This is a genomic window from [Clostridium] innocuum, assembly GCA_012317185.1.
Taxonomy (GTDB): Bacteria; Bacillota_I; Bacilli_A; order Erysipelotrichales; family Erysipelotrichaceae; genus Clostridium_AQ; species Clostridium_AQ innocuum.
Genome location: CP048838.1, coordinates 2,249,190 through 2,306,860 on the forward strand (window position 1 = coordinate 2,249,190; position 57,671 = coordinate 2,306,860).

The following is a 57,671-nucleotide window of genomic DNA, read 5'->3' on the forward strand; positions in this document are numbered from 1 at the left end:
ATTCAGGAGATTGATTTCTCCCGGTATATAGCCAAGCTGTCTGGTAATGGCATCGGATTGCTTCCAGCAGTCCATCCCGAGAATTTTCGCTGAACCCTGTTTTGCCTTCAGGAATCCAAGCAGATGACGGATGGTCGTTGTCTTTCCTGCCCCATTCGGCCCCAGGAAGCCGAAAACCTCTCCCTCAGCGATGGAAAAGGAAATATCGAAGATTCCCCTCCCCTCTCCATAATCGCGGCTGAGACGCTCTATTTCGATGATTTGCATAGTATACCTCCCCATGTTCATGGTGTATCTCATCTTCATGCTGATTATAGCAGATTGACTCGTTTGCACAACCCCCTGCACAGCAGCTTTTTTCAATTTCTTTTTTTACCACGCCAGCTTTTGGCCGGCTCTATACACGCACCACAGACCCTATACAAAGCAGCTCCCTTGGTAAGCCTATTCACCATGCACAAGCGGAAGTATAAAAAAAGAAGCCTATCGGCCTCTTCTATTTTCCACGACGTGCTTTACGCGCAGCTTCTGACTTTAATTTACGACGAACGCCAGGTTTTACGTAAAACTCTCTTTTGCGAGCTTCAGCAAGGGTTCCATTTCTTGATACTTGACGTTTGAATCTACGTAAAGCATCATCAAGAACTTCGTTTTCTTTAAGTACTACTTTCGGCATGATTTACCCTCCCTTCTGATGCAAGCAATATTATTATACTGAAAAACATATGAAAATGCAACATAAATATGTTCATTTTCTATAAATTCATACAGAAAATTTTTTTATACTTATTTTACAACCTTATTTTTCATCATCCTCCAGTCCGAGACTGTATTTGCGGATGCAGTGACGAGCGACATTGTGATCCCCCATCCACGGCTCACGTCCGAACTCCCGATACATGAATACCTCATCCCCCTTGCCGAGAATCAGGACGGTATCCTTCACATTGGCACTCTCGATGGCCTGCCGTATGGCGGCATAACGATCCGCGATGAAAATATTATTCGTATCGCTGATACCGCTTTTGATTTCATTTGCGATTTCCCGCGGATCCTCATCCCGGGGATCATCCTCCGTCAGAATGATGCTGTCGCAATAACGGCTCGCGATTTCGCCGAAGACCCTGCGCTTCTTTGTATCCCGCTTGCCGGCAGAGCCAAACACGGCAATAATGCTGTGTCCGTCCTCTGTGATATCCTTCGCATATTCAAAAACCTTTTCCATACCGTCCGGAGTATGGGCAAAATCGACGATGACATTAAACAGCTGTCCCTCGTCAATACGTTCCATACGCCCTTCAATCTGCCGGATATCATTGAGATAGGGCAGCTGCTGTTCAATCGGAATACCGCTTTCCGCCATGGCGGCCACAGCACCCAGCAGGTTGTATATGTTATACAGGGCAACCAGATTGGTTGAAACCTCATAGCGCTCTGTTCCATGAACCAGGGTAAACCGTGATCCCGTTTTCTCAATCCGGATATTTTCCGCCTGATAGGTCGCGTGATTGTCAATGCCATAGGTAACAACACTGGCCTCGGTAGCATCCGCCAGCTGATCCACATAGGCATCATCCGCATTCAACACAGCAACGCCCTCTTTTTTCAGATTGGTGAACAGCTTTTTCTTCGCTTCGAAGTAATGCTCGATCGTACCGTGAAAATCCAGATGGTCATAGGTCAGGTTACTGAACACAGCGACATCAAAATCCACGCTCTGCACACGTCCCAGCTCCAGACCGTGCGAGCTGACCTCCAAAGCAACCGCCTGCATGCCATGCTCCACCATATCCTTCATCGTTTTATGAATCAGTACAGCATCCGGCGTTGTCAAAGACGGCGGCAGAGTCACCTCTCCATAGCTGATGGATATCGTTCCAATATAGCCACAGGGCGCAAAATGGGAATATACATCCCGAATAATGCTGGTGATGGTGCTCTTCCCGTTTGTTCCGGTAACACCGAACACCTTCATTTTACGGCTTGGATGCCCATAAAACATGGACGCCACCCGATTCAGTGTGCGATTGACATTTTCCACCTGAATATAGGCTACCCCTTTTTTCATATCGTCCACCGGCTTGGAATGCACGATGCATTTTACACCCTTTTCAATGACATCATCAATAAATTCATGCCCGTCATGCACCATGCCCTCCATGCAGAAATACATATCATTCGCCTTGGCGCAGCGGGAATCGATGCACAGCCCTGCAATTTCAATCTCCGGGGCATTTTCAAACATTTGAGACAGCTTCATAAGACTCCTCCTTTAGCGGACAGCCAACCAGCAAATCCCCGTCCAGTGCCGTGATGCGTACGGTATGCATCGTATGCAGCCAGGCAAGCGGAGCCGCTGCTGCGACCTCCAGGTATTCACTGCTGTGTCCGATCAGTTTTCCATCTTTTTCCTTCTCAAAAATGACAGAAACTTCCTTTCCAACGAAATTCTGTTTATAAGCAGTATATAACTGTTTGGAAAGATTCGCAAGTCTTGATGCGCGTTCTTTCTTTATTTTATTTTCCAGATGACCGCTCATCTGCGCAGCCGCTGTATGATCGCGGCGGGAATACGGGAACACATGCAGAAAGCTTAGGCGCATGCGAGCGATATTATCCAGGGTATCCTGAAACTGCTCTTCACTTTCCTGCGGAAACCCGGTAATGACATCGCTGGATATGGAAATATCCGGAATAAGGGAGCGGATATAGTCCACCCGTTCCATAAACCATGCTATCGTATAGGGACGATTCATATTCTTCAATACCGTAGTATTGGCAGACTGCACGGGAATATGCAGATGCCGGGCGATTTTTTCTTCCCCCTTTATAAATTCCAGCAGCTCATCCGTGATTTCATTCATTTCAATCGAGGAGATACGAATTCTTTGCAGCTTGGGAATTTCCTTCACCATGCGCTTCATCAGCTGGCACAGACTGCTGTTGATGCCATTGCCGTAGCGTCCGGTATGGATGCCGCTCAGCACGATTTCCCGATGGCCGCTTTCGCTCAGACTTCGTGCGATGGCAAGTACCTCATCCTCCGGCAACGAGCGCTCCGCTCCGCGTGCAAACGGTATGATACAATAGCTGCAAAACTGATTGCAGCCGTCCTGTATTTTCAAAAAAGCCCGTGTCTGATGCTCGAAGCGATGAATCGGAAGCGCCTCAAACACATTGACCTTGCGGACATCATGAATGAGCTTCTGCGGACGCTTCTTTCGAAGACCCTCCTCAATCATATCCGCCAGTCTGCTTTTTCCATCACTTCCCAGCAGAATATCAATATTGGCATCCTGCTCCAGCTGTTCGCTTGCCGTCTGTGCATAGCAGCCGACAACGGCAATCAGCGCCTCCGGATTCAAAGCGATGGCCGCATGAATTTTCTGACGGGATTTACTGCCGGCCGTATTGGTCACGGCACAGGTGTTGATGATATAGACATCCGCTTTTTCTTTAAAGGATACCTGTTCATAGCCCTTATCCACCAGGGCACTCTCATAGCCCTGTGATTCATATGTATTTACCTTGCAGCCCAGTGTGGCTATTGCAAATGTCGTCATGTCGTCACTCCTTGTCTGCCTTCTTTTCCTGCTTTTTCTTTTGCTTCTCCAGCAGCTTTTCCAGCTTTCTGCCCAATCGTTTTTTGATTAGTGCATGCTCGTTCAAAAACGCAACGAGTGCTTCGTGCTGCTCCTTTAACAGAAGTAGTGCGATTTCCTGCTTCCAGTCCTCCTGCAGCTCCTGCTTCATATCCACGGATACGCTGCGCTTTAATCCGCCTGCATCATACAGATACCAGCGATGCAGGACCGGATGGAAGACGACATAGCCCTCATCCGCCTCCGCCAGCAGCTCACAGCTGGAAAAGCCATACTGAAACGGCTTGGCACCATAGCGCCTGTACTGCACTTCCTTTGCGCACTCCCGGATGAATTTATGATACTGCTTCAAATCCAGCAGCACGATTTCCGTATGATAAAGATGATTAAAGCCCGGCGCAAAGGCAGGCATATAAATCGTTTCACCATCCGCCTCAAAATGCCGGAGCTCTTTCACGAAGCGTTCCACATCCACATTCATCTGTGCCTTACGCTCCAGATAATTCAGATCATACCAGTAATCGAACATTTTTACATAGGTATCAAAAAAAACATCCTCGAACTGCCGTTTTACGAGCAGGGATTCATAGACGATTTCATTCTGTATCACAGCATCATCGCTTTTCTCGTCGTGGGGAATTTGATATTCCTCCAGCAGGTCGCAGATGGTACGGTAATGCTTCCGGATATCCTTTTGATCCAGAAGTGTCTTATCATACACCTTATTCAGCCGATCATATATCGTCTTCATCTTTTTCACCTGCCATATCGTAGTAAAACTCAATGGAATTCAGCAGCGAGATTGCCGCTGTTTCCGCACGCAGTATCCGTCCGCCTAAAGATACGCGGTGAAAGCCGGATGCAGTCAGCGCTTCAACCTCATCCGCCGAAAAGCCGCCCTCACTGCCGACCACCATCAAAACACGCTTTGGGGATGGATGTGCACGCAGCACCTCACACAGGCGCTCGCTTTTACAATCGGCATCCTCATAGGCTATCAGCCGCAGGTCGGCATCGATCTGCGACAGCTGTGAGAATGTGCAGGGCGGCTGCAAACGCACCAGCGTCGATCGCTTGCACTGCTCACAGGCCTCACATAAAATTTTATTCCATCGTACAATTTTCTTTTCCGATTTCTCATCCTTGATTTTTACAACACAGCGGCTGGATACAAACGGAATGATTTCCGCCACCCCCAGCTCTGCACTTTTCTGCAGCAGATAGTCCCATTTCTCCCCCTTGATCATCCCCTGTGCAAGAATCAGCTCTACACTTGTTCGGGAGCGATCACGCACTTCCCTTACCACTCGTGCCGCTGCTTCCTCCTGATGATATTCCACTTCCGCCAGCAGTACGCGGCCGCTGTTGTCGGCAACACGAATCACATCCCCCTGCTGCATACGCATAACGCGGCGGATGTGATGTGTCTGTTCCTTTGTCATCGGTATCAATTCTCCTGGCATCGCCAGTGTATTTACAAAATATTGCTGCATAAAATCACCGCGTTAATCATACATCATTTTCTGTGTTTCTTCAACAAAAAAAACATTTCAGAAACGTAAGCACACATGTGGAAACAGCACAAAAAACGAATCCGACATCCTTTGCCTGATTCGTTTCTCTTTTCTCATGCTCACGTTCAGGCTTTTCATATCTGCCTGCATATCCTTATGGCTTCTGTTATTGCTGCACCTGTCAAAAAAGCCAACAGCGATTGCTAGCGCTGCTTCATTTCTCCCTTTTGAGCAAGACTGCGCAGCTGCTTCACCTCAAAGGGCTTCAGCACACGGTATTCTCCCTGCCGCAAATCACTGCAGTGCAGGAAAGCAAGCCTGCTGCGGTGCAGACGGCGCACCTCATAGCCCAGTGCCTCCATCATGCGCTTGATCTGCCGGTTTCTTCCCTCGACAATCGTCAAATCAAAGCTGCACTGATTTTTCTCTGTATCCTTTTCCGTCATGCGATACTTTGCAGGCAGGGTCTTGATACCGTCATCCAGCACGATACCTGCTTTTATTTTCTTCATATCCTCCGGCGTCAAAATGCCGTTGATCGTCAGATTGTACACCTTGGGAATGTGATATCGCGGATGAATGATCTCATTTGCGAAATCCCCGTCATTGGTTAGAATAATCACCCCGCTGGTATCATAATCCAGACGTCCCACGGTAAAAATACGCTGCCTGCAATCCACCAGATCCACCACGGTCTGTCTTCCGAATTCATCATCGCTAGTACACATGGTGCGCTTCGGCTTGTTCATCAGAAAATAGACCTTATCTTCCTTTTCAATCGCCTTGCCGTCCACCTCAATGAGATCACCGCGCTTTACCTTATATCCAAGTTCTGTTATGGTTTCTCCATTCACAGCGACTCTTCCCTCGCTGATCAGAACCTCAGCTTTTCTTCTTGATGTGATTCCGGCTGCCGCAATCACTTTCTGTAATCGTTCCATATACTATACACCTCACATGGGTATTGTACATGAAATGCTGCGCTTTGAAAAGCAAAATCGACTAATTCTGGAATTCCTGAATCTGATAGCCATCCGGCAGATATACCAGAATGTTCTCGCTCATCTCCTGAATCCATACCTGCATCGGATAGGCAACGCCCTTCATGAAGTCACGAATTCTGCGTGCACACTCCTCATCGCATGCCGTGATATCCAGCAACACCAGAAAATTCTTTTTCAAAGCCTCACCCACAGCCTCTACATCATCAAAGCTGTCCAGACGAAACACACAGACAACATGGTCGCTTTTTTCCGCAGCCACAGCAGCCTTTTCCTCATTCACTGCCAGCATATTCTTTAATCTGTTTTTTACATCGTTCATATCTGCCATTTTCATTCCTCCTGTTATTTATATCTTTATTACGCAAACACATACAGTGCCAGCAGAATGGCCATGGAAATCCCGGCCACATCCGCCAGCAGTCCGATCGCCAGCGCATTCTTGATTCTACGGATTCCCACACTGGAAAAATACAGGGTGATCACATAGACGGTCGTATCGGTAGAGCCCTGAATGATGCTGGCCATATTGCCGGCCAGCGAATCAACACCGCAAACCTGAAAGATATCGACCAGCACTGCCAAAGAGGCGCTTCCGGAAATCGGGCGAAAGATTACCATTGGCCAGATTTCCTTGGGGATATTCGCAATATGAGCAGCCAGTGCGCTGCACAGCATATCCATCAGTCCGCTCTGGCGCAAAAGTGCGATTGCACACATCATGGCAAGCAGCGCGGGATAAATATCCAGAAACAGCTTCATCCCGTCCTTGACACCCTCGGTAAAGGAATGGTAGGCATTGATGCGGCGAAGCAGGGCGACGGCGACGATGACCAGCACAAGGACCGGCAATATATAATCTGTGTTAATCACGGTAATTCCACCAGCGGTCAATACTCAGACCGACAACAGAGGCAAACAGCGTCGATACAATGGCATAGGGCATAAAGCCGGTCACATTCAGGGAGTGGAAGGAGGCCCGCATGGCAATCAGTGTCGTGGACAGCAGGGTAACACCAGCCGTATTCAAAACGAGAAAGGTGATCATGGAGCGAGAGGCCGTATCCTTATCCGGATTGTGCCGCTGCATGCCCTTCATCGCCTGCAGGCCGACCGGTGTTGCCGCAGAGCCCAGCCCCACCATGTTGACGACCACGTTGGTTGCCACATAGCCCAGTGTTTCCTCATCGTCCTTCAAATCCGGAAATAGCCGCTTCAGCAGAGGATGAAACAGCCGTTCCAAGCCATGAATGATTCCGGCATCCCGTGCGATGTAAAGAATTCCGTTCCAGAAGCAGGTCACACACAGCAGCGGAATCACAAAGTCGAGGGTTTCCTTGCCCACATTGAGAAAAACATCATTGATGATGCTCACATTCCCGGTCATCAGACAGTAGAGAACCGTGACAAGCACGATGAGCAGCCAGATGATATTCACGAAAACAGACCTCCTCCCCTTGCCCTTTTACTTGCGAAGCTGTATACATTCACGTCATCATTTTTCTGTACCTCAACAACAAAATCCTTATGGTCAAAGTGTGTCTTAACGCGCAGCTTGTCACTGCCGTCCTTATGCAGTGTTACCTTCAGCGTTTCCGGGACATGGAATTTCCTGCCGTTTACCGTATAGTCACCCTTGCGCATGATCGTTACCACATCCATCTTCTGAAACACCTCGGTATGCTTTTGTTCATGGAAGGCGAAATCATCCCCCTCCTGCAGCGTCACCACAATGCTTTCCACCCCGTCATGCTCAGCAGCACTCACCAGTGTCCGCCCGGCCTTTTTGGTGAAGCCGGTTTTTCCGCCGACGGTAAAGGGGTAGTCAAACAGCAGACGGTTTTTATTTTTCCAGCGCATATTCCAGTCAGTCGTATAATATTTGCTTCCGGTAATGGTACGAAATTCTTTGTTTTTCATCGCATAGCTCATCAATACCGCCATATCATTGGCTGTAGATATATTGCCGCCATCCTCCTCATCCAGACCGCTGGGATTGGAAAACGTCGTATTGCTCATGCCGATTTCTGCCGCCTTTCGATTCATCAGCTCAACAAAGGCTTCCTGAGAGCCGGCAACATGCTTTGCGATTTCCACCGCTGCATCGTTTCCGCTTCTCAGCATCAGTCCATACAGCAGATCCCGCATGGTTACCTGCTGTCCCTGCTTCAGATAGACACTGCTTCCATAGGCCTTATTGATTTCATCATCAACTGCAAAGGATTCATCCAATTGCCCATGCTCAATCGCGATCACAGCGGTCATGATTTTGGAAATAGATGCCACACTCTGCTTTTCATCCTTGTTTTTTTCTTCTACAATCGTATTGTCCGCACCACTCAACACCACATAGCTCTCCGCATGGACACTCATCAGCTGCAGCAGCAGACACAGCAGGATACAAAGACTTCGTTTCATTCACATCACCTACGAAAGTATATGTGCGCACGCAAAAAAAGAGAACGCCTTTTCCTTTGCGTTCTCCTTTTTCTATATACGTGCATTACGGACTCTACCCGTTTCCTGATTTCCTTAACTCTCGTACGTTTCCCGCACTTATAAGTCTCACCAGTTTCGATATCCGTAATCCACAGCTATGAGCTACTCTTCCATGCTTCCTACATTCACAGCATTCGTTGTTCTGGCGTATTCGCTCTTTTCAATTTCTGCCTGCTTTCGTCCCCATGTCCGAGCTTCCCTTCCAAATACCTGTTTCCTGACTTCCTTAATTCTCATACGTTCTTCGTATTTATAAGTCTCATCAGTTTCTTCTTCCGGGATTCTCACAGCCTTTACAGGTGTCCACCTACTCGCTGACCAGTGCACGGAATCCGTTCTTTTATTATATCGTTTCCGTATCTATCCAGTTTTCTGCAGTACCAGCCTGTATATAAGCTTTTTTAAGTACCTTTCCTTGGTACACTTACAGTATAGTCTGCAATGATACATGTGTAAAGTATTGTGGAATAATATGCGAAAATATGGAAAAGATTGCAGTTTTCCACAATACCCTGCCTTTATACAGTGGAAAAGTTGTGACTTTTCCACAAACGTGACAAAACAAAACTTATCTGTTTCTGTTCTTACGCACATAAAGCTGAAAAAGAAGAAGTATCCGCCAACGCAGCGTTTATCTTCTCAACGTTTTTTACAGCTTTCTTCAAAAATCGAGGAAGAACTCATTAAAAAAGAGCTATTCCTCAAACAGCTCTTCCTCCATGGTGTCCTTGAAATCCGGAAGCTCCGGGAGCTCCTTCAGACTGACTAGCTTAAAGGTATCCATAAATTCCTCCGTTACCTCATATAAAAACGGTCTGCCCGGTGCATCGCTTCTGCCGCATTCCTTGATGAGATTTCTCGCCAGCAGCTTACGCACCATCATATCACAGCTCACACCGCGTATTTCCTCGATTTCTGCACGGGTGATTGGCTGCTTATAGGCAATGATTGCCAAAGTTTCCAATGCGGCATTGGATAGCGTTGCCACCTTGGTAGAGCTGAACAGCTTTTGCGCATACGGATGGATTGCCTCCTTGGATACGAATTTATAAATTCCTCCAAAGCGAACCAGCTCGATTCCGTGCACATCCGCAAGATAATCCTGCATCAGCTCATCCAGTACTACTTCAATTTCCTTTTTATCCAGCTCCTCGACACAGCCGTTCAGCTGCTCGATGCTCAGTCCCTCATCACCGCTCAGAAAAAGCAGTCCCTCAAGAACCCGTTTTTCATGCTCATGCATATACTTGTTCACCTCGAATGATCCATATGTTTTCTTCTTCATCTATGTGGAAGGTCATTTCCTTATGCTTGATTAAATCCAGAACGGACAGAAACGTAACGATAATCATGTGCAGATCCGTGCAGTCACTGCACAGCTCCTCAAAGCTCATCTTTCCTACCCAGTTCTTTAGCCGGCTCTTAATTTGTATAACACGCTCATCCAGAGATAACTCCTTGACCGTCATTCTGGTTTCATAAGGATGTGTCAGCGCCGCTCTGCGCAGCACACGGTTCATCGCCTTAATGAGATCATAGGGATTCCCCACAAATTCCCCTTCCACCGTTGTATGCAGCCATTTCTGTGTTTCCTCACTCATCGGCTTACTCATCATCAGCTGGCGTTCCTCATATTTCTGTTCAAACTGCTCGCTGATTTCCTTATAGCGCTGATATTCCAGCAATCGGCGAACCAGCTTCTCCCGCTGATCCTCCTCATACTCTTCTTCAATGACAACCTTTTCCCGTGGCAGCAGCTTCTTGCTTTTATATTCAATTAGACCAGCCAGCTCTGCCAGATATTCACTTGCAATTTCCAGATGCATTGATTCCATGGCATTTAGATAATGCAGATACTGATCCGTCAGCAGGTCCATATCCAGCTCGAACAAATCCAGCTTATTATCCTTGATCAGATGCAGCATCAGGTCAAGCGGACCCTCAAACTGATCGATTGTCACCGTAAACGCCATAGAAATCACCTCGCATTTTTTTATTATAGCAAAAAACCGCATGAAAATGTAGATAAATTTTCACACAGTCCTTATTTTTCATCTTTTTTATGCAGAATCGCCTTGTTTACAAACGAATGACAGCTTCTTCAAGTCTTTTTTGTATGTAGGATACATGCATCCCATGTATGGAAAAGGTACAGGCTGCCTGCGACAGACAGCCGCAAAGGCTCCCATGCGCACAAGCTTTCCTAACAGAAGACACCAAACAGAAGCCTGATACTGGAAAAGAACAGAAATGCGCATCTGTTCTTCGTTAACCCTTGGTTGATTTAGAGGATGTATCTCGGTTGACCTTGATAGGTGCACCGAATAAAATTCGGCCGCATTCCTTATAGGAAAACGGAATGAGCGGATACAGGTATGGAAATTTGATGGTCTTTGTTGACAGCAGTATCACAATGTGCAGCAGGACACCGACGCAGAAGCCGCTGATGCCGAACATGAGTGCCAGAAAGCCGATAAAGATTCGAAATACCTTATTGGCCAGAGACAGCTCATAGCTCGGTGTCAGCAGATTGCCGATATTGACCAGGGCCACCATGATGAGAACCTCTTTTGTATAGGCTCCCAGTTCAATTGCCATATCCCCCAGCAGAAACACAGCCACAAAGCTCATGATGCTGGAAAGGATGGTCGGTGTATGTATCAGAGACTGTCGGATCCATTCCACAATGATATCCGCCAGAATCACCTGAAACCCAAACTGATACACATTAACATGCTGAATCGGTATATTGAGCAGTGTCGGATTCTGGTCGATGACCAGTGCAATCCACAGCGGCAATAGATATAGAGAAAACACAATGCCGATCAGACGCAGGACACGGGTAAAGGTTGCCACCAGCGTTGTCTGTGTGTATTCCTCAATCTGCTTGGTCTGTTCAAAAAACGTTGTCGGAAGGATTACACCGGTAGGAGAATTATCGACAAGTGCAATCAGATACCCCTGTAGCAGGTGAATTGCACAGATATCCGGACGCTCACAATAGCGGACATGCGGATAGGGATTCCATGTTTTCCCATACAGCAGCTCCACCAGATTTCGCTCGCTGAGGATTTCCGCCTCCGGCAGTGTATGCATACGGCTTTCAAAATCATGCAGCACATCCACATCCACCAGACCGTCAATATACAGATAGGCAACGTCCGTTCGCGTCTTAACACCTTCCTTGTTCATCGTGACAACCAGGCGCGGATCGCGGATTCTGCGGCGGATCAGGCCGACATTGAGGATAACATTTTCCACGAAGCCGTCATGGGCTCCGCGTACGCTTTTCTCCACATTCGGCTCTGCTGTGGATCTTGCCGGATAATGCCGGGTTTCTATGCAATAGTAGACCTCGCTGTTATCCATCAGCACCAGACACTGTCCGCTCAGCATATTGGTGATTGCTTTTTTTAGATCGGTCACCTTATCAACTGCACCGGGATAAAAGGTGATGTGCAAATCATTTCCTGCTGTGATTACAAAGCCCTCCACAAGAGATGCAATCAGCTCACTGTCAGAAAGGGAGGAAAGGAATATCAGCCATGCCTGTGTATTCTGAATCGTGACATGGCGGTAGACAATGTCAAAGGACGGCGACAATGCAGTGCGGACTTCCTCCAGGCGCTGTGTCAGCTTCATCATTAGGATTTGGCGCGAAACACAAGTGCTGCCAGAAAGGCAAACAGAATGGCACTGGTGATTCCGGCCGCCGTCAAATCAAACATACCTAGCAGAATCCCCATGATGCCATCACTCTGTGCTTTTGCCAGAGCACCGTGAATCAGAGAATGTCCAAAGCTGGTAATCGGCAAGGAGGCACCCATACCGGCAAACTCCAACAGCTTGTCATACCATCCAAAGGTATCCAGTGCCGCACCGATCACCACAAATAAAGAAGTGATATGCCCCGCTGTAAGCTTGGTATTATCATAGATCAGCTGTCCTGCAAGGCAGATTCCGCCGCAGACGACAAACGCGCTGATAAAAGTCATCATTTCACATCACTCCTTTCGTATACGATGGCATGTGCAATACATGGTATGGTTCCCTTCTGTGCAACCGCCACCGGTGAAAGCAGTGCACCTGTCGCAACCACCATAATGCGGGAACACTCCCCGTCCTCAAGCTTCTTCAGCAGCTTTGCCATGGATACGCACATACTGCAGGCACATCCGCTGCCGCCGCAGAAGATATCCTGATGCTCAAAATCATAAATCATCAAGCCGCAGTCATGCAGGCGGTTATCAATGTTATAGCCCTCCTGATTCATAAGATCAACCAGAAAGGAGAATCCGATTTTTGATAAATCCCCGGTAACAATCATGTCATAATCCTTCAGCTCACGATGCATATCCTTCAGATGACGGGTAATCGTATCATAGGCAGCCGGTGCCATTGCCAGCCCCATATCATTGGCGTCCTTATGATCCCAGTCGACGATTCTGCCCGGGGTGAAGGCAGTTACCCGGATGTTGCTTTTCTGATTTGACAGCAATACAGCACCGGCGCCTGTCACTGTCGAGGTCGTCGTTTCCTTTTTCTGAATTCCATATTCGTTGGGGAAGCGAAACTGCCGCTCGGCAGTTGCCACATGTGAGCTGGTAAAGGCCAAAACCTGCTTCGCCAGCTCATGCTCTACCCATACGGAGCCGTTACCGATAACCAGAGAGGAAGTGGAGCAGGCACCATACATTCCAAGAAAGGGAACCTCCAGATCCTTGGCGAAATAATGCGAGCTGGTCAATTGATTGATGAGATCACCGCCGACCAGCAGATCAATATCACTTACGCCCTTGCCTGCTTTACGCAGGGTCAGGTCAACGGCATCAGCCAGCAGGACACGTTCCGCCTTTTCAAAGCTGGACTCCCCGCAGTAAGCATCCGCATAGCTCTTATCAAAAAGGCTTCCCAGCGGCCCCTCTTTTTCCAATGGCCCTACAACAGTAGAGCGCGCCTGTACATAGACGTTTTTAAATGTAACTGTATGCATATCAGGCACCAAAAAGCAGGTAGCGAATCGTACCAAAGACGAATGCCGCTGTGATTCCATAAGTCAGAACCGAGCCTGCCAGCTTAAACATATTGCTGCCGATACCGAAAATCGGTCCCTCTGTACGCCCCTCTATCGCACAGGAGGTCAGACAGTTCGCAAAGCCGCTGATGGGAATAAACAATCCCGCACCGCATTTCTGTGCTGCCTTATCATAGACACCGAAGCCGGTCAGCACTGCTGTAATCAGTATCACCGTAACGACGGTCACCGAACCCGCGGTATCCTTATCCAAATCGAACATATTCATACACAGCATCATAAACAGCTGTGCCACAACAGCAAGAGCTCCTCCGCTGATGAATGCAATCAGTGCATTTCTGCCCTTGTGCTGAGCAGGTACATGCTTTTTTGCAGTATCCTGCAATGTTTTCTTATCCATCATAATCACTCCTTCATGGCTAGTATGCACATGTTTTATGGAGTTATAAAACGAGTTCAGAAAAACATCACGAAACAAACAAGTGCCGAACAGCCATTTCCCTGATAATGTAGCTGTAAAAAGGAAGTGATTACATGAGAAATATACGAAGATGGGGTCGCCTTCTTATGCTGTGTCTGGCGATTGGTTCTCTGAGTGCGGCAGCACAAAAGACCTATGCATGGCTTACTGACACATCAACAGGCAGCCCGTTGCAGGTGGAAGCAGCATCCTACACTACGGGTAACGTGATTGTACTGGACGCAGGACATGGCGGATATGATACCGGCAGCATTTCCTATGACGGGGTTTATGAAAAGGATATTACCCTTGCGATCACGCAGAAAATCGGAGAGCAGCTGGAGAAGGCAGGCTATACGGTGGTATATACACGCACCAGTGATGAGGTCATATGGTCAAATGATAACAGGGACGATCTTCGCACCCGCGTTGCCATTGGAGAGGAAGCAGGAGCGGATTATTATATTTCCATACATACCAATGCCAGTGAATACGGGGATGGTGCCAGCGGCTTTGAAGCCTATATCGATTATGAAAATGATACGATTACAGCCATGGCGCAGTCCATTGAGCAGAAGCTGATGCAGCTGGGATACACGCAGAATCGCGGCTTGAAAAGCACACAGGATAGCTCGTTGTATGTGATTGACAGCAACCCTGTGCCTGCCATGCTGCTGGAGCTTGGCTTCATCACCGACAGTGCGGATGCAGCCTATATGTGCAGCGAGGAAGGACAGAATGCACTCGCTCAAAGCATTGCACAGGGAATCCTGGAACAGCTCTAGCTTTCGCACCTTTTCTAGGTTATAATTAGAACACGAGGTGAATACAATGCAGAAAAAAATATCTTCTACACCGGTATATGAGGGAACGATCTTTCACATGAGCCGGGATGAGGTTGAAATCAAGGGAAAAACATATCCCAGAGATGTGATTCATCATGACGGCGGTGTCGGTGTCCTCGCTATCAGGGATGGAAAAATTTTACTGGTCAAACAGTACCGCTATGCAATTCAGAAGGAAACTCTGGAGATTCCTGCAGGAAAGCTGGAAAAGGGAGAGGATCCGTATCTGTGCGGTTTACGGGAGCTGGAGGAGGAAAGCGGCTATACGAGCGAACGGCTGGAAACGCTTTGTGCCATGTACTCGACACCCGGCTTCTGCAGTGAGAAAATCTATCTGTACTGGACAAAAAAGCTGATTCCGGTGGAGCATCCCCGCGCCATGGATGAGGATGAGGAAATCGAAACGCTATGGGTGGATATCCGCAAGGCTGCCGCTATGGTGAACGATGGGACGATTAAAGATGCCAAAACGATCATTGCCATACAGTATGCAAACCTGTACCTTGTCTGAGGGAAAGGTGCCAAGCAATAAAACAGTCTGTGACGGTTCTGCCTGCCAAAGGACAGGTCAATCGAATTTTTTCGGTAAAGGAAGGAAATCTGTATGCTCAGTGTCCTGATGGGAATCATAGTGTTTGAAATACTATTTAGTTTCATTGCAAAGAAAGATAAGAAACTGTTCCTGGCCTGTTCCGTATCTTTTTGGATAGGTATAGCATTTATCTTATCGCTTCAATTTTTTGAGCAATAACTGAATTCCAAAAGAAAAATACAATATAGAAAAAGCGATGGTTAAGATAAAAATCCAATTATCCTCTCCATCGTTTTTGTATATTATAACCTACGATAGCTCCTGCAACCGCTTCGTCAGTATTATGTCAATCATGCATCTACTGCTCACTTTTCTGATCTACTTTCCGTTATACATATCTACATGTGAGATAGTGAATCATCCTGAATGAAATAAGCAAATTTAGCCCTTATCCGCTAAGATTCCACCACCCTAGCCATTCTCACAGATTTTCTCTGTATCCCGATAGTTTCCAAAATTTTTTAAAGAGAAACCGAGAATGGATATCCATACGCATACTTGAAAAAGACATATTATGCTATTTGATAACAGCGTACGTATCTCAATAAAAGTGACCTGTTTGAAATCAGGATTTTGCCACTGTTTTATTTATTTTTGTCTTATAAGCTGCAGAAATTCTTCCTTTAAAATCCGCATCATGATGAAATCGTGGTATTCATAATGGTAGTAATAGCCGTCTTCCTGAATTCCCTCTTTCTTAAATCCGTTTTTCTTGTAAAATCGTAAAGCATCTGTATTGAATCCCACAACACCGATGGCCAGCCTGTGAAAGCCGAGATCGCCAAAGGCATAATCCATCAGCAGGCGGATTGCCTCTGTGCCATAGCCTTTCCCCTGATGTGCCTCATGGGGAATGATAATCGTCAGATCACTTGTCCCCCAGGCAGGATACATCCGCAGCAGTCCGATTTCTCCAATTACTTCATGTTTCTCACAGGTAACGATCGCCAGCCATATACAGTCATGTCCGCTGCGCTGCACACATTGTAAAGACTGTGCAGCCGTTGTCGGATACGGTGCGGCAATCTTCGCCCTTGTCAGCGCATCGTTGTACCAGACATCAAAAAAATCCGTATCCTCTTCTGTAAACGGGCGCAGATACACCCGTTCTCCCTTTAAAAATTGTATTTCCTTCATCGTATTCTCCATTTCTTTTCTTATGTTAACGCTAGCGTTACTGTAACTATGCCTTCAGGCACTCTGCAGATTGATTTGCACTGCCTGATTCCTTTTCCCGTTGTTAGAATAAAGCCAGTGATTATGATCATAAGCATAACAAACACCGGTATAGACATCACCGTGAAGCTTTTCTGCGCAGGCGTTTTCCTTTTCTTAACGATATCCTATTTCATCCGCAAACACAGCATACAATAAGAAAATGCAGCCGCGCGTATACGTGCAGCTGCAGTACTGGCGATTCACGTTACAGACGTTTACACATCGGATGTTCCTCTTGAAACTGTACCAGATCCCAGAGGTTTCCATACAGGTCTTTAAATACGGCAACAGTGCCGTAATCCGCCTCTTTGGGTTCCCGTACAAAGTGAATGCCGTTTTTCTTCATATCCCAATAGTCTCTTTTGAAATCATCCGTCGCAAGAAACAGGAAGACACGGCCACCTGCCTGATCACCGATAAAAGCCTCCTGTCGTGGTTTGGAAGCCTTTGCGAGCAGAATCGTCGTAGCGTTACCTCCCGGCGGTAACACAACAACCCAGCGCTTATCCTGCTGCGGCTGATAGGTATCCTCTACAAGGGTGAAATGCAGCTTGTTCGTATAAAACTCGATGGCTTCATCATAATCACGTACGACAAGCGCAATGTGAACGATTGCCTGTTTTACAGTCTCACTCCTTTGCTTTTTGTGCAGCTTCCCAGGCGATCTGGAAGGCACTCTTTTCCTGCTTTTTTTCAGCCTCCTGCTTTTTATTGAAATCCTGCAGCTCTGCACGTCCGGCAACATTGCGCTTTTCCTTCAGCTGCTCGTTGAAGCGGTCGAATTTCTCACGAAAGCCGCACACACAGGTATACAGACGCTTTTCCTTTTCTCCGACTACATTCAGCTTCTTATGGCATTTCGGACAACGGGCATTGCTGGTGAACGAAAGATTCTGCTTGTATTTGCAGGAAGGACTGCTGCAGGCTAAGAGCTTTCCGCGCTTTCCGTTGATTTCCAGCAGGTTGCTGCCGCATTCAGGACATTTCTTCTGCGTCATATTGTCATGGCGGTAGCTTGCCTCACTGTTTTTCACCTTTTCAACTAGGTCACTGGCATAGCTGCGCATTTCCTTCATAAAGCTTTTATCCTTCAGCTTCCCCTTGCTGATTGCGGTAAGCTTTTCCTCCCAGGTTGCCGTCAACAGCGGAGAGCGTAGCTCCTCCGGTACCAGCGATACCAGCTGGATTCCCTTGCTTAGCGGATAGATGGAGTTTCCGCGTTTTTCAATATAGTTGGTTTTGAACAGCTTTTCAATGATATCCGCACGTGTTGCCACGGTACCGATTCCATTCGCATCCTCTAATACAGCCTTCATACGGCTGTTGCTGATAAATTTCGATGGATGCTCCATAGCCGATAACAGGGTTGCCTCCGTATAGCGTGCCGGTGCCTTGGTAAAATGCGAGGTGATGCGCACATCCCTAATTGGATATTGCTGTCCCTTCGCAAGAGAAGGCAGATTCTGATCATCATCCTGCTCTTCATCCTCATCAAAGCGTTCGTTTTTCTGATAGAGTGCGCGCCAGCCGTCACTGATCATAATCCTTCCGCTGGCATAAAAGTCCATATGCTCACACACCGCATGAATTCTGGTCTTCTCATATTCACTCGGTTTGCCCAGTACGGCCAGAAACCTGCGAACCACCAGATCATAGATTTTCTTTTCATTTGGTGAAAGTCTGTTCAGCTCCACATATTCCTCGGTTGGGATAATGGCATGGTGGTCGGATACCTTTGTATCATCGACAAAGCGGCGGCTTACCTTATAGCCGTTTTTCAGCAAGTCACTTGCAAATGGCTCATACACATCAATACAAATCGCCTGCAGCCGTTCCTTCAGTGTCCCAACGATATCCTGACTCAGATAGCGGGAATCTGTACGGGGATAGGTCAGCAGCTTATGTGTTTCATATAAGCTCTGCATATAATTCAGTGTCTCCTTGGCACTGAAGCCGAAGCGCTGATTGGCATCCCTTTGCAGCTCGGTAAGATCATAGAGCTGCGGCGGTTGTTCCTTGTGACGCTTGCGCTCCACGTCCTGAATCGTAATCTGCTTGTGCTTCAGCTGCTTCATGAGCGTCTCTGCCTGCTTACGGTCCATTATGGACGCATTGTTGTTCTTGCGATAATCCAGCACAAAGGCACCGGCATCCACACGCAGTGTAAAATATTCCTTTGGTACGAATTTGCGGATTTCCGCTTCCCTGTCGACAATCATAGCCAGTGTCGGCGTCTGCACACGACCGGCAGAAAGCTGTGCATTGAATTTACAGGTCAGCGCGCGGGTGGTGTTCAACCCGACGAGCCAGTCTGCCTCAGCCCGACATACCGCACTGCGGTACAGGGGTTCATATTCTCTGGCATCCTTCAGATGCGTAAAGCCCTCCTTGATCGCCTTATCTGTCTGTGACGAAATCCACAGACGCTTCATCGGCTTGCGTACCCCCGCCTTTTCAAGAATCCAGCGGGCCACCAGCTCCCCTTCTCTTCCGGCATCCGTAGCGATTACAATATCACGGATATCTCCGCGGTGCAGCAGGCTCTTTACCAGCTTGTATTGTCTTGCGGTCTGTGAGATCACCTTCAGCTGCATTTTGTCCGGCAGCATCGGAAGGTCCTGCATATCCCAGGTTTCCAGACGTTTATCATAATCCTGCGGGTCTGCCAGCTCTACCAGATGTCCCAGTGCCCAGGAAACCACATACTTGTTTCCCTCCATATAACCGTCCTTTTTTATCGGACAGCCGAGAACTCTTCCCAGCTCTCTTCCTACACTCGGCTTTTCAGCCAGTACAAATGTTTTGCTCATACTTCCTCCTTGAATCCGGCCAGACGCATCAGCTCTCTGGCATTCGTTGTTGTGCATTTTCCTTCTTTCAGCCGATAATCAAAGCAGATTCGATCCTTCTCATAATATTCCGAGAAATGATAATTCACTGCCTGTATGGCCGGGTCGCCGCTCAGCTCGCACAATTCAAAATCATGTGTGGAGATCAGGGTGATGATCCACGGCTGATGCAGATGACGGATGGCACTTGTTGCACAGTAAATGCGATCCGCGCTGTTTGTACCCTTAAAAATCTCATCGATCAAAACCAGCATCGGCTCCTGCTTTCTGCTTGCCTCATTCATTTGCTGAATGCGCAGAATTTCCGCATAAAAGGTCGATATTCCTTCGCTTACATTATCATGCACACGCATCGAGGTAAACAGGTTCATGCTGCCTGCACAAAAGGAATCGGCACAGACTCCGGCGCCTGCATGCATCAGCACAAGATTGATGCCCAGCGTTCGTAAAAAGGTGGTTTTTCCTGACATATTGGAGCCGGTTATGATATAGGTGCCGTTATCGATTGTTATAGAATTTGCAACAGCACTTCCTTCCTCCAGCAGCGGATGCACAATATTTACCGCATGCAGATAAGGAGGTTTGGGTGTACTGTCCGCAATACAGACTGCTTCCTTCGCCAGATTCAGCTGTGCAAGAGATAGGTAGCTTTCCAGCTCTCCGATATCCTGCAGCCAGATGCGCAGGGTTCTGCCATAGCGCTGTCTCCAGTCCTGCAGAGCAATCACACATTGGAAATCAAGCAAACCAAAGGCGTTGACGAGGAAAAACAGGATACTGTTGGAGCGCAGCTGTACCAGCATCAGTATGCGGCGCAGTTTTTTTATGGCGGCGCAAGCTTCCTCCACATCCGAACGAATCCTGCAAAGAGCATCACTTTGAAAGGCAGTCTCCTCAATCAGATGAAAGATTCGCTCATAATCTTCAATCAGATATGCCAGTGGTGCTACGCCGGACAGCTGTTGGGCATGCTTCATAAAAAACAAAAGCGAAAGACACAGAGAAACGGTAGCCAGTATGAGAACGGGGCCATAGTGGATGATACCTGACAGAAAAAGAAGCAGTGTCATAAGTGTGAGTGCGGATACAAGAGCACACAGCATACGCACAATGCGTGGATATTGTACCTGTTCTTCTTCCATGTAGCTTAGGATATGTTCCATGGTTGAACGTTTTTTTCGCTGTCCATGACGCTCATACAGCTTTAAAAGCTGTGTCAGGGTAAAGGTGAATGTCGTCTTTCGGGCGCATTCCTGTACGGCAGCACTGCGGCTTTGCATCGCTTTGCGGGACTGCTGCTGTGCACTGAGAAGCTCTGCCAGTCGTTCTCTTCCGTATACGGTTTTTGCCACACAGAGATACTGATACAGGCTCGCGTCCCCAAACAGATCCAGATCATATGCCTGCGTATTCTCCTCATGCAGAAATTCAGAACCGGTATCCTGAAATGCTTTCCACCCATTGTTCTTGCGCCGCAGTACATCCTGCAGTACCTCCATCATAACCTCATGATCTTCTACCCTCTGTTTCAACGCCCTGTGCTTTGCGGCGATATATAGAAACAGTCCCAGTGAAAGCACACAGAGCGCATAAAACAGCTGCTCATAATAATATCCGCGAAACAGGGCAAACAGAGCAATCAGAATCAGAACACCTCGCTGCATTGCATAGGAAGAGGAGCGCTGCTTTAAGCTTCTGCATACAGCCTGTGTTTCATCGATTTTCCTTTGTAAAGTATCAATCTGCATATCTTCCCTCCTTACATGCTGTTCATTATACCATACCTTTTCGTGATTCCTGTGTGAGAAACCTAAATTTTCCAGATGAAAACTCTTTCAATTTCATGTATAATAAAAATGGTGATGTAAAATGAAACTGGAAACACGTGTCCTGCAAAATCTTACACAGCAGCAGAAGCTATCCATTCGGCAGCAGCAGGATCTGAAAATACTGGAAATGAACAATCAGGAGCTGGAATCCTGGATTGAAGAGGAGCTGGAGAAAAATCCGCTGCTGGAATTTGATGATGCCTATGAAACCGGGGCCGCATCCCATTCCCAGCAGGATTTTGACCTGCTTTTGAATTTTGTGACAAATGAGCAGACCCTTGCGGATGTACTGCAGGAGCAGATTGCCACATGCCTGCATCCGCTTCATAAGGAGCTTGCAGAGTTTATCATCAATTCACTGGATGGAAACGGCTATCTGCAGCTGAAGGATGAAGATATCCAGCGAATGCTTCCACAGTACAGCCTGGATGACATCGAGGATACGATCAATGAGATACAGACCTTTGAGCCGGCCGGAGTCTGTGCCAGAAGCCTTCAGGAATGCCTGCTGATTCAGCTGTGCTTTGAGGACATTCCCTACTCCCAGATTGCCATCATGATTGTAAACTTCTATTTGAAGGAGGTTAGCGAGAACAAGCTTCCTGCGATAGCAGAGGCGCTGCAGATACCTCTGGAGGATGTGCTGCAGGCGATTTCCCTGATCCGCTCACTTGACCCAAAGCCGGGGGCACGCTATGCAACGAGCAGCGCCTATGTAAATCCGGACATGCAGATCGTTGTGGAGGAGAATGAAATCCACATACAGATGTTTCGCAAAACCTATGGACTGCGCTTGCAAGCTCCTGTAAAGGATGCAGATGCGGACACAGCAAAATATCTGAGCCAGCAGCAAAAGCAGGCGGAGGCTCTGCTGAGCAGTATTGAAAAGCGCAATTCCACCATCGAGCGCATCATGGAGGTCATTGCCGTTGTCCAGCAGGATTTCTTTTTGCAGCATGGACAGCTGAAGCCCTTGAACATGAAGGATATCGCGGCTAAGCTGAGCCTGCACGAATCCACCATATCCCGTGCTGTATCCGGCAAATCCATCTTATTTGAACAGCAGATCATTCCCCTGAAGTTTTTCTTTCCTGCCAGAGTGAATGAGGACACGAGTGCAAACGAGGTTCATCTGCGCCTGCGCTCGCTGATTGATCAGGAGGATAAAAAGAAGCCGTACAGTGACCAGAAGCTGTGTGATCTGTTGAAGGAGGATGGCCTGGAAATATCTCGGAGAACCATTGCCAAATACCGGGATCAGCTGAAAATTCCTGCAGCATCAAAGCGCAAACAGTTCTGATTACATAAAGAAACAGTGTGAAAAAGCAATCATCTGTATGAAAATGGTTGCTTTTTTATCTGCTTTTTCGCATACCAATGATGCTATGGTTCTTTATTGATACAAACATAAACCACATAATGACTTCAAACAGACAAGCCCTTTGAAAGGAAGCGTGTTGAAGCTTCTAAAAACAGACAAAAGCCGAAGCATAGCGCCCCGGCTTTTTCTATGAATTAGTCTTCAAACAGTTCGATTTCTTCAAACTCCTGTTTTTCCCCCTGTATTGCAGGCAGCTCACGCTGCTCGACAGCTGCAAGTGTCCGCAGGAAATAGTAATCCTGTGTGGTATGCAACGGCGAGGAGAAGGTGGCGTCTTTGCTCATCAGACTGATATCCTTCGCAAGAATCTTCTGCGTTTCCTCATTGATGATGACAAGCTCATCATTCAGGTCATGAAGTGCAATATGCGCAATCTGATAAGGCTTGGATTTCACCTTTTTACAGATCATGCTGCCCTTGGTCGGACGTCCGGTCACATCAACATCGCTCAGCTTGATGCGCTTCATTTGACACTGATCCGTAAAGACGATCAGCTGGGAAGCATCCCCGTGAGAAATGCAGGCACTGACAATTTCATCCAGGACCAGATTCATTGCCTTCACACCCTTGGAGCGTGGAGAGGTTTCCGGAATGAGGGATACCGGATACCGGCTCACAAAGCCGTTTTTCGATGCAATCAGAATTTCATCATAAGCATAGGCGATCATCGTTTTCACGACCGCGTCCCCATCCAGCAGCTTCATATTGCTCATGGTTTTGTTGTTCCGTGATACTTCATATTCCCGTACTGCCGTCTTTTTCACAAGACCGTTTTTCGTTACGGAAATCATGTAGGCATTCGTCGCAAAGCTGCGCAGGACAAAGGCATCCGTGATTTTTTCTTCTCCGCTGATGCGAATCGTGGAGTTGATATGACTTCCGATTTCCTTCCAGCGGGATTCCTCGACCTCATATACCGGCGTATAGCCATAGGTACCCTGTGTTGTAAAAAACAATACATGATCCAGCGTATTCACTTCCCCATAGCCGACCAGATGATCGCCTTCCTTTAAGCCGGTCATATCGTCTCTGCTGGCACCGTAGCTGCGCATGGATACCCGCTTGAAATAGCCGTCACGGGAAATGGTGAACATCACCTGTTCACTGTTGATCATCGCAAGCTTGTCGATAACGATTTCTTCAATTTCATGCTCAATACTTGTCAAACGCGGTGTCTTAAAGGCCTTTTTCACCTCATTCAACTCACGAATCATGACCTTTTTCAGCATTTTTGGATTCTCCAGAATATCGTGCAGCTCCTCTATTTCATTCAGCAGTGCGGCATATTCCTCACGCAGCTGCGTAATATCCGTGGAAGACAGACGATACAGCCGCATGGTAACGATTGCCTCTGCCTGTGCATCGCTGAAGGCAAAGGCATCCATGATGCAGCGCTTGGAATCCGCCTTGTCTTTGCTGGCACGAATCAATGCAATGATTTCATCCAGAACGGATACCGCCTTGATCAGACCCTCCAGAATATGGCAGCGGTCTTCCTTCTTTTTCAAATCGAAGCGGCTTCTGCGCTCGATCACCTCACGGCGATGCTCAATAAAGGCATCCAGCATCGGAGCCAGACCCATTTGAACCGGACGCTTGTCAACGATCGCCACAACATTATAATTATAGGAAACCTGCAGATCGGTATTTTTATACAGATAATTCAGAATCACCTGGGCATTGGCATCCTTTTTCATATCCACAACGACACGCAACCCGTTGCGGTCACTCTCATCCCGCACATCGAGAATCCCCTCGATTTTTTTGTTCAGACGGATATCATCAATTTTTTTGACCATGTTGCTCTTGATCACTTCATACGGAATTTCTGTAATGACGATCTGCTGTACAGTTTTCTTCTGTTCGATGCTTGCCTTACCGCGGATGATGATGCGGCCCTTTCCGGTTTCAAAGGCTTCCCGGATTCCTTCAATTCCCTGTACGATTCCTCCGGTTGGAAAATCCGGTCCCTGTATGTATTCCATCAGCTCATCCAGACTGCAGTCCGCATGCTGGATACGATACACAGCCGCATCGATTGCCTCGCTCAGATTATGCGGCGGAATATTGGTCGCATATCCGGCAGCAATACCCGTAATGCCGTTAACCAGCAGGTTGGGATAACGGGCAGGAAGCACGGTCGGCTCCATTGCCGTATCATCGAAGTTCGGTGCCCACAGCACGGTTTCCTTTTCAATATCCTTTAACAGATGCTCACTGATCCTCCCTAGTCTTGCCTCTGTGTAACGCATGGCTGCGGCGGGATCATCATCAATCGATCCGTTATTTCCCTGCATGTCGATCTGCGGTGTGCGAATCTTCCATTCCTGTGACATACGCACCATTGCATCATAGACTGAGGAATCCCCGTGCGGGTGATAGTTACCGATGACAAGACCGACCGTCTTCGCAGATTTCCGATACCCCTTGTCCCAGGTGTTGCCATCCTCATACATCGCATACAAAATTCTTCGCTGCACCGGCTTCAGACCATCTCTTGCATCCGGCAGCGCACGATCCTGAATAATATATTTTGAGTATCGCCCGAAGCGATCCCCCATGATATCTTCCAGCGGAGAGGAAATGACACTGCTGTGATGCTCAACAGCAGGCAGTTCTTTTTTCTTCATCGTCTTGCCTCCACTTCATAATCATCTTCCAGTGTAAAGGATACGTTTTCCTCGATCCAGTCACGGCGCAGATTGGCCTTATCCCCCATTAAAACAGATACGCGCTTCTCAGCCACAACCGCATCGTCAATCGTTACCTGAATCAGTGTACGGGTTTCCGGACACATGGTCGTATCCCACAGCTGATCCGCATTCATTTCACCAAGTCCCTTGTAGCGCTGCAGACTGAAGCCCTTCGGGAAGGTTTTGCGCAGCTCATCCAGCTCCTCATCGGTCCATGCATACTGGATTTCCTTGCCCTTTTGCAGCTTGTACAGCGGCGGCAGTGCGATATACACCATGCCCTGTTCAATCAGCTCCCGCATGTAACGGTAGAAGAACGTCAGCAGCAGAATCTGAATATGTGCACCATCCGTATCGGCATCGGTCATGATGATGACCTTATGGTAATTGGAATCCTCTGCGTGAAAATTCGCACCCACACCGGCTCCCAGCGCATGAATGATGGTATTCAGCTCTTCATTTTTTTCGATATTGGTGATGCTTGCCTTTTCGGTATTCAGCACCTTACCGCGCAGTGGAAGAATCGCCTGGTATTTGCTGTCTCTTCCCTGCTTGGCACTGCCTCCGGCAGAATCCCCCTCGACCAGATACAGCTCTTTTTTTCTGGCATCCTTGCTCTGTGCGCTCGCCAGCTTTCCGGATAGGATCTTCTCGGTTTTTCCTCTGGTTTTCCCCTTACGGGCATCCTCACGCGCCTTGCGGGCAGCCTCGCGTGCCGTCGAAGCACGCTGCATCTTCTTGATTAGTGTGATGGCAAGCTCCTTGTTTTCCTCCAGGAAAAAGCTCAGCTTTTCACTAACGATACTGTCCACCGCTGCCTTCGCCTCTGCCGTTCCCAGCTTGCCCTTGGTCTGTCCTTCAAACTGCAAGAGATTTTCCGGCACCCCCAGTGACAGGATGATCGTCAGCCCTTCCCGGACATCGCTTCCCTCAAAGTTTTTATCCTTTTCCTTCAGTAAGCCGTTTTTCCTTGCGTATTCGTTAAACACCTTGGTAAAGGCATTCTTCGCTCCGGTTTCGTGCGTTCCGCCATCCTTGGTACGAACGATGTTGACAAAGGAAAAAATATTCTCCTGATATTCGTCCGTATACTGGAAGGCACAGTCCACCTTGATATCATTGCTCATTCCGCTGAAAGCAACCGGTTTATGGAAGACCTGCTTATCCTCATGAAGATATTCCATGAAGGCAACCAGTCCCTGCTCATAATGATAAACCTCCTCGCGTTCCTTCCCTTCGCGCTCATCGCGTACGACAAGCTTTAAGCCCTCCAGTAAGAAGGCATCCTCCTGGGCGCGCTCTGCAATCTGGTGAAAGGAATACTTCGTCGTTGAAAACATTGTTTTATCCGCCTTAAAGCGTACCTTGCTTCCGGTTTTGTTCGTTTTACCGATAACCTCCAGCTTGGATACCTCGCGTCCCCCGTCGGAAAAGCTCATGCGATAGATTTTACCGTCACGATGAACCGTAACCTCCACCCATTCACTCAGCGCATTTACCACGCTGGCACCAACACCGTGCAGACCGCCGCTGGTCTTATAGCCGCCCTCCGTGCTGAATTTACCACCGGCATGCAGTACCGTATAAATGACCTGCACAGTGGGAACACCGCTGGCATGCATATCCACCGGCATACCCCGTCCTTCATCCTCCACGCAGATCACGTTGTCTTTTTCTATCGTTATGCGGATTGTATCCCCATGACCGTTCAATGCCTCGTCAATCGAGTTGTCTACGATCTCCCAAACCAGATGGTGCAAGCCTCTGGAATCTGTGGAGCCGATATACATACCCGGTCGTTTTCGTACAGCATCAAGGCCGTCAAGAATCTGTATACTGCTTCCATCATATGCATTTTCTGCCATACCATCACCTCTTTCTATTTCGCTGTCGTTGATCTCATCAACAGCCCGCTTTGTTCAGTGTATCAAATTTAAAACCTTCCTGCAATTAAATTTCTTTTAAAATCCGCAATACGGCCTAATTATTATATACTAAAAACATGAAAATAAGAAGAATTGTTTCTTTTTTCTTTTCCTTATGTGGGTAAGGTGGTAAAATATAGACGAATATGAATGAGGTGAAGCTATGAATATCAACTGGATCTGGTATCTGGGGCTGGGGTATCTGCTGGGGTCCATCCCGTTTGCCCTCGTCATCGGAAAGCTTTTCTATAAGACAGACGTCCGCAATTTCGGAAGCGGCAATCTGGGCGGCACCAATGCAGGACGTGTGTTAGGAAAAAAAGCCGGAATTTCAGTCATTGTCTGTGATGTAGTAAAGGTTGTTGTTGCTGTCGGTGTCGTTTCCTGCTTTGATCTGGAGGCGAGCATATGGGCAGGCTTTGCGGCGGCATTTGGTCACTGTTATCCGGTATTTGCAGGGTTCCGCGGTGGGAAAGCCGTTGCGACAATGTTTGGATTTCTGTTATCAACATCCATTTTTACCTTCCAGAGTGCGTGGTATCTGATCGTGCCGTTCGCAGTATTTCTGGTTGTGCTGTACGCAGGTAAGATGGTATCGCTGTCCAGCATGTGCGCTGCACTTACCAGCAGTATCTATATCACGGTTATGCAGCTGCATATCAGCGTGGAGATTGTCGCGGCCAGCTGGCTGTTGACAATACTGGTGATCTACCGGCACAGGGCAAATATCGTAAAAATTAAAAACGGTACGGAAAACAAAATATCCTGGCTGTGATCCAATAAGAAAAATGCAGACCGGCATACGGTTCTTTCTTATTTTAGGGTTTTTGCAAAAGGGAGACTTCAACACTATTGTATTTATCAATAGAAGTTGAAGTCTCCCTGTTTTATATTTACCCGCAATCGAGAAAGAACCTGGCATCCGCATGGGCTGCATTTTTTTATACTTAGCCATGTATATGTTGAACACCTTCATGAATCTTCTTTGCAGGAAGCATCGTCCATTGATTATAGAATACTACAGCGTTCTTTTTTGCCTCTAGCGCCATCAGATGTCCACACCATATTGCTGAATCAGTTCTCTTTGATGTGCGGCACGCATACCCGGCAGCTTCCGCATTTTAGCATCATAGCGTTCACATTCCGATAAATGAATTTCCTTTACAAATGCTTCATATGGAAGCTGTCCCAGAAAGGTCTCCTCTTCCAAATCATAAAAGGCCGCATACCAAGTATCAATTTGTATGTCCTCTCCACTTACCGGATCCTTCATCCCAAAGGGTGCCTCCGGCTTGTTTGGCAACAGACTGTCAACGGTGGAGGTTATTGTATATACACCGAAAAATCCATCCTCCTTCTGGTAGACGCGTGGTACTGCATAATAAACATCCTGCTTCTGATGGTTATGCAGCCATGCTCCGAAGTCGTCGTGCATCTCCTCATGATCCTGCTGTTCAAACCAAAGTGGGTGCATAGCGGAAAAGAAACAGCCATCCGCATGTTCCTTCAGAAAGGAACCCAGACACTTGTCACTGAATGTGGTGAGATGCTGCTTAATACCTGCAATGCTTCGCAGCTCCTGTGTTTCCCCATCCTGTTCAAAGGCACTCGTCTTCCAACGTTTGCAGAGGTGCTGAATCAGGGCATAAAAGGCTTCGATTTCCTGATGGCAGGTCGGCAGCAGCAGATACAGCTCCACCTCATACGGCTGCTTCCAGATCACCTGTATACCTCTTGCGATACACGAAGGGTCATACAGGATAAAGTCATCTGCCGATTCCGCCTCCAGCGGCTGCATCCGCCAGGTGCTGTCCATGACGCCTGCCTGCAGACCGGTTTCCAGAAAATCATGCATACTCAGTTTCTTTTTGAAAATTCCCCTGTTTACAATTTTAATATCCACACTCATGATGTAATTCCTCCATAGATGTCCTGCCCCAGCTTTTGCAGCTGTTTACGGTTATTGATTCGATAAACGCCTTTTTCACATTTACATAGAAGCCCCTGTTCACAAAACTGTGACAGACAACGCTGCAGCTGCCGATAGCTGCATCCAATCATACTGCTAACCTCACCATGATCCTCCTGAAAAACATCCCGCTCACATACTGCCATGAGATATGATGCCAAACGGTTTTCAACCGGATAGGAAAGCGAGATGGATGCGTTGCGATTGCTGTTTTTCAGCTTTTCCGACAGCTCTGATACCAGATACTGCAGAAAGCGGACATCCTGTCTGAGTGACTGTTCACAGCGAGCTAATGGCAACTGCAGTGTTATTACTTCACTCAATGCCGTCACTTCATTCAGCACAGGCATCTGCTTCCAAAGCTCCACCTCACCAAGAATACTGAGCGGATACAGGAAGGAGTGCAGGACCGTTTGTCCGTTTGCACTGATATAGCTGGTCTTTGCCTTTCCCTCCACCAGAAACAAAAGATGATGCAGCTCGGTATCTGCATGCAGAAGGATATCCCGCCGCTTCCATGTTTTTAATTCCAGCATGGATATATGCCGTTCCTCCAGAATCTGATCGAGTCGATATTTCCGAATATAAGCGGCTGCCGTTTTTTCCATACGCTTCCTCCGTCCGTTTTTAAAAAGGTATGCAATGTGTATCGCCTTTCCTTAATCATCTGCTTTCTTCTCTCATTATGACATATGTCCTATGCGTGTTCAAGAAAAACCTGTATTCTACTATACGAGGTGATGATATGGCAATCAGTATGGCAATACTCAGTGGTATTGTGGTCAGTGTCATGATGGTATTTAACGGACAGCTTTCTGATCTGATCGATCTGTATACCGCAACGGTTCTAATCCATGCCTGCGGGTTATTGACGATGTATATCGTTTTAAAAGTAAAACACATTTCGCTTCGAGACCTTCCCCATGCTTCCCGTTTTTTATATCTGGGTGGTGTAATCGGGGTATTCACTGTCTTTTTCAACAATCTGACCATTACGATTTTGGGAGCTTCTATGATTAGTGCATTGGGATTATGTGGACAGATGCTGACTTCGATCATTCTGGAACAAAGCGGTGCACTTGGCACAAAAAAACAGAAACTGCAGCCGATAAAGCTGGTATCTCTGCTCATTATTTTAATAGGAATCGGGGTGATGCTGGAATGAGATATATCTGTTCCATTTTCTTTGCATTGCTGGCAGGAGTCAGTATCGTATTGAGTCGCAGTGTAAATGCCTTGTTGGCGGAAAAAATCGGAGCATTATCCAGCAGCTTTTTCAATTATGCGAGCGGGTTGCTGGCGAGTCTGGCTTTTCTGTTGCTGTTTGCCCCGCATATTTCCCCCGCACTCCCGCAGCTGATGAAAAACGGGAACGCTATCCTGCTTATGGGCGGTGTCATCGGTGTCATCAATATTATTATTCTAAATCGTATCGTAACCCGCATTCCTCCCCTGCAGCTGACACTGATTGTATTTGTTGCACAGCTTGCCAGCGGTATGCTGCTGGATTATTTTCTGCTGGATCTGTTTTCCATGCGCAAGCTGATCGGCTGCAGTATCGTTGTTATCGGTCTGCTGATTCACACCTATGCGCAGGGTAAGCCGGCAGCCTGAGGCTTCACAATCGTATCGGTTTGCTACTTCTTCCTCCGATCCTGAAGGCTATGAAAACGAGTGCCGATATGACGAGCAATAAAAAGAACCAATACAGCACATACACCCAATGCTGCAGCATCAAACATGAAGCCTCCAAGATACTCTCCAAACGAATCGACACCCTTACTGGCAAAAAAAGCCGTGATGCTTCGATTCTGACGGCAGAATTTATCGATATCAGGTTTGCATACACCTAACACCAGAAAAACCGTCAGCACGACAACACCGCCAGATAAGACTCTTTTCTTATTTCTCATGTTCTATTCCTCCTGCAGCTATCCTGAAAAGTATATCACAAATCTTTCGTTAAAAAGAAATCTTATCTTTGTTTTCTACAGGGAATACAGAGAAAGATTTCTTTTCTTATGTCTGCAGCAGGTCACAATGACAAAATGTGAAACGAACAGAATAAGCATGCAAATGCGTTTTCATATCCTGTGTCCGCATTATTAGCCGATACAGCAGAGATTCAAAGGTACATAATTGCAAGCAGTATCAGAAGAACAATAACAACGAGTACACCACCACCGATGATATAGCTGCTGTATGTTTTGTGTAAATCCTGTTGTTTGGAAACCCATGTTTTGTTCAATTCCTTTGTTTCCTTTGAAATCTGAGACATACATTCACCTTCCTTCCAGTTGCTATTCATGCCTGATTAGATAAACAAAGCCGGCCTGCTGCAGCAGGGGGATATACGACAGATGAAAGAACATTCAATTTCAAGATAAAACAAGTAATTTGAATCAGCTTTCATGTACTGTTTGCATCCGCGCGCAAAATGCGGGGAATGGAATCGAGTTTGAATATTTGTATTGAAGTCTGTCGCATTTTCAATACATATAAATTTTATACATGCTTCACTGAATTTTCATATGGATACTTTTCACAGTAAATATCTATTACTATATGTCCCGTCTGATTTAACTGCCACTCTACATCTTATATATAGCATATTTTTCATTATAATACAATAGCACGTAACCTTTATACCTATTTCTCAACATATATAGATTTTATGATTGCAGCAAATTCCAGCATAACAATTCATCATTGCAATATGGAAAAGCCATCATTATCTGCACTCCTGTTACGCTTATGTGTTTGTATACCTGATTCGGATATCGGTTAACCACCTTGACACATTCCAAATTCCGTAAACCCTCAACAGCCAACAAACGCTTTTTTGCTCATGTTTACAAAATCAATTATAAAAAAAATAAAAATATTTGTAAAAATTTTAGGAGTTTTGCATGTTCGATACGTATATAAGAGTGTATATAAAAAAAGGAGAATTGTACATATGCAAAAAGAGATGAAAAGGGAGTATCCGATTCCCTTTCACAATGATGTTTTTTTCAAGTATATGCTGATTGGAGAGGATGCAGGCTCTAAATTGCTGAGAAGCAGAATTATTGAAGAAATTTATGGATTGAAGGTTCAAAGAACCCAGGTGCTGAATCCGGAGCTGCTGCCGGAAGTCTTTTTCGGAAAACGAGCGGTTTTGGATGTTGTATTGGAGGATGAAACCGGTCACCTTTATGATTTGGAGATGCAGGTATCCGGGTACACGAAGGAGGAACAGCTGCGTTTTCAGCAGTATGGCTACCGCCTGGTCGGAAGACAGCTGAAGCAGGGGGATGATTACACAAAGCTGAAGCCGTTTTATCAGATTATCTTTATGAATTCGATGCCTAAAGCAGGAGGCCGCATGATTCGTCACTATACGGTAAAGGATGAAGACAATCAGGAAGAACCAAACAATACTCTGCATCGCGCAATTGTGTTTTTACCGATGATCAGGCAGCGTGTGAAGGAGGTCGGGGGTATGGAAAACCTGACAGAATTTGAAACCTTCTGTTATGTGCTTGCATATAATCCGGATGATGCTATACTAAACATGAAGAGAAGGATGGTGAATGTGGCTATGGGAAAATATAATGCAATGCGTGAAGATGGCCCGTTATTCAGCTGGGCGGAATCGGTGGAGTTTGCGAATCGTGCAGTACAGGCAAATCTGAGAGAGCAAACTGCGGAAGCCAAAAGACAGGGAAAGGATGAGGGTCTTGACCAAGGCAAGAAAGCCTTATTAAAAGCACAGATTATCCATAAGTATGGAATCGATGATGGATGGGTGGATACCTTGTCCAACGCGCAGATTGATGCTGCCGTCATATGTATTCTGGAATGTGAAGCCTATCCCGACTTAAAGGAAAAGCTGAAGCATACCGCTGCGGAATAGATCAAGTTCTCCTGTCTTTAAACGTTTATTCAAAAAAGAACCTGCCGCCTGACGGGTTCTTTTCCTTACATTATAGCACCAGAGAATACACATCATCGAATGCTTTACAGAATTTTTGTCGTCCATTCCTCCAGATTCCAGACCTCATCCACAATATCGCCATAGAAATCCGGGTCATGGGAAACCAGAAGGATCGTTCCCTTGTAGGCCTTCAATGCCCGCTTCAGCTCCTCCTTGGCATCCACATCCAGATGGTTGGTAGGCTCATCCAGCACTAAAACGTTATGCTCACGATTCATCAGCACGCAAAGACGAACCTTTGCCTGTTCTCCTCCGGAAAGCACACACATTCCGGATTCGATATGATCTGTCGTCAGTCCGCACTTTGCCAGAGCCGCACGTACCTCACCGTTTGTCATCGCCGGATACTCTTTCCAGAAATAATCCAGTGCACTCATGGATTCTCCGGCTTCCTCCTGCTCGAAAAAGCCGATGGATGCATACGGGTCAACCTCAACGCTTCCGCTGACGCCTGGAATTCTGCCCATCAGCGTTTTCAGCAGTGTTGTCTTACCAAGACCGTTAACACCTTTTATCGCCACCCGCATATTGCGCTCCAGCACCAGATGCATTGCTTTTGTCAGCGGTTCCTCATAGCCGATCACCAGTTCCCTTGCGTCGAAAATCACACGCCCCGGTGCGCGGTCCGATAAAAAGGAAAAGCTGGGCTTCACTTTTTCCTTTACCTTTTCGATACGATCCATCTTATCCAGCTTCTTCTGGCGGGAATGAGCCATGTTACGCGTTGCAACACGCGCCTTGTTGCGGGCGATGAAATCCTCCAGATCGGCGATTTCCTTCTGCTGTTTTACATATGCCGCCTCCAGCTGGCGTTTCTTTAACGCATGCTGTTCTAGAAAATAATCGTAATCTCCGACATACCGTGTCAGCTCACAGTTTTCAACATGATAAATAATGTTGACAACGCTGTTCAAGAACGGAATATCATGCGACACCAGAATAAATGCATGCTCATAGGAAATCAGAAAGTTCTTCAGCCATGCAATATGTCCCTCATCCAGATAGTTGGTCGGCTCATCCAGAATCAGAATCATCGGATTTTCCAGCAGCAGCTTGCATAACAGCACCTTGGAGCGCTGCCCTCCACTCAACATGGTAACATCCTTTTCCAGACCGATATCCAGTAATCCAAGTCCCTGTGCGACCTCCTGTATTCTGGCATCAATCATATAGAAACCGCTGTGCTCCAGTATGTCCTGAATTTCCCCGACATCCTGCAAAAGCTCATTCATACACTCCTCACTGCAATCTCCCATCTCTTCATATTTCTGCAGCATTTCCGCTTCCAGCTCAAACAGATGGGAAAATGCATCCTGCAATACTTGGCGAATCGACTTTCCCTTCTCCAGAACCGTATGCTGATCCAGATAGCCTCGTGTGATTCTGCGGCACCAGGCAACACGCCCTTCCTCCGGAACCAGCTTTCCCGTCAGTATATTCAGAAAGGTTGATTTCCCTTCTCCGTTGGCTCCGACAAGACCAACATGCTCACCGCTCAGCAAACGAAAGGATACATTCTCCAGAATCTGTCTTCCACCGAAGCTGTGCGAAACATTTTCTACCGTAACAATACTCATACCTACCTCCACAATTCTTACCCTGACAAGTATACCATGTGCTCCATTTGTATGCAATCCTGCTTTCCGTTTGTAGAAGGCTTTACTACTCGAATGAAATCGTCAATACCAGTGATACGTTTATACAAATAAAGGCAGGCCGTTTTCGAATATAATTCCTGCCGAATACAATGCTTTTATAAGAAAGCAAATACGCCTCACCGTTTTGTATCAACTGGTTCCAAATGGCTTGATCAACATGCTTCATATGATAACATATGCTATGCTACTTCCAGAAACGGCTTTCACTGCCTTATTTCTTTCATATCCGTGTTGCTTCGACATATACTAACGAAAGCATATGCTGAATTTAGAAATATTTAAGAAAGAAATACGACAAAATTACAAAAGCGTAAGGCCCAAAGTCATTAGGATTTGCTATAATATACATATACGAGGTGATTTCATGCACAGCAATGACGACAAACGAGAATGGATTGATCCAGCACAGGGTCTCAGCGATTCTCAGGTTCAGGAGCGTATTGATGCAGGCTGTGTCAATACACAGGATGAGCGCATTACCAAAAGCTATGAGGAAATATTCCGGGACAATGTTTTAACCCTGTTTAATCTGATCAATGCTATTCTGGCAGGATTGATTATTTTTATCGGCTCCTTTAAAAATCTGCTTTTTCTGGGGGTTGTAATTTCCAACCTGGTCATTGGTATCCTTCAGGAGATTCGAGCCAAGCGTGTATTGGACAAGCTGTCTTTGATTACGCAGCCCTATTTGAAGGTATTGCGCAACGGAAAAGAAATGGAACTGCATATGGATGATATCGTTCTGGATGATATTCTATGCCTTTCCACCGGCTCTCAGGTATGCGCCGACGCTATGGTTGTTGAGGGACGTCTGGAGGTTAACGAATCCCTGGTTACAGGAGAATCGGATATCATCGTCAAGCATACGCACGATACCCTGTATTCCGGCAGCTTTGTCGTCAGCGGACAGGCCAAGGTACAGGTACAGCATGTCGGCAAGGATAATTATGCCGCTACGATTATGAAGGATGCAAAAACATTTAAAAAGCATAAATCACAGCTGCGGGATTCCATTAACTTCATAATTAAAACCATCGGTATTATCATTATTCCCGTTGGCATTCTGCTGTTTTCAAAGCAGTTTTTTCTGACTGAGAGCACTCTGCCGCAGGCGATCGTATCTACGGTTGCGGCATTGCTGGGAATGATACCGGAGGGCCTTGTTTTACTGACAAGCGTTGCACTGGCGGTTGGCTCCATCAATCTGGCGAAGCGCAAAACGCTGGTGCAGGAGCTGTACTGCATTGAAACACTGGCACGCGTGGATACCCTGTGTCTGGATAAGACAGGAACCATAACGGAAGGCAATATGCAGGTGGAGCGTATCCAGGCACTGAACGCAGACGAGAAGGAAATCCTTTTGATTCTTGCAAATATGATGGATGCTCTGCAGGATGATAATGCAACTGCTCAGGCGATTCGCAGGCATACACCGCAGGAATATGAAGCATTTCGCGTATTACATACCCTTCCCTTCTCCAGTGCAAGAAAGCTGAGTGCCGTAAGCTTTGAAAATCGCGGAACCTATATCATGGGTGCCTATGAATTTGTCAACGGCAGTGAAAATGCAGAGCTGCAGGCTGAAATTGATAAACAGGCCAGTCTTGGAAACAGGGTGCTGGTACTGGCACACAGCAAGGAAGCTATGGAACAGGAGCCTGCCAAGAACAATACAGTGATCGCTTTGATTCTGCTGAGTGATCCCATCCGGTTGGAGGCACCGCAAACCCTGGATTACTTTCTGTCGCAGGGGGTTGATGTCAAGGTTATCAGCGGGGATGATCCACGCACGGTTCATGAAATCGCACATAAGGCTAATCTGAAAAATTATGAGCGCTATGTGGATGCCAGCACCTTAAAGGATGAGGATATTCCGGAAGCAGTGAAAGACTATACCGTTTTCGGTCGTGTTTCACCGATGCAGAAAAAGCTGATGATTCGCGCTCTAAAGGAACAGGGGCATATTACGGCAATGATAGGAGACGGTGTCAATGATGTCATGGCCTTAAAGGAAGCGGATTGCAGCATCTCTGTTGCACAGGGAAGCGAGGCAGCAAAGAACATCGCCAATCTGGTTTTACTGGACAACAATTTTGCGAGTATGCCGCATATCGTGGACGAGGGCCGAAGAGTCATCAACAATATTCAGCGTGCCGCTTCCCTGTTTCTTGTGAAAACGACATTTTCAACCATCCTCAGTATTTTAACCCTTTTCTTCATGAGCCGCTATCCGTTTGAGCCGATTCAGCTTACACTGATATCCTCCTGTACAATTGGTATTCCTTCCTTCTTCCTGGCACTGGAAGCCAATCATGCCCGTGTTGAGGGAAACTTTCTAATCAATGTACTGGGCCGTGCCTTTCCCGGAGCACTGTGTGTCGTCCTCAGTATCCTTTATGTCAATATATCCTCTTTGTTTTTTCAAATGACGCCGGCTGCTATGTCCACTATGTGTGTCCTGCTGACCGGTACCAGCTCACTCATTGTGCTGTATCGGGTGTGTACGCCGTTTACGAGAAAGCGTCTGCTGATTTTCTCCACTATGACCGCACTCTTTATCGTATGCATCGTCTTTTTACCGGGTATTTTCTCTCTGGTACGGCTGAGCTATATGCAGTTTGTATTGACCGGTGCCGGTATGGCCGCCATACCGTTTGTCATGGATTTCTTTTTCCGCTTCGGAAACCGCTTCAAGCTAAAGGAGCGTCTGCTTAAGGTCGGCAGATAGCAAGAGTTAAGCAAAGCGGATAGCGTGCATCCCTTCATGAAAGACCTCAAGCTGTCAGGTGGATACAAAAAAAGGAAATCACGAACTGATCGTTCCATCACAATCGTTTCGGATTTCCTCTTTTAGGACAAGGCGAGGAAGAGCTTGTTATGGCTCCTCCTCTTTTTATTATGGCTGCATACTGGTATCCTCCAAGGCATCCTGCGTGCGGCGGCTTTTCATAATCACCAGCGCGATACACAGGAAGGCTGCAGCAAACAGCAGCAGAATTCCATAGGTCATAAAGGCTTCCTGCAGCAGCGCATCCCCTACATGGACTGCCGAGGTCAAAGCATCATTCAGCTTCACATACCAGTAGCTTGGCAGAAAACGGGATATAACGAGAATATTCTCGCCAATCATACTCAGCGGTACAAAGGCACCGCACAGAAAGCTGGAGCCCAGCCCGACAATATTACTGATGCCATTCAGCATATCATCCGGATGCTTGCTCTTTGTGGATATCACACAGAACATAAAGGACATGGAAACACACATCAGCATGAATACAAATGCATTGATAATTTCCAGCAAGCCTCCCAGTGTCATCATGGAGTCCCACACCATCCCAAGAATCATCAGCATCATAAGCCCCCATAACGCGATACCTACGGACAGATTACAGAACACCAGCTGCAGATTCATACGATTCTGTGATACCGGAGCAAGCAGATTCCGTTTGGTAATCTCCGCATCGAAAAAGGAATGCATCGTTAAACCGATCAGAAGAATGGTTATGACAAGCATGATATAGGAACCATAATTGAAATATGCACCACGCAGCATGGAGGAGGTGGCAACCTCTTCAGAATCTGACATTCTCACCTCGGCTGCGGTATTCAGGTTTTTCTGTACGCGTATATGCAAATCTGAAATTTCCTGCTTTGGATAAAGCTGCTCATACGCATGCATGGTATCCAGATATTTATTGATTGTCTGCTGAAGCAGTACACCGTTCACATCGTCCGGGCGCTGGTTCATGGAAACCGCTTCCTTCCCGGATGCGAACTCCTCTTCAAAGCCCTCAGGAATCGTTATGATAGCGGACACATCTGCATAGAACAGTGCATCCTGTGCATCGCTGTTCGATACATTTTTATGCTTGATATTCGCCTGTGTGCCGAGATAGGTTAACAGGCCTTCACTCAGACTGCTGCCATCCCGGTCAAGAACGGCGATATTCGGCTTTGATCCCTCATACATCTTAATATCACTGCGCTCAGATGCAGACATGCCAAACACAAAGAAGACGGTGAAGAAGATGGACATATAGATCATCAGCGTCAGCCAATGTGATTTCATAATTTTATAATAAACCTTTAAGACACTCATTTAACGCACCCCCAGACTGTGATAGCTCTTCCTGCTGAGTGCACGGAAGCTGATCAGATAGCATACCATCGTAAATCCTGCAAGCAATGCCAGATTAAAGAAATAGCGCTCGCCTACACCATAGTAGTACAGGGAATACAGCCCATCCGTAATCATATTCACCGGATTGATATAGGTTAAAAACGGAGCATATTCCTGTACATAATATTTCAGCTGTACCGCCATCATACCGGCAAGCGCACTGCAGATCAGTGTGATAGAGGTCATGATCCCCGTCTTGCCATCCGGAGGTATCTTGCTAGTGATACTGCCAATCAGAATGCCAAAAGCATTTCCGGCAAAGGCTCCCAGCACCATCATGAGGAAGACATAGCCAAGCTGTGATCCAAAGGATACGTCCAGAATGAAATACATATAGGCAAACTGGATGAGCAGAAAGACAATTTGAATCGCTATATCAATCATAAAATCCGCAAGCAGTGCCTTTCCCTTGTGCAATGGTGATACTGCCAGGCGTGCTGCACGTTCGCTTTGATTCGCCTGCAGCTCATACATGGAATTGATTGCCCAGTATCCGCCAAACATGGCGTTCATTGCCAGGACAGTATAGAAGAAGACGGAGGACAGATCTGTATGATCTGTGTTCGCTTCCTTCACATGAGAGGCTGTCTGTGTGAACAGTGCAGATACAGCGGAGCCATCGGGATATTGCTGCATCGCCTCCTCCACCAGATGGATTTTCTGGCTGTATTCATCAAAGAAGGTTTTTGTGATTGTCTGATCCAGACCGTTTTGATTCACAGTGATTGCAATCGGATCCTGCAGCTTTACAACCGCGCTGACCTTATCCTCCTTCAACAGCTGCTTTGCCTGTTCCTCACCAACATAGCTCACCTTGAACAAAGCAGTATCCCCCTGCCTGACATCCTTGAGAACGGCTTTAAGCTGTAACAAATCCTTTTGCTCGACGACAGCGATTGGAACCGTTTGAAAGGTATCCACCGTATAGGCATCCTTCAATACCATTCCAAAGAAGGTTGTCAGCAGCATGGGAAATATCAATGTCCAAAACAGCAGTACTCTGTTTCGAATCATCAGGCGAAACCTGTATTTCAGTAAATGCAGCATATTCACCCCTCCTTAATCCCGCAGCTGTTTTCCTGTGATTTCCAGGAAGACATCATTTAAGGTCGGCTGCTGGGAATACACCTTGCCATAGGTGATATTCTCCTGTGTGAAGTAATCCAGCAGATTGGCCAGATTGCGTTTTCCTTCAGTAAACTTAACCTGCAGAACATTGGCATTGTACTGTACGGAGAACACATTTGCGATATCCTGAATATCCTGTACCTGCTGCTCCTGCAGCTTCACCTGCTCCACTTCGATCTTTTCCTTCATCATAATGCCGGCCTTCAGCTCCTCCTTGGAGCCAGCCGCAATGGTTTTTCCCTTGTCGATGATGATGATGCGACTGCAAATTTCTTCAACCTCTTCCATATAATGAGAGGTATACACAATGGTTGCCCCCTGCGCATTCAGGCGCCGTATACCCTCCAGTATCGCATTACGGCTCTGTGGATCGACTGCGACCGTCGGCTCATCCATGAAAATGAGCTTTGGCTGATGTGCAATTCCACAGGCGATATTCAACCTTCTCAGTAAACCGCCGCTCAGCTTACCCGGTCGGAATTTACGAAATTCCTCCAATGAAACAAAACGTATTGCCTCATCCACAAGTGTTTTACGCTTTGCCTTATCACTGACATACAGACCGCAAAAGTAATTGATGTTGTCCTCGACGCTCAGCTCATGAAAAACTGCTACGTTTTGCGGAACCACACCGATTTGCTGTTTCAAATCGTAGCTGTCCACTTTCATCTGCTTTCCGAAAATGCGGATGTCTCCCTTGTCATATGTTAACAGAGCCAGCATACAGTTGATTGCCGTTGTTTTTCCGCTTCCGTTCGGTCCCAGAAGTCCCAGAATTTCACCTTCCTCAACCTCCAGCCGGAAATGATCCAGCGCAATCAGCTCCTTGTATCGTTTCACCAGATTGTTTACTTCAATAATCATGATGCTCCCTCCTTGTCCTTGTCTATATTATAGGGAATCCGGTAAATTTTCGGTAGTGTATATCTTCACATTCGGATATGACAGATGTCATATTCATGCATGACAAATTGTATCTGTCCCAAAACAATGGTAAAATAGAGACAGAACAGGAGGAGAAGCCATGAAACAGCTTATAAATTATCTGTTATTTTTATGTATCGGCTGCTGCTTCAGCTTTTTTTATGACCATCAGCTGTACCGCCTGCTGGCTCTGCTTTCAGCAGTGATACTGGCCTCTATATCCTATCTGTACACAAGGCGAACATGGACGCCGTATGCAATGATTCTGTTTGCATTGCTCGCCACCCTGCAGCAAAGCTTTCTGTACTATCTGCCGCTGCTGCTATACTGTATCAGACGACAGCATTTTTCTTACACCATCCTCCTGTATCTGCTTCCGATTCTCTTTCATCTGCGTATGGAAAATCTGTATTTATGCAGTGCCATTGCCATTTTTTCTATATTCGCCATATCCCTTCGGCAGCAGTGGGAGGAAAATGAGGAAATTAAGCTTTCCTTCATGCGGCAGCGCGATGCGACAAAGGAGCTGGCAGATATTCTGTCCAATAAAAACAGGCATCTTCTTGTCCAGCAGGAACAGGAAATCCGAATCGCCATTTTGGATGAAAGAAACCGTATCGCCAGAGAAATTCATGATCATGTGGGACATCTGCTTAGCAGCGCTTTGTTGCAGATTGGCGCTATACAGGCAATTCAAAAGGAAGATAAGCTGAAGGAGCCGCTTCAGAATTTACGAGATACCCTTTCTCAGGGAATGGATAACGTACGAAGCAGTGTACATGACCTGCACGATGATGCACTGGATTTGCAGGTGACACTGCAGCGCCTGCTCAAGGACTACAGCTTTTGTGATGGTACGCTGGAATACGATGTGCTGCATCCCCTGTCTCAGCAGACAATCTATCATATCCTTGCCATTGTAAAGGAGAGCATGAACAATACAATGAAGCATTCCAATGCGACAAAATACAGCATTACCGTACGCGAACAGCCGGCCTTTTATCAATTGATTCTACGTGATAACGGCACCAGGCACAGCAGTGTTCCCTGGCAGACCAGAGGCATCGGCTTAAGCAACATGCAGGAGCGTGTAGCGGATATGCACGGCTATTTGAACATCACACACACAGCCGGCTTTCAAATTTATATCACACTGCCGAAGGAGGATAAACCATGAGAATACTGATCGTTGATGATGACAAACTTGTATGCAGCTCTTTAAAAACCATATTGGAGGCACAGGGACAAACCATTGCGGGTATCGGCTGCAGCGGCCGGGAAGCATTGCAGCTGTACAGGGAAACCAACCCTGATGTCCTGTTGATGGATATCCGTATGGAGGGGATGAACGGCGTGGATGCCAGTGAAGCAATTCTACACAGCTTTCCGGATGCCCGCATTCTGTTTCTAACAACATTCTCCGATGATGACTATATCATTCGCGCCTTAAAGCTGGGAGTCAAGGGCTATATCCTTAAGCAGAACTTCGATTCCATCATTCCGGCTTTGGAGGCAGTGTATATGGGACAGAATGTTTTCAATACGGAAATTATCGCCAAGCTTCCCGATTTGCTGAAGCAGCATACAAAGGAAACGCTGTGCAGCTATGATTTGAATGAGCGGGAGCTGCATTTCATTCAGCTGGTTGCCAAGGGGCTCAACAACAAAGAGCTGGCACAGACGCTGTTCCTCAGCGAAGGGACAGTCCGCAACTATCTCAGCAGCCTGCTGGAAAAGCTGCAGCTGCGTGACCGTACCCAGCTTGCGATTTTCTATTACCAGAACCTGCAGTCAAAAGAAACATAACATGCCTTTAACTGCTGTCTTGAATAGCCTGTTCATAACAGGCTGTCATCAGAAAAAACAGGAAATTAGAAAGAATCAATTGCATTGGCTTATACGCATGTAATTGATTTTTTGTCCTGATGATGTGGCATCCTCTTCCAAATGGAAGCTCTTCTGGAATCACCCACCTCATTACGTTTCACTGGAGATGATCCTAAGCACAATGTCTTGTCACGATTGCTACATTTCGAAGCTGTATCCATTCATCACCGTGTTGTACGCTCCTAAAGTATCTGTTCATCCCTCTATGCAGGAGTGTGATGCGGCATAAAAAAATGGGCAAAGCACCCTACAGGTAGCTTCCTGTATACAGTCAGTGGCAGCTGCACAAAAAAACGAAGCTGCAGGAGTTTTGATCCTTGCGGCTTCGTTTTCATTTACTTATTGATTTCACTGATGATGCGCTCGATTTTATTTCCGCGTTCCAAAGAGTCATCCAGCTTGAAAATCAGCTCCGGTACCTTACGGATCGTCATCCGCTTGGCGAGCTCGCTGCGCAGGTAGCCCCTGCTGCGATCCAGTGCCTTCATACCGGCTTCCTCTCTTGGCTTCTGCCCCAGGAAAGAAACATAAATCTTCGCAATGGATAAATCATTGGTCACCGTAACATCGGTAATCGTAATAAATCCGATTTTGGGATCCTTGAGAGAAAACTGGATAATCTCCGAAATTTCCTTCTGAATAATTCCCGCTATTTTTTCAGCCTTTAATGTCATGTTATCACCTTATGTTTATTCTGGCTCAACCTGCTGATCTTCATACGCCTCAATAACATCATCCACCTTGATATCGTTGAAGTTCTCGATTGTCAGACCGCATTCATAGCCGCTGGTTACTTCCTTGGCATCATTCTGGAAACGTTTCAATGATCCCAGCTTGCCGGTGTAGATAACCACGCCCTCACGAATCAGACGAACACCGCATTCCTTGCGCAGACAGCCATCGGTAACCATACACCCGGCAATCGTTCCCACTTTGGAGACCTTGTAAATCTGACGCACCTCAGCCTGTCCGATGACAACCTCTTCATAAACAGGAGCCAGCATACCTTTCATGGCATTTTCCATTTCTTCCAATGCCTTATAAATAATATTGTGCAGACGGATTTCAATTCCTTCCTCTTCTGCTTTTTTACGTACCAGCGCGTTAGGACGTACGTTGAAGCCGTAAATTACGGCATGGGATGCACTTGCCAGCAGAATATCGGATTCTGTTATTGCCCCCGCCTGAGAACGAATGACATTGACACGTACGCCCTGTACGTCGATTTTTTCCATGCTTGCACGAACTGCTTCCGCACTACCCTGTACATCGGCCTTGATAATCAGGTTGACCTCCTGTACTTCTCCTTCTTCAATCTGACGAGCCAGATCATCCAAAGACATCGCAGCGCCTGTCGCATTCCGTTCGGAAGCGATCTTGTTGTTCAGACGCGTTTCCGCAATCTGACGGGCTTTCTTTTCATGATCGAATGCCTTGAAGATATCTCCGGCAATCGGCACATCGTTCAAACCGATAATTTCCACCGGTGTGGAAGGCAGAGCCTTCTTGATTTCACGACCGTGATCATCCGTCATCTTTCGCACCTTACCAAAGGCCGTACCAACAACGACTGCATCCCCGGTATGCAGGGTACCACCCTGTACGAGCAGCGTGGTAACAGGACCGCGCCCCTTATCCAGCTTCGCCTCGATAACCGTTCCGGTTGCCAGCTTGTTTGGATTGGCACGGAAATTGTATACCTCGGATACGACCAGAATGGTTTCCAGCAGATCACTGACACCGGTTCCGAATTTTGCAGAGATATCCGCGTAAATCGTATCTCCGCCCCATTCCTCCGGCATCAGACCAAGCTCACTCATTTCGGAAACAATGCGTTCACGGTTCGCACCGGCCTTGTCAATTTTGTTGACTGCAACGATAACCGGTACACCTGCAGCCTTGGCATGGTCAACGGCCTCCTTGGTCTGCGGCATTACACCGTCATCGGCAGCGACAACGATAATAACCAAATCGGTAACCTTGGCACCCCGGGCACGCATTGCGGTAAAGGCCTCATGTCCCGGTGTATCCAGGAAGGTAACCCGCTTTCCCTTTACATTTACCTGATAGGCACCGATATGCTGGGTAATACCACCAAACTCGCCTTCTGTAACATGTGTCTTACGGATGGTATCCAGTAACGTTGTTTTACCATGATCAACATGTCCCATGATGGTAACGACCGGAGGACGATTTTCCAGAAGGGCTTCATCCTCTGCCTCTTCCATCTGTTCTTCAAAATCACTTTCTTCTATAATAATTTCCTTGTGCACATCTACATTCCATTCCATGCAGACAAGCTCAATTGTCTCATCGTCCAGCGTGGAGTTGATGGTAACCATTGTTCCCATCATGAACAGCAGCTTGATAACCTCACTCGCATTGCGGTTCAGCTTTTCTGCCAGCTCTCCTACACTCAGCGGTCCGTTGTATGTGATTTCCTTTACTTCTACACGTTCCTTCTTCGGTGTAAAATTCGTGTTTGTGTTTCTTGATCGGTTGTTGTTATTCCCCTTCCGATTGTTATTTCCTCTTCTATGCTGTTGTCTTGCCATATAATCACCTAGCCTTTCAAGCAAGCTGCAATCTTCTCTGCAAATCCCTTGTCAAGAATTGCGATTGCTTTTCTGTTGCGATCGCCGATCGCCATATTCATCAATGCTCCATCCATGTAAACACAGGGAACCTTGTAAAAGCTGCATTTATCGTTCAGCTTCTTTTTCGCATTGTCACCGATATCCTCTGCCAGAATCAGCAGATGGACATGACGGGCACGAAGCTGCGTGTAGACGATTTCTCCGGTAGCCGTTTTTCTTGCACGTGCCGCCAGTCCCAGTATGCCCGTCACATCCTTCATTTGCTAAACATCTCCTTCAGCTTATCGTAGATTTCCTCAGGTATTTCACATTCCAGAGAACGTACCAGTGATTTTCTCTTCATCGCAGCCTCCAGCGCCTCTACACTGCGTTTCAGATAAGCTCCGCGGCCGTTGCGTTTTCCGGTTTCATCTATTTCAATTGTTCCCTCCGGTGTACGGACAATACGGATCAGCTCTTTTTTCGGAAGACTTTCATTGGTAGCCACACATTTACGCATCGGTATTTTCTTCATGTCGCATCTACCTCCTTACATCTTATTCTTCGTAATACTTATCATATTCATCGAAGTCGATTTCATCATGTATCCAGTCGCTCTCTTCAATCTCACGCTCTTCACGTTCGATTTCCGCAAGCTCCTCCTCGGAATAGATCGGCTTCATTTCATAATCCTTCTTGTTCAGGTCAAAGGTTGGCTTACGGCGCTCCTCTTTTTCCTCGTATTTGTCGTATTTCTTATAGCGTGGTTTTGCAGCGGCCTTATCATCCTGCTTCGCTGATGCATCTGCCAGTGTTTCGAATTTGGAACGGTATTCCTGTTTTTCCTTCAGGTTCAGACCCTCCTGCTTCTGCTTTTCTCTGGCAATGCGGGCAGCCTTTTCCAGGTCGGTTTCTTCCTGCGGCTGTGCTTCCTCAACCACCTCTTCAACAGGGGCAGACACACTTGCTTCCTCAACAGCCGTTGACGCTGTGGCTTCCACAGGTTCACTGCTTTCTTCCACAACCGATTCACTGACAGCCTCTTCCGTTACAGCCTCCTGGAAGCTTACGCCTGCATCATCCAGACTGAGTGCATCCTGCGGCTGTGCGTTTTCTTCAAAGCGCTCCATCTGTGCAGCAAGCTTGGCCTCCTGCTGACGTGCCAGGAATTCCTCGCGCTGCTTCATTGCGATTTCCTTCCAGTTGATACCTGCTGCGTCCACATCGGTTTCCGCCTTGATATCGATTTTGTTTCCGGTCAGCTTTACAGCCAGCCGTGCGTTCTTTCCGCGCTTACCGATAGCCAGGGATAACTGATTATCCGGTACGACAACGAGCAGTCCGCCCTTGCGCTCCTCACTCGGGATAACCGCCAGAACCTCAGCCGGAGACAGTGCATTTTTAATCAGCTCCGTCACATCCTCGCTCCATTCAAAGATATCGATTTTCTCTCCGCCCAGCTCATCGATGATAACCTGTACGCGCTGTCCTCTTGGACCGATGCAGGCACCGATCGGATCGATGTTTTCATTGTGCGAATAGACTGCCATTTTCGTACGCTCTCCCGCTTCCCGCGCGATCGCCTTGATTTCAATAATACCCTGGAAGATTTCCGGAACCTCTTTTTCAAACAGACGCTTTACCAGTGTCGCATCCCCGCGGGATACCAGTACCTGTGCACCCTTGGTTTCCTTGTTTACCTCTGTGATTACCACACGGATCATTTCACCCTCACGGTAGCGCTCATTGGGTATCTGCTGATTTTTCGGCATCAAAGCAAGAGTCTTACCGATATTGACAACACAGAATTTCTCCTCGACAGATTCAATCGTCCCCATGACCATTTCCTCCACCTTATCGCAGTATTCCTCATACACCACAAGCTTTTCTGCCTCGCGGATTTTCTGCTTCATGACATTCTTTGCCAGAATAACAGCTGCGCGTCCCAGATCGGCTATACTGACTTCCTCTTCCACAACACCGCCGAGCTCCAGCTCCTGATTGACGCGCTTTGCGTCCTCCAAGGAGATTTCCAGCTCGTCATCCTCTACGTTTTCAACAATCAGACGCTGCTGATAGACCTTGATATCACCGGATTTTTCGTTGACATCCACGCGTACCAGCGCATCCGGTATTTCGATATGCTTACGGAATGCCTTTGCCAGAGCTTCCTGCAGGGCATCCACAACGACTTCCTTGGAAAGCTTTCTATCGGTTTCGATTGCCTGCATCGCAGCCATAAAATCTTTTAATTTCATTTCTTATTCGCATCCTTTCTAAATTTTCACAGACAGACGGATAAGTGCGATGTTATCCATCTCGATTTCCGCCTTCTTCTTCACGGCCTTTGCCATGTAATCCAGATAAACCGTATTGTTTTCAAATGCTGTCAGGGTTCCTTTTATCTCATCCATGCCAGCCCTTGGATTCTTTAGCTTCACATATACAAATTCGCCGATGGCATCCCTGATCTGTTCTTCACTTTTCAATTCCCGCTCTGCACCGGGAGAACAGACCTCCAGAAAATATTCACTGGCAATCATATCCATTTCATCCAGCATTGTGCTGATTTTTTCAGACTGTGCGGCACAGGTATCAATGTCCATACTGCCGTCCTTATGCATAATCGACACCTGCAGAATGCGCATGCTGCCTTCGGTATGCCAGGCAACATCATACAGCTCTATACCGTCTTCTGCCACAAGCGGAGTGATCAGTTCTTTCAGTTTTTGTATTTGATCCATAACATTCTCCTTTACAAACATAATGAAGGAGTGGGCTTGACCCACTCCGGTTGAAGTATCTGTACATAATATACCACGAAACAGGTCAAACATCAACCTTTTTTCCAAAAGGCAGAAAAAAAGCCGCATGTACGGCCTTTACTCTATTTTTCTACGATGGTTTTTCCGTTGTATTCACCACAAGAACACATTTTGTGCGGCACCTTGTACTCACCGCAAGCCGGACATTTTACTAATGTCGGTGCAGCTAATTTATAATGAGTTCTACGTTTTGCTTTTCTTGTTTTTGAATTACGTCTCTGTTGAACAGCCATGTTAGCACCTCCTACTTAATCTTCCAATTTGAATTCTTTCAACTTTGCTAAACGAGGATCGATTTCTTTGCTTTTTTCTTTTATGTAATCTTCCTCTTTGACAACTTCCCAACCGTCACCTTTAGGATACTGTGTCAGTCCTTCCTTCACAATTTTCAGGGGAACCTCCATCACTATCAATTGAAAGATCACCGGCAATAACTCTACGACATCACCTTTAACTTCGTGTACATCTTCGTCATCTGTCTTTTCGAAGGAGAACACTTCTAAAGATTTTGTATGGAAATCATATTCTACATCCTCAAGGGTTATAGAACACGGTACTATCATCACGCCTTCAATATCCAGATCTGCAAATACGCGTTCACTGGAAGCCTCGTAATGAACATTCCCTGATACCGTAACATCCTGCAATCCTCTGATCTGATGCATCTTAGAAAATACCTCGGGCTCAAATCGGATCATTTCGTCAAATTCGATCGTTGCATCCTTCGCCTGCAGCAGTTCCATTCTGGACCATTTCAAAAGAATCACCTCGTTGTCTGACCTATCCTATTATAAGGAAAATCTGCGACAAAGTCAACACCATCTTCTCTTCCATAGGCTAGCTTATATATTAAACCACAAAACAGGAGGAATGAAAAGTATTTTTTTCATTTTTCTTTTCATTTCCGGGATTTTACGTATTTTTTTCTTCCACCTTTAAAAGAAATGCAGAAACATCCTCATATACAAGCAGATGATCCGGTTCATTCAGTATTTCATGACGCATGCCGTCAAACAGTCTGGCACTGACATCGCTGTAGCCGACTTCACGCAGAAGTCCGGCTGCCTCCTGAAACTTCCCGCGACTGATGATACAGGGATCCTCACTGCCTGCGATAAAGCGAATCGGCAGTGTCCTGTTGCGCAGCGTCCAGTTTTTGCGTTCATAGACATCCTGCATCAGGGAAAAGAGGTTTTCAAATCCGTTGAGGGTAAAGGTATACCCGCAAAGCGGATCCCGGTCATAGGCACGCACAACCTCCATGTCCGAGCACAGCCATACATTGTCGCTGCCCTCCTCTGCAAAGCCATCACAATGATTGCCGAATGCCATCTTCTGTATAAGCGGGCTGCGATAGTGTGCACCCTTCATGCACTTCATAAGCTTGCACAGCAGCTTTCCGGCTCCGGCAGCCGGATTTTTGCTGGGACTGCCGCAGACAATCAGTGCATCAATGGTATCATCGTAGCGTTTCAGATAGGCTCGTACCGCCAGTGAGCCCATGCTGTGTCCAAACATATAAATCTTCAAGGACGGATACTCCCTGTGCAGCTGCGCATTCAGCTGCCGGATATCTTCTATCAGTGCCGCAGCTTTCGTTGTGCCCATATAGCCCAGATCATCTTCCCCGCGAATACTTTTGCCATGACCGCGATGATCATGCAGCACACACAGATATCCCAGCTCTCCAAGATACTGCATAAAATCCATATACCGCTCCTTGTGCTCCGCCATGCCGTGTACCAGCTGGATGATTGCCCGGGGCCTGCCTGCAGGCGTGCAGCGCAGCACGGATATCTCTAAAGCATCCGCATCGCTGATAAAGCTGTATTCCTGTAATGTTGTCGTCATTGTGCTCACTTCCTTATACCTGCATTGTATCATACTTGTGTCAATTTCAACAGCATTGCCCGCAGCATTTTGACAAAGCCGTAAATGTGTCAAAAGCAGAAGCTGGCAGTAGTCATACAACAATCGCTATGGTATACTGAAAGACAGCAGGAGGTGATACCATGCGAAGCTGTGGAATTGTAACGGAATACAATCCGTTTCATAACGGACATCGCTATCATATCGAGCAGGCACGCAGAGTTTCCGGCTGTGATGCCCTGCTTGCGGTCATGTCCGGAAATTTCGTACAGCGGGGTGAATGCGCCATCGTTGATAAATGGACACGTGCAAAGGCGGCGATCCAGGCGGGATGCGATCTGGTGATTGAGCTTCCCTACCCCTATGTTGTGCAGCGTTCGGACATCTTCGCAAGGCAGGCAGTGGCGCTGCTACAGCTGGCCGGCATCAATACGCTGGTCTTCGGCAGTGAAACAACTGACATGCAGCAGCTTCACCGGCTGGCGGATACCTCTTACGAGCACTATCAGAAGCAGAGAAAAAACGGTATTTCTATGGCAAAGACGCTGGAAATGGTGCATGGACGTGTTGCCAGTAATGATATTCTGGGAATGGCGTATCTTCGTGCACTGAAGGACAGCGCAATTCAGCCTATCGCCATACAGCGAACCAATGGTTACCATGATGAGGACATTCAGCATGCCATCAGCTCTGCGACTGCCATACGCAGAGCCGTTAAGGAGAAAAAGCCGATCAGCCATACAACACCCATGGCAGAGGATTTGCAGGAAGGGGTTTTCATGGAGGACTATTATCCTTATTTGCAGACGCTGCTGCTAAGCACACCGGCAGAGGAATTGAAGAAGCGCTTTCTGGTGGATGAGGGTATGGAGCATATGCTGCAAGGCAATGCCCGCAAGCACATGGACTACGGTTCCTTTCTACAGGCATGCATCACACAGCGTTATCCACGCAGCAGTATCCAGCGAAGTCTTACCCATATTCTGACCCATACGGATAAGCAGGAAATCGACAGCCTTCCCCCCTGTACCTTTCTGCGGATTCTGGCATTCAATGATACCGGAAGGGCGTATTTGCGTGAGCTGAAGCAAAAGGAAATCGCGATCGCTTCCGCCTTTCATCAGATTCCAAAGGAGCATCGGGAAATTTTTCTGCGGACAACTGCCGCATACGCCTGTGCCTTCCCGTTATCCAAACGAAAGGAAGTCATGGACAGCGAGCTGCACAGTCCCATGTACATCTCATCATGACAGGTCTGCTTACACTTGTGCTGCTTGTGGTTGCAGTAAATCTTATTCTGTATCATTATTTCCCTGCCCCGCCAAGGCCACAGAGTGATCGAGTATACGATGTGGCGATTGTCCTTGGCAGTCCGGCAGAGGAGGACGGCAGTTTGTCCCGTGTGCAGAAAACACGGATGGATGCGGCAATTACATTGTATAAAGAAAAGCGGGTCCGCTGTATTCTGATCAGTGGCGGCAGTGTGCGAAACACTTACACGGAAGCGGATATCATGGCGGCATATGCAATCAGATGCAGCATTCCAAGCGCAGCGCTTCTTCTGGAACGTCAGGCGAAAAACACTTATGAGAATCTACTGTATGCAAAAACGCTATGTGATGCACATGCATGGAAGCACGTCATTGTTGTGACCAGCTGTTTTCATGTGCGCAGAGCCAGCTATATGGTACGGAAATTCTTTGATGACTATGTGATGCAGAAAACCGCAGAAAAGGAAAAATGCAGGCATTATATAACTGAATACTTCCGCATGTGGAACAGTCTTCGCTGTGAGGTGATGCTGTATAGAAAAAGGAAGCGCTGAATTTTTTCGGTTATCAGGATTACAGACAGGTGTTATCTTCCTGGCAATGCCCGCTTTTCATTCATAGTGAAAAGACCCCTCAGATGACAAGAGAGGTTTTTTCTTCTGTTTGTGTCATAATAGAAGCATCATGTGTTTCCGGAATATACAATATCAAAAGGATCTACCGTATGATGACTTCAAAGCCTCACTCATCATACAAAATGCAATTTGCGGTGCGATACCCTATTCCGTCATGCGTTCAAGAATCAAAATATCATGCCTGTCCTTATCTCTTAATTCATAGCCTGAATAAAAGAGCTTTTGTCCCTTTACAGATATACAGGGAATTGTTCTACCTTCAAAAACAGAGCTGCCAAAAAGGTCTTTATCAAACTGATACCAGTCCCCCTCCAATGACGCCTGCTTTGCGGTACCGTCCTCATGCAAAACGAATGGGTGTATATCCAAATATCCGTATTTTTCACTGTACAGCTCCATTCTTACAGGTTTCCAATCCGTATCTATTTCATATCCGTATTCAAAAAGAATATGCAACAGTTTTTCTGTATATCGGGAATCAAAATTAATATCAATATCTCTATGATCTCTTGTTTGCTTTCCAGCCAGTATATCAACACCCCAGCCGCCGTCAATCCAATATGTTATTTCTGCATTTTCCAATATATCGATAACCGTTATGATATCTTCTTTTGTTGTGACTTCTTTTCTGCTCATACAGTCTCCTTTTATTTTCTATCACCACTACTCCAATTACATACACTGGATTGGTCTATGCAACTCACATACGAAAGTTTATTCCGTCCAATTACATCCATCGTTCAGTGTTTTTAATGGAGGACGCTTTTTGGATAATGACAACGCCTTTTTAGGGCAATGGTGAATGCACCTATAACAATGTATGCATTTTTCATTATCAAACAACGGATATCCCTCATCGTCCTTACAGATACATTGCACAGGGCAGTGTATTCCGCATTTCCCGCATAAAACGCAATGCTGTTTATGAGTGTATATTGGAGGAGAAAACCGCTGTCCGAAAAATTTATTGGGGTAGTTCAATATACTATATATTTTAAAACGCGGAATATCAGCAACTACCGGATCATTACAACGCCTGATAAAAACGCTGACATCATTCTCCACTTTTTTGTCTAATCGTTTTTCATGGCATGACCATATATGTATAGCGGGTGCAAGTAAAACCCCATCCGTAGCAGCACAGCGATAACTTCTACTTAGAATCGTAATCATGTTTTTCTTCTCGCACTGTTTTGCGAATATTCTTAACGTGTTTGCCGAATATAATCCACAGGTTGTAAAAAGGAAAGCCGGAATAGAGTTTTCAAGTTGCTCCATCTGTTTGATAAAGGTAAGTATGGGTATGCAGGAGCAGCGTGAATGGTGGGGAAACCTATCACCAGACTATCATACTCAGCTATGGTTATATCCGTTGACAAATCTTCGATAGAAGCTAGAGTAGCTTCATGCGAGCCTTGCAATTCATGGAATATTTTTGTAGCAACCATTTTTGTGTTACCTACACCGGAATAATAAAGAATCAATATGTTCACAGCCACACCTCTTTCGCTATATAGTAGCTCTATTCCCCCATCTGAATAAGATAAATGAATTTTGAGAAATTTGATTACTTCAAATTGCAAACCATAATATATTCTTCTTCATTCTTATCCACAATTTCAAAACCAACCCGTTGATACATTCTGACTGCATAGTTTGCTTGCTGAACAGCAAGAGAAGCCTTTCTATACCCTTTCTCCTGTAAAACTACAAGCATTTGTCTCATCATCTCTGTTCCGATTCCAAGACCTCGATATTCCTTGTATAGGGAAATTGCAAAAAAAGGAGTCCGATCATCAATATGTCCGTAATCATTCATTATGCGAGTCCAGACTGCACCAACAACTTTTCCATCAATTTCTGCAACGAAAGCATTATCATCTTCTTTGCCAAACTCACTGATGTACAGCTGCAATTCAGGTTGCTTTATAATATCTCTCGATGGCGAATCCACACCCTCTGGAAGGAATATTGCTTCATATAAAAAATCTTCCAGTATCTTATACTCATTTGAGCTTAATTCTCTAATCGTATACTTCATTTCTTAACCTCTTTATGAATTCCTGTTTTTCTCACTTCTTCACTGAATTCATCAATCAATTTCATATTTAGAAGTGGGTATGAATTGCCTTGTTCATCACACCAGTCCTTTTCCATATTTTACATCCCATATATTCATAAAACCCTTTTGCAAGAGGGGTTTGTTCATTTACTCCAGATCATTCACTGAAATATTTATCTATTGCGTATGTAAGCAATTCTCTGCCCAAGCCTTTCCCTTATTCGGGACCTGATTTTCGTTTTCTTCAATAACGGACAAGGTATCTCTTTTATGCCTGTTGCACATATTTTTTCATACACACTTTTCTTCCTCTGTTATGAAGAAATGCTGCTCTGTCAATATTGAATTCCTATCTGATGCTTTGATAATTTTCGTGTTTTTCATCTCTGCAACTTATCATTCTGCTAGATAAGCTGAAATAGTCGCTCTTTAATATCCGTAAGTCATTAGTTTCCATTCCCCACCTTCACTCCGAGCTAACCACCAAGACCATGTATATTCCTCGTTAAGTTCCCAAGCCCCGCCACCTTTTTTCGGAGAGCGAAAGCTGCTATCAAACATAATACATTGTGTAAAAATCTGCTTATTATCATTAGCTCTCTCTAAATCGTTCATCCATGCAATATTTTCTTCATCCCTACAAACATCATCGGATGAATATGAAAGAGTATACAGCTCACATCCCTCAAACGATTTGAAGGTTTCTTTTATAGTATCTATTGCAGAATCCATATCTTCTTTTGTGTAGATTGCAGATGTTCCATAATCAATCTTTACATTTGTTGTCACAGCGTTTTTGCATCCGACTAATGTTACGATCAGCATACAGCAAACTACCATCTCTATCACTTTCTTCATGAGTTTCCCTCCGCAAATTCTAATAACACTGTTTTTTACAGCGCAGTAACCCAAAAGCAAATTGCTGAAATCAGCGAAAGCGGTGTCATAACAACTTTTTCTTTCTTACTTTTTGAAATACAATTCATAACGGTATTTAACGAAAGATATGCCGCCATAATAACACAAATTATTTTTGTTATATTCCGGGAAAACCATAAAGGAACGATCCCTCCCATTTGCAAAATTATGATTACAAAAAACATTTGCAGTGCTAACTGAAGCACTAACACGATTCTGAGCTTTTGCGGAAAAACCTTATATCGTCCTCCCATTGTTAATTCGCCCAATGGCAGTCCACATATCAAAAGAACAGATAAGATAATTACCACCGAAAACGTACTTGCACCTATTATAGCTATCATCATAGTCTCCTCTTCAAATTCAAATTCAGCAATCACACCAGCTGCTATGATACCGGCATAGAAAGCTATACGGCCTTTTCAAACGGATAGATATATAAAGCTGTTGTAAATTCGGGATGAAATCGCCCTGTTTTGTACAGCTGAAATCCGTTTCGCTCATACATCCTTCGAAGCTTATCCTTATGCTCGCGCACATCCAGACGCACGTCGGGATAGCCTTCCCCGCGTCCCTTTTCAATAAAATATTGAATCATGGCATCCGCATACCCATTTCCGCTGTAAGCGGGGTCCACACAGATTTTATGCAGATACAGCGATGTCCCCTTTTCCATGTCCGACCAGTACAGGGCATCCTCATCCACGATGAACAAACCGCATACCACCTTTTCATTTACGGTTCCTACATAATAATCCGCAATTGTATACAGCTTGGAAAACGCCTCCCAGCTCACCTCATCCGGATTCCACTGATGGATGCCGTGCGCATCATTATAACGCACCCTTCTTTCATACATCGCCTCGATTGCCGGCTTGTCCGCTTCTCTTGCCTGTCGTATGTGCAGCATAGCCTCATCCTCCCTTTCAAAAAGACCTTCTAGGAAGGTCTTACTGTATCACTCGTTCGACGGACTTCACACTGTTCACCTTTTGCAGATTCGCCATCAGACTGCGTAGATGCTCGGAATTTTCTACGACCACCGTCATTTTCGTCGTCGCGGATATCCGGTCCTCCTCCACTGTGGAATCCACATGCTGCAGACCGGCCTTGCACTGAGACACGACCGTCACAATATCACTCAGCAGGAAATTGCGATCCGTGGATTTGACGATCAGCTTGACCTCATAGGTCTTCTGCTCGATATTCTCATCCCATTCCACCGGAATCAGCCGCTGCTTTTCGTTTATAATATTCGGGCAGTCGGCACGGTGTACCTTAACACCTGCCCCCTTGGTAATATAACCGATAATTTCATCCCCCGGAACCGGTGCACAGCATGCCGCAAGACTGATTTTCATCGACTCGATACCGGCAATGCGGATGCCGGTAGCGGACGGCTTCTTCTTGCGTTCCTGACGGTTAAACATCTTTGCCAGCTCTTCATTATCCAGCGGAACACTGGTCTTATGCTTCACCAGACGGTCGATGACCGATGGCAGCGACACCTGCTTCACACCGATTGCGTACATCAAATCCTGATAGGAATTAAAGCTTAGGGAGCCGGCAATGCTTTCCAGCTTTTTCTGCTCGGTATACGTATCCGCATCCAGATTCCGCCGTTTCAGCTCCTCGACAAGCAGCTCCTCACCCTTTTTGATATCCATGCTGCGGCGTTCGCTTTCCTGCTTCTGGAAAAAGGAACGGATTTTGTTTCTGGCGTGCGCCGATTTCACGACCTTGATCCAGTCTTCACTTGGACCCGGCGACTGCTTGGAGGTACGGATGTTGACAACATCCCCGGTTTTCAGCTTCGTATTCAACGGCATGAGAACACCGTTGATGGTCGCTCCTACGGTATGATGTCCGACCTCAGTATGCACGCGATAGGCAAAATCGATCGGAGTGGAGCCATTGGGCAGCGCAATCACCTTGCCCTTCGGTGTCATGACATACACATTTGCTTCAAAAATATCCTTCTGCAAGAGATTCATGTATTCCATGGCATCATCATTGACCTCATCGCTCATGACACTGAAATCCTTAAACCAGTGCAGCTGTTCCTCGATTTCCTTCTGATGCACCTCGCGTCCGCCATTGATGTTTTCCTTATAGCGCCAGTGCGCCGCAATACCCTGCTCTGCCACGGCATCCATCGCTTCGGTACGAATCTGCACCTCGAAGATATTGCCATCCTCCGCAACGATCGTCGTATGCAAGGACTGGTACATATTCACCTTCGGCATGGCGATATAGTCCTTGAAGCGTCCCGGAATCGGTCGGTACTTTGCATGGATATAGCCCAGTGTTTCATAGCAGGCAGTATCGGTATCCGTGATAATACGGA

At 46.5% G+C, this 57,671-nt stretch carries 59 protein-coding genes and 1 pseudogene (2 of these 60 cut by a window edge); 13 read left to right on the forward strand and 47 right to left on the reverse strand.

The window, feature by feature from the left end; all coding sequences use genetic code 11:
• From G4D54_10850 to G4D54_10900, 11 genes are all read right to left on the reverse strand, one after another.
• Nucleotides 1-267, reverse strand: the beginning of a protein-coding gene (locus tag G4D54_10850; GenBank protein QJA02906.1) for an ABC transporter ATP-binding protein. It extends 630 nt beyond the left edge of the window; 267 of the gene's 897 nt are visible here — the first part of the coding sequence; the start codon lies at nt 265-267; its stop codon lies off the left edge, out of view.
• 229 nt (nt 268-496) lie between these two features.
• Nucleotides 497-676, reverse strand: coding sequence for a 30S ribosomal protein S21 (locus G4D54_10855; GenBank protein ID QJA02907.1), 180 nt, complete (start codon nt 674-676; stop codon nt 497-499).
• A 123-nt stretch (nt 677-799) separates the two neighbouring features.
• A complete protein-coding gene (locus tag G4D54_10860) occupies nt 800-2,260 on the reverse strand; it encodes a UDP-N-acetylmuramoyl-L-alanyl-D-glutamate--2,6-diaminopimelate ligase (GenBank protein QJA02908.1) in 1,461 nt (486 codons plus the stop codon).
• A complete protein-coding gene (mtaB, locus tag G4D54_10865; GenBank protein ID QJA02909.1) occupies nt 2,238-3,563 on the reverse strand; it encodes a tRNA (N(6)-L-threonylcarbamoyladenosine(37)-C(2))-methylthiotransferase MtaB in 1,326 nt (441 codons plus the stop codon). Before mtaB ends, G4D54_10860 begins: the two co-directional genes overlap by 23 nt.
• A gap of 4 nt (nt 3,564-3,567) precedes the next feature.
• A complete protein-coding gene (locus G4D54_10870; protein QJA02910.1) occupies nt 3,568-4,353 on the reverse strand; it encodes an RNA polymerase subunit sigma in 786 nt (261 codons plus the stop codon).
• Nucleotides 4,337-5,095 carry a 16S rRNA (uracil(1498)-N(3))-methyltransferase gene (locus G4D54_10875; protein ID QJA02911.1) on the reverse strand — a complete coding sequence of 253 codons (759 nt, stop codon included), beginning with the start codon at nt 5,093-5,095 and terminating at the stop codon, nt 4,337-4,339. The genes G4D54_10870 and G4D54_10875 overlap by 17 nt, the downstream gene beginning before the upstream one ends.
• 224 nt (nt 5,096-5,319) lie before the next feature.
• Entirely contained in the window at nt 5,320-6,057 is a 738-nt protein-coding gene (locus G4D54_10880) for an rRNA pseudouridine synthase (protein QJA02912.1), read from the reverse strand.
• Between the two features lie 61 nt (nt 6,058-6,118).
• Complete coding sequence (locus tag G4D54_10885) at nt 6,119-6,448, reverse strand: cell division protein SepF (GenBank protein ID QJA02913.1); 330 nt, start codon at nt 6,446-6,448, stop codon at nt 6,119-6,121.
• Between the two features lie 29 nt (nt 6,449-6,477).
• Nucleotides 6,478-6,990, reverse strand: a complete 513-nt coding sequence (locus G4D54_10890; protein QJA02914.1) for a spore maturation protein — start codon at nt 6,988-6,990, stop codon at nt 6,478-6,480.
• The gene (locus tag G4D54_10895) at nt 6,983-7,555 is read right to left on the reverse strand and encodes a spore maturation protein A (GenBank protein QJA02915.1); all 573 of its coding nucleotides are present in this window, start codon (nt 7,553-7,555) and stop codon (nt 6,983-6,985) included. Before G4D54_10895 ends, G4D54_10890 begins: the two co-directional genes overlap by 8 nt.
• On the reverse strand, nt 7,552-8,535 hold the full coding sequence (locus G4D54_10900) for a D-alanyl-D-alanine carboxypeptidase (protein QJA02916.1): 984 nt from the start codon (nt 8,533-8,535) through the stop codon (nt 7,552-7,554). The genes G4D54_10895 and G4D54_10900 overlap by 4 nt, the downstream gene beginning before the upstream one ends.
• Before the next feature lie 553 nt (nt 8,536-9,088).
• Here G4D54_10900 and G4D54_10905 point away from each other — a divergent pair.
• A complete protein-coding gene (locus G4D54_10905) occupies nt 9,089-9,385 on the forward strand; it encodes a hypothetical protein (protein ID QJA02917.1) in 297 nt (98 codons plus the stop codon).
• Here the strand turns inward: G4D54_10905 and scpB are convergent.
• The 6 genes from scpB to G4D54_10935 all read right to left on the reverse strand — a co-directional run bounded on the left by scpB (nt 9,311) and on the right by G4D54_10935 (nt 14,054).
• A complete protein-coding gene (scpB, locus tag G4D54_10910; protein ID QJA02918.1) occupies nt 9,311-9,859 on the reverse strand; it encodes an SMC-Scp complex subunit ScpB in 549 nt (182 codons plus the stop codon). The two genes, G4D54_10905 and scpB, sit on opposite strands and share 75 nt — an antisense overlap.
• Entirely contained in the window at nt 9,852-10,589 is a 738-nt protein-coding gene (locus G4D54_10915; protein QJA02919.1) for a segregation/condensation protein A, read from the reverse strand. The genes scpB and G4D54_10915 overlap by 8 nt, the downstream gene beginning before the upstream one ends.
• A 295-nt stretch (nt 10,590-10,884) precedes the next feature.
• Nucleotides 10,885-12,261, reverse strand: a complete 1,377-nt coding sequence (locus tag G4D54_10920; protein QJA02920.1) for a spore germination protein — start codon at nt 12,259-12,261, stop codon at nt 10,885-10,887.
• Nucleotides 12,261-12,611 carry a stage V sporulation protein AE gene (gene spoVAE / locus G4D54_10925; GenBank protein QJA05188.1) on the reverse strand — a complete coding sequence of 117 codons (351 nt, stop codon included), beginning with the start codon at nt 12,609-12,611 and terminating at the stop codon, nt 12,261-12,263. The genes G4D54_10920 and spoVAE overlap by 1 nt, the downstream gene beginning before the upstream one ends.
• Entirely contained in the window at nt 12,611-13,669 is a 1,059-nt protein-coding gene (gene spoVAD / locus G4D54_10930; protein QJA02921.1) for a stage V sporulation protein AD, read from the reverse strand. Before spoVAD ends, spoVAE begins: the two co-directional genes overlap by 1 nt.
• Nucleotides 13,611-14,054 (reverse strand): SpoVA/SpoVAEb family sporulation membrane protein, encoded by a 444-nt coding sequence (locus G4D54_10935; protein QJA02922.1) that lies wholly within the window; start codon nt 14,052-14,054, stop codon nt 13,611-13,613. Before G4D54_10935 ends, spoVAD begins: the two co-directional genes overlap by 59 nt.
• A gap of 131 nt (nt 14,055-14,185) precedes the next feature.
• Here G4D54_10935 and G4D54_10940 point away from each other — a divergent pair, with 131 nt between their 5' ends.
• Nucleotides 14,186-14,896 (forward strand): N-acetylmuramoyl-L-alanine amidase, encoded by a 711-nt coding sequence (locus tag G4D54_10940; protein ID QJA02923.1) that lies wholly within the window; start codon nt 14,186-14,188, stop codon nt 14,894-14,896.
• Between the two features lie 46 nt (nt 14,897-14,942).
• Nucleotides 14,943-15,467 (forward strand): NUDIX hydrolase, encoded by a 525-nt coding sequence (locus G4D54_10945; protein QJA02924.1) that lies wholly within the window; start codon nt 14,943-14,945, stop codon nt 15,465-15,467.
• A 669-nt stretch (nt 15,468-16,136) separates the two neighbouring features.
• On the opposite strand, the gene G4D54_10950 is transcribed toward G4D54_10945, so the two are convergent.
• The 4 genes from G4D54_10950 to G4D54_10965 all read right to left on the reverse strand — a co-directional run bounded on the left by G4D54_10950 (nt 16,137) and on the right by G4D54_10965 (nt 21,363).
• Nucleotides 16,137-16,685 (reverse strand): GNAT family N-acetyltransferase, encoded by a 549-nt coding sequence (locus G4D54_10950; GenBank protein QJA02925.1) that lies wholly within the window; start codon nt 16,683-16,685, stop codon nt 16,137-16,139.
• A gap of 286 nt (nt 16,686-16,971) precedes the next feature.
• Nucleotides 16,972-17,442 carry a VOC family protein gene (locus G4D54_10955; protein QJA02926.1) on the reverse strand — a complete coding sequence of 157 codons (471 nt, stop codon included), beginning with the start codon at nt 17,440-17,442 and terminating at the stop codon, nt 16,972-16,974.
• Nucleotides 17,396-19,576: a DNA topoisomerase III gene (locus G4D54_10960; GenBank protein QJA02927.1), complete on the reverse strand. Its 2,181-nt coding sequence runs from the start codon at nt 19,574-19,576 to the stop codon at nt 17,396-17,398. Before G4D54_10960 ends, G4D54_10955 begins: the two co-directional genes overlap by 47 nt.
• Entirely contained in the window at nt 19,573-21,363 is a 1,791-nt protein-coding gene (locus G4D54_10965; GenBank protein ID QJA02928.1) for a DNA mismatch repair protein, read from the reverse strand. Before G4D54_10965 ends, G4D54_10960 begins: the two co-directional genes overlap by 4 nt.
• 121 nt (nt 21,364-21,484) lie before the next feature.
• Between G4D54_10965 and rpoN the strand changes: the two genes are divergently transcribed.
• Nucleotides 21,485-22,744, forward strand: coding sequence for an RNA polymerase factor sigma-54 (rpoN, locus tag G4D54_10970; GenBank protein ID QJA02929.1), 1,260 nt, complete (start codon nt 21,485-21,487; stop codon nt 22,742-22,744).
• A 215-nt stretch (nt 22,745-22,959) separates the two neighbouring features.
• On the opposite strand, the gene parC is transcribed toward rpoN, so the two are convergent.
• Both parC and parE read right to left on the reverse strand, forming a co-directional pair.
• On the reverse strand, nt 22,960-25,455 hold the full coding sequence (gene parC, locus G4D54_10975) for a DNA topoisomerase IV subunit A (GenBank protein QJA02930.1): 2,496 nt from the start codon (nt 25,453-25,455) through the stop codon (nt 22,960-22,962).
• Nucleotides 25,452-27,383: a DNA topoisomerase IV subunit B gene (gene parE, locus G4D54_10980; GenBank protein ID QJA02931.1), complete on the reverse strand. Its 1,932-nt coding sequence runs from the start codon at nt 27,381-27,383 to the stop codon at nt 25,452-25,454. The genes parC and parE overlap by 4 nt, the downstream gene beginning before the upstream one ends.
• Before the next feature lie 223 nt (nt 27,384-27,606).
• Here parE and plsY point away from each other — a divergent pair, with 223 nt between their 5' ends.
• A complete protein-coding gene (gene plsY, locus G4D54_10985; protein ID QJA02932.1) occupies nt 27,607-28,218 on the forward strand; it encodes a glycerol-3-phosphate 1-O-acyltransferase PlsY in 612 nt (203 codons plus the stop codon).
• A 273-nt stretch (nt 28,219-28,491) separates the two neighbouring features.
• Here plsY and G4D54_10990 read toward each other — a convergent pair whose 3' ends face one another.
• A complete protein-coding gene (locus tag G4D54_10990) occupies nt 28,492-29,352 on the reverse strand; it encodes a DUF4299 family protein (GenBank protein ID QJA02933.1) in 861 nt (286 codons plus the stop codon).
• Nucleotides 29,349-30,020 (reverse strand): cyclic nucleotide-binding domain-containing protein, encoded by a 672-nt coding sequence (locus tag G4D54_10995; protein ID QJA02934.1) that lies wholly within the window; start codon nt 30,018-30,020, stop codon nt 29,349-29,351. Before G4D54_10995 ends, G4D54_10990 begins: the two co-directional genes overlap by 4 nt.
• 137 nt (nt 30,021-30,157) lie before the next feature.
• Between G4D54_10995 and G4D54_11000 the strand changes: the two genes are divergently transcribed.
• The gene (locus G4D54_11000; GenBank protein ID QJA02935.1) at nt 30,158-30,577 is read left to right on the forward strand and encodes a DMT family transporter; all 420 of its coding nucleotides are present in this window, start codon (nt 30,158-30,160) and stop codon (nt 30,575-30,577) included.
• Nucleotides 30,574-31,026 carry a hypothetical protein gene (locus G4D54_11005; protein QJA02936.1) on the forward strand — a complete coding sequence of 151 codons (453 nt, stop codon included), beginning with the start codon at nt 30,574-30,576 and terminating at the stop codon, nt 31,024-31,026. Before G4D54_11000 ends, G4D54_11005 begins: the two co-directional genes overlap by 4 nt.
• Before the next feature lie 23 nt (nt 31,027-31,049).
• Here G4D54_11005 and G4D54_11010 read toward each other — a convergent pair whose 3' ends face one another.
• Together G4D54_11010 and G4D54_11015 are read right to left on the reverse strand one after the other, a co-directional pair.
• On the reverse strand, nt 31,050-31,325 hold the full coding sequence (locus G4D54_11010) for a hypothetical protein (GenBank protein QJA02937.1): 276 nt from the start codon (nt 31,323-31,325) through the stop codon (nt 31,050-31,052).
• Nucleotides 31,326-31,537: 212 nt separating this feature from the next.
• Nucleotides 31,538-31,690: a hypothetical protein gene (locus G4D54_11015; GenBank protein ID QJA02938.1), complete on the reverse strand. Its 153-nt coding sequence runs from the start codon at nt 31,688-31,690 to the stop codon at nt 31,538-31,540.
• Between the two features lie 681 nt (nt 31,691-32,371).
• On the opposite strand from G4D54_11015, the gene G4D54_11020 reads away from it, so the two are divergent.
• Nucleotides 32,372-33,310 carry a transposase gene (locus G4D54_11020; GenBank protein ID QJA02939.1) on the forward strand — a complete coding sequence of 313 codons (939 nt, stop codon included), beginning with the start codon at nt 32,372-32,374 and terminating at the stop codon, nt 33,308-33,310.
• A 104-nt stretch (nt 33,311-33,414) separates the two neighbouring features.
• Here G4D54_11020 and G4D54_11025 read toward each other — a convergent pair whose 3' ends face one another.
• Complete coding sequence (locus tag G4D54_11025; GenBank protein QJA02940.1) at nt 33,415-34,968, reverse strand: ABC-F family ATP-binding cassette domain-containing protein; 1,554 nt, start codon at nt 34,966-34,968, stop codon at nt 33,415-33,417.
• A gap of 445 nt (nt 34,969-35,413) precedes the next feature.
• On the opposite strand from G4D54_11025, the gene G4D54_11030 reads away from it, so the two are divergent.
• Complete coding sequence (locus G4D54_11030) at nt 35,414-37,777, forward strand: HAD-IC family P-type ATPase (GenBank protein QJA02941.1); 2,364 nt, start codon at nt 35,414-35,416, stop codon at nt 37,775-37,777.
• Between the two features lie 168 nt (nt 37,778-37,945).
• Here G4D54_11030 and G4D54_11035 read toward each other — a convergent pair whose 3' ends face one another.
• From G4D54_11035 to G4D54_11045, 3 genes are read right to left on the reverse strand one after another with little or no spacing between them, the layout of a single operon-like run.
• Nucleotides 37,946-39,148, reverse strand: coding sequence for an ABC transporter permease (locus G4D54_11035; protein ID QJA02942.1), 1,203 nt, complete (start codon nt 39,146-39,148; stop codon nt 37,946-37,948).
• Nucleotides 39,149-40,276: an ABC transporter permease gene (locus G4D54_11040; GenBank protein ID QJA02943.1), complete on the reverse strand. Its 1,128-nt coding sequence runs from the start codon at nt 40,274-40,276 to the stop codon at nt 39,149-39,151.
• Nucleotides 40,277-40,288: 12 nt separating this feature from the next.
• Nucleotides 40,289-41,221: an ABC transporter ATP-binding protein gene (locus tag G4D54_11045; GenBank protein ID QJA02944.1), complete on the reverse strand. Its 933-nt coding sequence runs from the start codon at nt 41,219-41,221 to the stop codon at nt 40,289-40,291.
• 160 nt (nt 41,222-41,381) lie between these two features.
• Here G4D54_11045 and G4D54_11050 point away from each other — a divergent pair, with 160 nt between their 5' ends.
• Both G4D54_11050 and G4D54_11055 read left to right on the forward strand, forming a co-directional pair.
• Nucleotides 41,382-42,458 (forward strand): two-component sensor histidine kinase, encoded by a 1,077-nt coding sequence (locus G4D54_11050; protein ID QJA02945.1) that lies wholly within the window; start codon nt 41,382-41,384, stop codon nt 42,456-42,458.
• The gene (locus tag G4D54_11055; protein ID QJA02946.1) at nt 42,455-43,087 is read left to right on the forward strand and encodes a response regulator transcription factor; all 633 of its coding nucleotides are present in this window, start codon (nt 42,455-42,457) and stop codon (nt 43,085-43,087) included. The genes G4D54_11050 and G4D54_11055 overlap by 4 nt, the downstream gene beginning before the upstream one ends.
• Before the next feature lie 416 nt (nt 43,088-43,503).
• Here the strand turns inward: G4D54_11055 and rbfA are convergent, their stop codons facing one another.
• From rbfA to G4D54_11100, 9 genes are all read right to left on the reverse strand, one after another.
• On the reverse strand, nt 43,504-43,842 hold the full coding sequence (gene rbfA / locus G4D54_11060) for a 30S ribosome-binding factor RbfA (GenBank protein QJA02947.1): 339 nt from the start codon (nt 43,840-43,842) through the stop codon (nt 43,504-43,506).
• 15 nt (nt 43,843-43,857) lie between these two features.
• Nucleotides 43,858-45,723: a translation initiation factor IF-2 gene (gene infB, locus G4D54_11065; GenBank protein ID QJA02948.1), complete on the reverse strand. Its 1,866-nt coding sequence runs from the start codon at nt 45,721-45,723 to the stop codon at nt 43,858-43,860.
• Between the two features lie 8 nt (nt 45,724-45,731).
• Nucleotides 45,732-46,025 (reverse strand): 50S ribosomal protein L7, encoded by a 294-nt coding sequence (locus G4D54_11070; GenBank protein QJA02949.1) that lies wholly within the window; start codon nt 46,023-46,025, stop codon nt 45,732-45,734.
• Nucleotides 46,022-46,279, reverse strand: coding sequence for a YlxR family protein (locus tag G4D54_11075; protein QJA02950.1), 258 nt, complete (start codon nt 46,277-46,279; stop codon nt 46,022-46,024). Before G4D54_11075 ends, G4D54_11070 begins: the two co-directional genes overlap by 4 nt.
• Before the next feature lie 22 nt (nt 46,280-46,301).
• A complete protein-coding gene (gene nusA / locus G4D54_11080) occupies nt 46,302-48,002 on the reverse strand; it encodes a transcription termination/antitermination protein NusA (GenBank protein QJA02951.1) in 1,701 nt (566 codons plus the stop codon).
• Nucleotides 48,003-48,020: 18 nt separating this feature from the next.
• Entirely contained in the window at nt 48,021-48,617 is a 597-nt protein-coding gene (locus tag G4D54_11085) for a ribosome maturation factor RimP (protein QJA02952.1), read from the reverse strand.
• Nucleotides 48,618-48,631: 14 nt separating this feature from the next.
• A complete protein-coding gene (gene rpmF, locus G4D54_11090) occupies nt 48,632-48,802 on the reverse strand; it encodes a 50S ribosomal protein L32 (GenBank protein QJA02953.1) in 171 nt (56 codons plus the stop codon).
• 15 nt (nt 48,803-48,817) lie between these two features.
• On the reverse strand, nt 48,818-49,327 hold the full coding sequence (locus tag G4D54_11095; GenBank protein ID QJA02954.1) for a hypothetical protein: 510 nt from the start codon (nt 49,325-49,327) through the stop codon (nt 48,818-48,820).
• A gap of 154 nt (nt 49,328-49,481) precedes the next feature.
• Nucleotides 49,482-50,420 (reverse strand): alpha/beta hydrolase, encoded by a 939-nt coding sequence (locus G4D54_11100; protein ID QJA02955.1) that lies wholly within the window; start codon nt 50,418-50,420, stop codon nt 49,482-49,484.
• A gap of 161 nt (nt 50,421-50,581) precedes the next feature.
• On the opposite strand from G4D54_11100, the gene G4D54_11105 reads away from it, so the two are divergent.
• On the forward strand, nt 50,582-51,688 hold the full coding sequence (locus G4D54_11105; GenBank protein ID QJA02956.1) for a nucleotidyltransferase family protein: 1,107 nt from the start codon (nt 50,582-50,584) through the stop codon (nt 51,686-51,688).
• Nucleotides 51,685-52,263: a YdcF family protein gene (locus G4D54_11110; protein ID QJA02957.1), complete on the forward strand. Its 579-nt coding sequence runs from the start codon at nt 51,685-51,687 to the stop codon at nt 52,261-52,263. The genes G4D54_11105 and G4D54_11110 overlap by 4 nt, the downstream gene beginning before the upstream one ends.
• 225 nt (nt 52,264-52,488) lie before the next feature.
• On the opposite strand, the gene G4D54_11115 is transcribed toward G4D54_11110, so the two are convergent.
• From G4D54_11115 to G4D54_11145, 7 genes and pseudogenes are all read right to left on the reverse strand, one after another.
• Nucleotides 52,489-52,980, reverse strand: coding sequence for an aminoglycoside adenylyltransferase (locus tag G4D54_11115; protein ID QJA02958.1), 492 nt, complete (start codon nt 52,978-52,980; stop codon nt 52,489-52,491).
• A gap of 78 nt (nt 52,981-53,058) precedes the next feature.
• Nucleotides 53,059-53,837, reverse strand: a pseudogene (locus G4D54_11120) (4Fe-4S binding protein).
• A 74-nt stretch (nt 53,838-53,911) separates the two neighbouring features.
• A complete protein-coding gene (locus tag G4D54_11125; GenBank protein QJA02959.1) occupies nt 53,912-54,385 on the reverse strand; it encodes a GNAT family N-acetyltransferase in 474 nt (157 codons plus the stop codon).
• Between the two features lie 450 nt (nt 54,386-54,835).
• Nucleotides 54,836-55,264 (reverse strand): hypothetical protein, encoded by a 429-nt coding sequence (locus G4D54_11130; GenBank protein ID QJA02960.1) that lies wholly within the window; start codon nt 55,262-55,264, stop codon nt 54,836-54,838.
• A 35-nt stretch (nt 55,265-55,299) separates the two neighbouring features.
• On the reverse strand, nt 55,300-55,668 hold the full coding sequence (locus tag G4D54_11135; protein ID QJA05189.1) for a hypothetical protein: 369 nt from the start codon (nt 55,666-55,668) through the stop codon (nt 55,300-55,302).
• Between the two features lie 65 nt (nt 55,669-55,733).
• Nucleotides 55,734-56,234: a GNAT family N-acetyltransferase gene (locus G4D54_11140; GenBank protein ID QJA02961.1), complete on the reverse strand. Its 501-nt coding sequence runs from the start codon at nt 56,232-56,234 to the stop codon at nt 55,734-55,736.
• 40 nt (nt 56,235-56,274) lie between these two features.
• On the reverse strand, nt 56,275-57,671 hold the 3' portion of the coding sequence (locus G4D54_11145; GenBank protein ID QJA02962.1) for a bifunctional (p)ppGpp synthetase/guanosine-3',5'-bis(diphosphate) 3'-pyrophosphohydrolase. The gene runs 805 nt beyond the window's last position; only the last 1,397 of its 2,202 coding nucleotides appear in the window; its start codon lies off the right edge, out of view; it ends in the stop codon at nt 56,275-56,277.

Bases quoted from the DNA above. Each gene is read 5' to 3' on its own strand.
- G4D54_10960 (QJA02927.1), bottom strand. From the start codon at position 19,576: ATGAGCAAAACATTTGTACTGGCTGAAAAGCCGAGTGTAGGAAGAGAG.
- rbfA (QJA02947.1), bottom strand. From the start codon at position 43,842: ATGACATTAAAGGCTGAAAAAATAGCGGGAATTATTCAGAAGGAAATT.
- G4D54_11085 (QJA02952.1), bottom strand. From the start codon at position 48,617: ATGCGGCTTTTTTTCTGCCTTTTGGAAAAAAGGTTGATGTTTGACCTG.
- G4D54_10915 (QJA02919.1), bottom strand. From the start codon at position 10,589: ATGGCGTTTACGGTGACAATCGATCAGTTTGAGGGTCCGCTTGACCTG.
- spoVAD (QJA02921.1), bottom strand. From the start codon at position 13,669: ATGGAATCACAGCGGCATTCGTCTTTGGTACGATTCGCTACCTGCTTT.
- G4D54_10940 (QJA02923.1), top strand. From the start codon at position 14,186: ATGAGAAATATACGAAGATGGGGTCGCCTTCTTATGCTGTGTCTGGCG.
- G4D54_11115 (QJA02958.1), bottom strand. From the start codon at position 52,980: ATGAGCAGAAAAGAAGTCACAACAAAAGAAGATATCATAACGGTTATC.
- G4D54_10860 (QJA02908.1), bottom strand. From the start codon at position 2,260: ATGAAGCTGTCTCAAATGTTTGAAAATGCCCCGGAGATTGAAATTGCA.
- G4D54_10920 (QJA02920.1), bottom strand. From the start codon at position 12,261: ATGATGAAGCTGACACAGCGCCTGGAGGAAGTCCGCACTGCATTGTCG.
- G4D54_10880 (QJA02912.1), bottom strand. From the start codon at position 6,057: ATGGAACGATTACAGAAAGTGATTGCGGCAGCCGGAATCACATCAAGA.
- rpmF (QJA02953.1), bottom strand. From the start codon at position 48,802: ATGGCTGTTCAACAGAGACGTAATTCAAAAACAAGAAAAGCAAAACGT.
- G4D54_10995 (QJA02934.1), bottom strand. From the start codon at position 30,020: ATGGAAAAAACGGCAGCCGCTTATATTCGGAAATATCGACTCGATCAG.
- G4D54_11130 (QJA02960.1), bottom strand. From the start codon at position 55,264: ATGAAGAAAGTGATAGAGATGGTAGTTTGCTGTATGCTGATCGTAACA.
- G4D54_10935 (QJA02922.1), bottom strand. From the start codon at position 14,054: ATGATGGATAAGAAAACATTGCAGGATACTGCAAAAAAGCATGTACCT.
- G4D54_11040 (QJA02943.1), bottom strand. From the start codon at position 40,276: ATGCTGCATTTACTGAAATACAGGTTTCGCCTGATGATTCGAAACAGA.
- G4D54_11015 (QJA02938.1), bottom strand. From the start codon at position 31,690: ATGTCTCAGATTTCAAAGGAAACAAAGGAATTGAACAAAACATGGGTT.
- G4D54_11135 (QJA05189.1), bottom strand. From the start codon at position 55,668: ATGATAGCTATAATAGGTGCAAGTACGTTTTCGGTGGTAATTATCTTA.
- G4D54_11105 (QJA02956.1), top strand. From the start codon at position 50,582: ATGCGAAGCTGTGGAATTGTAACGGAATACAATCCGTTTCATAACGGA.
- G4D54_11020 (QJA02939.1), top strand. From the start codon at position 32,372: ATGCAAAAAGAGATGAAAAGGGAGTATCCGATTCCCTTTCACAATGAT.
- G4D54_10885 (QJA02913.1), bottom strand. From the start codon at position 6,448: ATGGCAGATATGAACGATGTAAAAAACAGATTAAAGAATATGCTGGCA.
- rpoN (QJA02929.1), top strand. From the start codon at position 21,485: ATGAAACTGGAAACACGTGTCCTGCAAAATCTTACACAGCAGCAGAAG.
- G4D54_11005 (QJA02936.1), top strand. From the start codon at position 30,574: ATGAGATATATCTGTTCCATTTTCTTTGCATTGCTGGCAGGAGTCAGT.
- G4D54_10950 (QJA02925.1), bottom strand. From the start codon at position 16,685: ATGAAGGAAATACAATTTTTAAAGGGAGAACGGGTGTATCTGCGCCCG.
- G4D54_11000 (QJA02935.1), top strand. From the start codon at position 30,158: ATGGCAATCAGTATGGCAATACTCAGTGGTATTGTGGTCAGTGTCATG.
- mtaB (QJA02909.1), bottom strand. From the start codon at position 3,563: ATGACGACATTTGCAATAGCCACACTGGGCTGCAAGGTAAATACATAT.
- G4D54_10945 (QJA02924.1), top strand. From the start codon at position 14,943: ATGCAGAAAAAAATATCTTCTACACCGGTATATGAGGGAACGATCTTT.
- G4D54_10990 (QJA02933.1), bottom strand. From the start codon at position 29,352: ATGAGTGTGGATATTAAAATTGTAAACAGGGGAATTTTCAAAAAGAAA.
- G4D54_10905 (QJA02917.1), top strand. From the start codon at position 9,089: ATGCGAAAATATGGAAAAGATTGCAGTTTTCCACAATACCCTGCCTTT.
- plsY (QJA02932.1), top strand. From the start codon at position 27,607: ATGAATATCAACTGGATCTGGTATCTGGGGCTGGGGTATCTGCTGGGG.
- G4D54_11075 (QJA02950.1), bottom strand. From the start codon at position 46,279: ATGAAGAAAATACCGATGCGTAAATGTGTGGCTACCAATGAAAGTCTT.
- G4D54_11125 (QJA02959.1), bottom strand. From the start codon at position 54,385: ATGAAGTATACGATTAGAGAATTAAGCTCAAATGAGTATAAGATACTG.
- spoVAE (QJA05188.1), bottom strand. From the start codon at position 12,611: ATGACTTTTATCAGCGCGTTTGTCGTCTGCGGCGGAATCTGCCTTGCA.
- parE (QJA02931.1), bottom strand. From the start codon at position 27,383: ATGGCAGAAAATGCATATGATGGAAGCAGTATACAGATTCTTGACGGC.
- parC (QJA02930.1), bottom strand. From the start codon at position 25,455: ATGAAGAAAAAAGAACTGCCTGCTGTTGAGCATCACAGCAGTGTCATT.
- G4D54_11025 (QJA02940.1), bottom strand. From the start codon at position 34,968: ATGAGTATTGTTACGGTAGAAAATGTTTCGCACAGCTTCGGTGGAAGA.
- infB (QJA02948.1), bottom strand. From the start codon at position 45,723: ATGGCAAGACAACAGCATAGAAGAGGAAATAACAATCGGAAGGGGAAT.
- scpB (QJA02918.1), bottom strand. From the start codon at position 9,859: ATGCATGAGCATGAAAAACGGGTTCTTGAGGGACTGCTTTTTCTGAGC.
- G4D54_11050 (QJA02945.1), top strand. From the start codon at position 41,382: ATGAAACAGCTTATAAATTATCTGTTATTTTTATGTATCGGCTGCTGC.
- G4D54_10875 (QJA02911.1), bottom strand. From the start codon at position 5,095: ATGCAGCAATATTTTGTAAATACACTGGCGATGCCAGGAGAATTGATA.
- G4D54_11140 (QJA02961.1), bottom strand. From the start codon at position 56,234: ATGCTGCACATACGACAGGCAAGAGAAGCGGACAAGCCGGCAATCGAG.
- G4D54_10870 (QJA02910.1), bottom strand. From the start codon at position 4,353: ATGAAGACGATATATGATCGGCTGAATAAGGTGTATGATAAGACACTT.
- G4D54_11035 (QJA02942.1), bottom strand. From the start codon at position 39,148: ATGAGTGTCTTAAAGGTTTATTATAAAATTATGAAATCACATTGGCTG.
- G4D54_11110 (QJA02957.1), top strand. From the start codon at position 51,685: ATGACAGGTCTGCTTACACTTGTGCTGCTTGTGGTTGCAGTAAATCTT.
- G4D54_11055 (QJA02946.1), top strand. From the start codon at position 42,455: ATGAGAATACTGATCGTTGATGATGACAAACTTGTATGCAGCTCTTTA.
- G4D54_11010 (QJA02937.1), bottom strand. From the start codon at position 31,325: ATGAGAAATAAGAAAAGAGTCTTATCTGGCGGTGTTGTCGTGCTGACG.
- G4D54_11045 (QJA02944.1), bottom strand. From the start codon at position 41,221: ATGATTATTGAAGTAAACAATCTGGTGAAACGATACAAGGAGCTGATT.
- G4D54_11070 (QJA02949.1), bottom strand. From the start codon at position 46,025: ATGAAGGATGTGACGGGCATACTGGGACTGGCGGCACGTGCAAGAAAA.
- G4D54_10900 (QJA02916.1), bottom strand. From the start codon at position 8,535: ATGAAACGAAGTCTTTGTATCCTGCTGTGTCTGCTGCTGCAGCTGATG.
- G4D54_11100 (QJA02955.1), bottom strand. From the start codon at position 50,420: ATGACGACAACATTACAGGAATACAGCTTTATCAGCGATGCGGATGCT.
- nusA (QJA02951.1), bottom strand. From the start codon at position 48,002: ATGAAATTAAAAGATTTTATGGCTGCGATGCAGGCAATCGAAACCGAT.
- G4D54_10855 (QJA02907.1), bottom strand. From the start codon at position 676: ATGCCGAAAGTAGTACTTAAAGAAAACGAAGTTCTTGATGATGCTTTA.
- G4D54_11030 (QJA02941.1), top strand. From the start codon at position 35,414: ATGCACAGCAATGACGACAAACGAGAATGGATTGATCCAGCACAGGGT.
- G4D54_10965 (QJA02928.1), bottom strand. From the start codon at position 21,363: ATGCAGATTGATACTTTACAAAGGAAAATCGATGAAACACAGGCTGTA.